The 56,408-nt window shown below is 73.9% G+C and carries 48 protein-coding genes (2 of these 48 cut by a window edge); 17 read left to right on the forward strand and 31 right to left on the reverse strand.

All coding sequences use genetic code 11. From position 1 onward, the window contains the following. Together ACIRBY_RS17915 and ACIRBY_RS17920 are read right to left on the reverse strand one after the other, a co-directional pair. Window positions 1-282 carry the start of an ABC transporter permease gene (locus ACIRBY_RS17915; protein WP_403901502.1) on the reverse strand. It extends 756 nt beyond the left edge of the window, so the window shows 282 of its 1,038 coding nt (coding positions 1-282); it begins with the start codon at window positions 280-282; the stop codon falls past the left edge of the window. After that, window positions 279-1,289, reverse strand: coding sequence for a sugar ABC transporter substrate-binding protein (locus ACIRBY_RS17920; protein WP_403901503.1), 1,011 nt, complete (start codon window positions 1,287-1,289; stop codon window positions 279-281). The genes ACIRBY_RS17915 and ACIRBY_RS17920 overlap by 4 nt, the downstream gene beginning before the upstream one ends. A 143-nt stretch (window positions 1,290-1,432) precedes the next feature. Between ACIRBY_RS17920 and ACIRBY_RS17925 the strand changes: the two genes are divergently transcribed. Further along, on the forward strand, window positions 1,433-2,437 hold the full coding sequence (locus ACIRBY_RS17925) for a Gfo/Idh/MocA family oxidoreductase (protein ID WP_403901505.1): 1,005 nt from the start codon (window positions 1,433-1,435) through the stop codon (window positions 2,435-2,437). 198 nt (window positions 2,438-2,635) lie between these two features. Here ACIRBY_RS17925 and ACIRBY_RS17930 read toward each other — a convergent pair whose 3' ends face one another. Then, entirely contained in the window at window positions 2,636-3,553 is a 918-nt protein-coding gene (locus ACIRBY_RS17930) for a DMT family transporter (protein ID WP_403901507.1), read from the reverse strand. A 155-nt stretch (window positions 3,554-3,708) separates the two neighbouring features. Next, window positions 3,709-4,326, reverse strand: a complete 618-nt coding sequence (locus ACIRBY_RS17935; protein WP_403901508.1) for a dihydrofolate reductase family protein — start codon at window positions 4,324-4,326, stop codon at window positions 3,709-3,711. 179 nt (window positions 4,327-4,505) lie between these two features. On the opposite strand from ACIRBY_RS17935, the gene ACIRBY_RS17940 reads away from it, so the two are divergent. Continuing rightward, window positions 4,506-5,240, forward strand: coding sequence for an SDR family NAD(P)-dependent oxidoreductase (locus ACIRBY_RS17940; protein ID WP_403901510.1), 735 nt, complete (start codon window positions 4,506-4,508; stop codon window positions 5,238-5,240). A 108-nt stretch (window positions 5,241-5,348) separates the two neighbouring features. Here the strand turns inward: ACIRBY_RS17940 and alc are convergent, their stop codons facing one another. Next, window positions 5,349-6,476, reverse strand: coding sequence for an allantoicase (gene alc, locus ACIRBY_RS17945; protein ID WP_403901511.1), 1,128 nt, complete (start codon window positions 6,474-6,476; stop codon window positions 5,349-5,351). A 2-nt stretch (window positions 6,477-6,478) separates the two neighbouring features. Beyond that, a complete protein-coding gene (allB, locus tag ACIRBY_RS17950; RefSeq protein WP_403901643.1) occupies window positions 6,479-7,813 on the reverse strand; it encodes an allantoinase AllB in 1,335 nt (444 codons plus the stop codon). A gap of 336 nt (window positions 7,814-8,149) precedes the next feature. Here allB and ACIRBY_RS17955 point away from each other — a divergent pair, with 336 nt between their 5' ends. After that, the gene (locus ACIRBY_RS17955) at window positions 8,150-8,953 is read left to right on the forward strand and encodes an IclR family transcriptional regulator (RefSeq protein ID WP_042812829.1); all 804 of its coding nucleotides are present in this window, start codon (window positions 8,150-8,152) and stop codon (window positions 8,951-8,953) included. Between the two features lie 98 nt (window positions 8,954-9,051). Here the strand turns inward: ACIRBY_RS17955 and ACIRBY_RS17960 are convergent, their stop codons facing one another. Further along, complete coding sequence (locus tag ACIRBY_RS17960) at window positions 9,052-9,762, reverse strand: ABC transporter ATP-binding protein (RefSeq protein WP_403901513.1); 711 nt, start codon at window positions 9,760-9,762, stop codon at window positions 9,052-9,054. Continuing rightward, the gene (locus ACIRBY_RS17965) at window positions 9,759-10,847 is read right to left on the reverse strand and encodes an ABC transporter permease (protein WP_403901514.1); all 1,089 of its coding nucleotides are present in this window, start codon (window positions 10,845-10,847) and stop codon (window positions 9,759-9,761) included. Before ACIRBY_RS17965 ends, ACIRBY_RS17960 begins: the two co-directional genes overlap by 4 nt. Before the next feature lie 134 nt (window positions 10,848-10,981). Between ACIRBY_RS17965 and ACIRBY_RS17970 the strand changes: the two genes are divergently transcribed. Both ACIRBY_RS17970 and ACIRBY_RS17975 read left to right on the forward strand, forming a co-directional pair. Next, window positions 10,982-12,199, forward strand: a complete 1,218-nt coding sequence (locus tag ACIRBY_RS17970) for an ATP-binding protein (protein ID WP_403901516.1) — start codon at window positions 10,982-10,984, stop codon at window positions 12,197-12,199. Between the two features lie 2 nt (window positions 12,200-12,201). Continuing rightward, complete coding sequence (locus tag ACIRBY_RS17975) at window positions 12,202-12,831, forward strand: response regulator transcription factor (RefSeq protein WP_042815756.1); 630 nt, start codon at window positions 12,202-12,204, stop codon at window positions 12,829-12,831. 18 nt (window positions 12,832-12,849) lie between these two features. Here ACIRBY_RS17975 and ACIRBY_RS17980 read toward each other — a convergent pair whose 3' ends face one another. After that, window positions 12,850-14,337, reverse strand: a complete 1,488-nt coding sequence (locus tag ACIRBY_RS17980; RefSeq protein WP_403901517.1) for a PLP-dependent aminotransferase family protein — start codon at window positions 14,335-14,337, stop codon at window positions 12,850-12,852. Window positions 14,338-14,425: 88 nt separating this feature from the next. On the opposite strand from ACIRBY_RS17980, the gene ACIRBY_RS17985 reads away from it, so the two are divergent. From ACIRBY_RS17985 to ACIRBY_RS18005, 5 genes are all read left to right on the forward strand, one after another. After that, window positions 14,426-14,632 (forward strand): hypothetical protein, encoded by a 207-nt coding sequence (locus ACIRBY_RS17985; RefSeq protein ID WP_403901519.1) that lies wholly within the window; start codon window positions 14,426-14,428, stop codon window positions 14,630-14,632. Continuing rightward, complete coding sequence (locus ACIRBY_RS17990; protein ID WP_403901520.1) at window positions 14,587-15,231, forward strand: NTP transferase domain-containing protein; 645 nt, start codon at window positions 14,587-14,589, stop codon at window positions 15,229-15,231. Before ACIRBY_RS17985 ends, ACIRBY_RS17990 begins: the two co-directional genes overlap by 46 nt. Window positions 15,232-15,503: 272 nt before the next feature. Continuing rightward, the gene (aceB, locus tag ACIRBY_RS17995) at window positions 15,504-17,123 is read left to right on the forward strand and encodes a malate synthase A (protein WP_403901522.1); all 1,620 of its coding nucleotides are present in this window, start codon (window positions 15,504-15,506) and stop codon (window positions 17,121-17,123) included. Between the two features lie 369 nt (window positions 17,124-17,492). Next, a complete protein-coding gene (locus ACIRBY_RS18000) occupies window positions 17,493-18,686 on the forward strand; it encodes a GDSL-type esterase/lipase family protein (RefSeq protein ID WP_403901524.1) in 1,194 nt (397 codons plus the stop codon). Window positions 18,687-18,785: 99 nt separating this feature from the next. After that, entirely contained in the window at window positions 18,786-19,436 is a 651-nt protein-coding gene (locus ACIRBY_RS18005) for a 1,4-alpha-glucan branching protein (protein WP_403901526.1), read from the forward strand. 34 nt (window positions 19,437-19,470) lie between these two features. Here ACIRBY_RS18005 and ACIRBY_RS18010 read toward each other — a convergent pair whose 3' ends face one another. Both ACIRBY_RS18010 and ACIRBY_RS18015 read right to left on the reverse strand, forming a co-directional pair. After that, window positions 19,471-20,538 (reverse strand): saccharopine dehydrogenase, encoded by a 1,068-nt coding sequence (locus ACIRBY_RS18010; RefSeq protein WP_403901528.1) that lies wholly within the window; start codon window positions 20,536-20,538, stop codon window positions 19,471-19,473. Between the two features lie 291 nt (window positions 20,539-20,829). Beyond that, the gene (locus ACIRBY_RS18015) at window positions 20,830-22,776 is read right to left on the reverse strand and encodes an ATP-binding protein (protein WP_403901530.1); all 1,947 of its coding nucleotides are present in this window, start codon (window positions 22,774-22,776) and stop codon (window positions 20,830-20,832) included. 165 nt (window positions 22,777-22,941) lie between these two features. Here ACIRBY_RS18015 and ACIRBY_RS18020 point away from each other — a divergent pair, with 165 nt between their 5' ends. Further along, window positions 22,942-24,009, forward strand: coding sequence for an Lrp/AsnC family transcriptional regulator (locus tag ACIRBY_RS18020; protein ID WP_403901531.1), 1,068 nt, complete (start codon window positions 22,942-22,944; stop codon window positions 24,007-24,009). Between the two features lie 192 nt (window positions 24,010-24,201). Here ACIRBY_RS18020 and ACIRBY_RS18025 read toward each other — a convergent pair whose 3' ends face one another. From ACIRBY_RS18025 to ACIRBY_RS18055, 7 genes are all read right to left on the reverse strand, one after another. After that, window positions 24,202-25,590, reverse strand: coding sequence for a nucleobase:cation symporter-2 family protein (locus ACIRBY_RS18025; protein ID WP_403901533.1), 1,389 nt, complete (start codon window positions 25,588-25,590; stop codon window positions 24,202-24,204). Between the two features lie 361 nt (window positions 25,591-25,951). Next, window positions 25,952-27,355, reverse strand: coding sequence for an 8-oxoguanine deaminase (locus ACIRBY_RS18030; protein WP_403901535.1), 1,404 nt, complete (start codon window positions 27,353-27,355; stop codon window positions 25,952-25,954). Between the two features lie 186 nt (window positions 27,356-27,541). After that, window positions 27,542-28,465 carry a factor-independent urate hydroxylase gene (pucL, locus tag ACIRBY_RS18035; protein WP_042818818.1) on the reverse strand — a complete coding sequence of 308 codons (924 nt, stop codon included), beginning with the start codon at window positions 28,463-28,465 and terminating at the stop codon, window positions 27,542-27,544. Between the two features lies 1 nt (window position 28,466). Beyond that, a complete protein-coding gene (gene uraH / locus ACIRBY_RS18040) occupies window positions 28,467-28,856 on the reverse strand; it encodes a hydroxyisourate hydrolase (RefSeq protein WP_007267387.1) in 390 nt (129 codons plus the stop codon). Between the two features lie 2 nt (window positions 28,857-28,858). After that, window positions 28,859-29,374 carry a 2-oxo-4-hydroxy-4-carboxy-5-ureidoimidazoline decarboxylase gene (gene uraD, locus ACIRBY_RS18045; RefSeq protein ID WP_403901537.1) on the reverse strand — a complete coding sequence of 172 codons (516 nt, stop codon included), beginning with the start codon at window positions 29,372-29,374 and terminating at the stop codon, window positions 28,859-28,861. Between the two features lie 154 nt (window positions 29,375-29,528). After that, window positions 29,529-29,924 carry a helix-turn-helix domain-containing protein gene (locus ACIRBY_RS18050; protein ID WP_403901538.1) on the reverse strand — a complete coding sequence of 132 codons (396 nt, stop codon included), beginning with the start codon at window positions 29,922-29,924 and terminating at the stop codon, window positions 29,529-29,531. Further along, window positions 29,921-30,172: a hypothetical protein gene (locus ACIRBY_RS18055; protein WP_403901540.1), complete on the reverse strand. Its 252-nt coding sequence runs from the start codon at window positions 30,170-30,172 to the stop codon at window positions 29,921-29,923. Before ACIRBY_RS18055 ends, ACIRBY_RS18050 begins: the two co-directional genes overlap by 4 nt. 125 nt (window positions 30,173-30,297) lie before the next feature. Here ACIRBY_RS18055 and ACIRBY_RS18060 point away from each other — a divergent pair, with 125 nt between their 5' ends. The 3 genes from ACIRBY_RS18060 (at window position 30,298) to ACIRBY_RS18070 (ending at window position 33,786) form a co-directional block, all read left to right on the forward strand. After that, window positions 30,298-31,131 (forward strand): TIM barrel protein, encoded by an 834-nt coding sequence (locus ACIRBY_RS18060; RefSeq protein ID WP_403901541.1) that lies wholly within the window; start codon window positions 30,298-30,300, stop codon window positions 31,129-31,131. Window positions 31,132-31,206: 75 nt separating this feature from the next. Beyond that, window positions 31,207-32,097 (forward strand): 2-hydroxy-3-oxopropionate reductase, encoded by an 891-nt coding sequence (locus ACIRBY_RS18065; protein WP_366452894.1) that lies wholly within the window; start codon window positions 31,207-31,209, stop codon window positions 32,095-32,097. Window positions 32,098-32,328: 231 nt separating this feature from the next. Next, window positions 32,329-33,786, forward strand: a complete 1,458-nt coding sequence (locus ACIRBY_RS18070; RefSeq protein WP_403901644.1) for a catalase — start codon at window positions 32,329-32,331, stop codon at window positions 33,784-33,786. Between the two features lie 401 nt (window positions 33,787-34,187). Here the strand turns inward: ACIRBY_RS18070 and ACIRBY_RS18075 are convergent, their stop codons facing one another. Continuing rightward, window positions 34,188-35,567, reverse strand: coding sequence for an MFS transporter (locus ACIRBY_RS18075; protein WP_403901543.1), 1,380 nt, complete (start codon window positions 35,565-35,567; stop codon window positions 34,188-34,190). A 130-nt stretch (window positions 35,568-35,697) separates the two neighbouring features. On the opposite strand from ACIRBY_RS18075, the gene ACIRBY_RS18080 reads away from it, so the two are divergent. After that, window positions 35,698-36,408: a TetR/AcrR family transcriptional regulator gene (locus tag ACIRBY_RS18080; RefSeq protein ID WP_403901545.1), complete on the forward strand. Its 711-nt coding sequence runs from the start codon at window positions 35,698-35,700 to the stop codon at window positions 36,406-36,408. Between the two features lie 63 nt (window positions 36,409-36,471). Here the strand turns inward: ACIRBY_RS18080 and gcl are convergent, their stop codons facing one another. Then, a complete protein-coding gene (gcl, locus tag ACIRBY_RS18085; RefSeq protein WP_403901546.1) occupies window positions 36,472-38,259 on the reverse strand; it encodes a glyoxylate carboligase in 1,788 nt (595 codons plus the stop codon). A gap of 268 nt (window positions 38,260-38,527) precedes the next feature. Between gcl and ACIRBY_RS18090 the strand changes: the two genes are divergently transcribed. Together ACIRBY_RS18090 and ACIRBY_RS18095 are read left to right on the forward strand one after the other, a co-directional pair. Continuing rightward, window positions 38,528-39,379, forward strand: a complete 852-nt coding sequence (locus ACIRBY_RS18090; RefSeq protein ID WP_403901548.1) for a hypothetical protein — start codon at window positions 38,528-38,530, stop codon at window positions 39,377-39,379. 62 nt (window positions 39,380-39,441) lie between these two features. Then, window positions 39,442-39,930: a glutathione peroxidase gene (locus ACIRBY_RS18095; RefSeq protein ID WP_403901549.1), complete on the forward strand. Its 489-nt coding sequence runs from the start codon at window positions 39,442-39,444 to the stop codon at window positions 39,928-39,930. A gap of 92 nt (window positions 39,931-40,022) precedes the next feature. On the opposite strand, the gene ACIRBY_RS18100 is transcribed toward ACIRBY_RS18095, so the two are convergent. The 11 genes from ACIRBY_RS18100 to ACIRBY_RS18150 all read right to left on the reverse strand — a co-directional run. Further along, on the reverse strand, window positions 40,023-41,705 hold the full coding sequence (locus ACIRBY_RS18100) for an AMP-binding protein (protein ID WP_403901550.1): 1,683 nt from the start codon (window positions 41,703-41,705) through the stop codon (window positions 40,023-40,025). 45 nt (window positions 41,706-41,750) lie between these two features. Then, window positions 41,751-42,848, reverse strand: a complete 1,098-nt coding sequence (locus tag ACIRBY_RS18105) for a winged helix DNA-binding domain-containing protein (RefSeq protein WP_403901551.1) — start codon at window positions 42,846-42,848, stop codon at window positions 41,751-41,753. Between the two features lie 107 nt (window positions 42,849-42,955). Then, a complete protein-coding gene (locus ACIRBY_RS18110) occupies window positions 42,956-43,594 on the reverse strand; it encodes a hypothetical protein (RefSeq protein ID WP_403901552.1) in 639 nt (212 codons plus the stop codon). A 39-nt stretch (window positions 43,595-43,633) separates the two neighbouring features. Further along, the gene (locus tag ACIRBY_RS18115; protein WP_403901553.1) at window positions 43,634-43,954 is read right to left on the reverse strand and encodes a hypothetical protein; all 321 of its coding nucleotides are present in this window, start codon (window positions 43,952-43,954) and stop codon (window positions 43,634-43,636) included. 75 nt (window positions 43,955-44,029) lie between these two features. Then, window positions 44,030-44,287, reverse strand: coding sequence for a DUF6213 family protein (locus tag ACIRBY_RS18120; RefSeq protein WP_403901554.1), 258 nt, complete (start codon window positions 44,285-44,287; stop codon window positions 44,030-44,032). A gap of 42 nt (window positions 44,288-44,329) precedes the next feature. After that, a complete protein-coding gene (locus ACIRBY_RS18125; protein WP_403901555.1) occupies window positions 44,330-44,752 on the reverse strand; it encodes a CBS domain-containing protein in 423 nt (140 codons plus the stop codon). Window positions 44,753-44,890: 138 nt separating this feature from the next. Continuing rightward, on the reverse strand, window positions 44,891-46,531 hold the full coding sequence (locus tag ACIRBY_RS18130; protein ID WP_403901556.1) for an MFS transporter: 1,641 nt from the start codon (window positions 46,529-46,531) through the stop codon (window positions 44,891-44,893). A 167-nt stretch (window positions 46,532-46,698) separates the two neighbouring features. Continuing rightward, the gene (gene fusA, locus ACIRBY_RS18135; RefSeq protein ID WP_403901558.1) at window positions 46,699-48,750 is read right to left on the reverse strand and encodes an elongation factor G; all 2,052 of its coding nucleotides are present in this window, start codon (window positions 48,748-48,750) and stop codon (window positions 46,699-46,701) included. A 409-nt stretch (window positions 48,751-49,159) separates the two neighbouring features. Continuing rightward, window positions 49,160-53,227 carry an SAV_2336 N-terminal domain-related protein gene (locus ACIRBY_RS18140; protein WP_403901559.1) on the reverse strand — a complete coding sequence of 1,356 codons (4,068 nt, stop codon included), beginning with the start codon at window positions 53,225-53,227 and terminating at the stop codon, window positions 49,160-49,162. Further along, window positions 53,224-54,264 carry an AAA family ATPase gene (locus ACIRBY_RS18145; RefSeq protein WP_403901561.1) on the reverse strand — a complete coding sequence of 347 codons (1,041 nt, stop codon included), beginning with the start codon at window positions 54,262-54,264 and terminating at the stop codon, window positions 53,224-53,226. The genes ACIRBY_RS18140 and ACIRBY_RS18145 overlap by 4 nt, the downstream gene beginning before the upstream one ends. A gap of 250 nt (window positions 54,265-54,514) precedes the next feature. Next, window positions 54,515-56,408, reverse strand: the 3' portion of a protein-coding gene (locus tag ACIRBY_RS18150; RefSeq protein ID WP_403901562.1) for a hypothetical protein. It continues 185 nt past the right edge of the window; the window shows 1,894 of its 2,079 coding nt (coding positions 186-2,079); the start codon falls outside the window, past its right edge — the gene reads right to left on this strand; its stop codon occupies window positions 54,515-54,517.

Genomic DNA, 56,408 nt, shown 5'->3' on the forward strand with positions numbered 1-56,408 from the left:
GGCGACCAGCGCCGAGGTGGTCACCATGACGCCGGCGGAGAGGTCGAACTCGCCGCCGATCATCAGCAGGGCGACCGGGACGGCCATGATCCCGATGGTGGAGGCCGAGTAGAGGACCGTGCTGAGGCTGGAGGCCTTCAGGAAGCTGTCCGCGGCGAAGGAGAAGAAGACGAAGACGGCGGCGGCGCCGACGACCGCGCCCAGTTCGGGGCGGGCCAGCAGCCTGCGCAGGTGCGAGACGGGCGCGAGCCGCTCGTCGGCGGGCGGGGCGGCGGCGCTCATCGGGTGCCCCGCTTGATGTACGACTCCAGTTTCGCGGCCTCGGCGGCGGTGACGATCTGCGGCCCGGTCAGCACCGGGCGGCCGCCGCCGAGCACGTCCGCGTTGTAGCGGTGGAGCCACAGCAGGTCCACGGCCTCGTACCCCTGGAGGTAGGGCTGCTGGTCCACGGCGAAGCCCAGGGCGCCGGACTTCAGGTCGCGGGCGACGGACTCGTTGAGGTCGAAGGTGTCCACCTCGGCCTTGCTGCCCGCGGCCTCCTTGGCCTTGACGGCGGTGGGGGCGAAGGGGGCGCCCAGGGTGAGGATGCCGTCGACGGTGGGGTCCGCCTGGAGCTTGGCCTGGATGGCGGCCTGGACGGAGGGCATGTTGGTGCCCTCGACGTAGAGGTTCTCCATGCTGCCGCCGAAGGTCTTCTTCGCCCCCGCGCACCGCTGCTCGTGGCCGACGTTGCCCTGTTCGTGCAGGACGCAGACGGCCTTCTTCAGGCCCCGCCGGGTCATCTCGGTGCCGACGGCCTCGCCGGCGATCTCCTCGTCCTGGCCGATGTGGGTCAGGGCCCCGTACTCGGCCGACTGGGCGGAGCCGGAGTTGACCGTGATCACGGGGATGCCCGCCTTCACGGCCTTGCCGACGACGTCCTTGAGGGCCTCGGGCTTGGCCAGGCTGACGATGATCCCGTCGACCTTCTGGTCGATGGCGTTCTGGACGAACTGGGCCTGCTGCTGCGCCTGGTCGTCGTGCGAGTAGACGAAGTTGATGTTGTCCTTCGCGGCCGCCTCCTTGGCGCCCTTCTGCACGATGTCCCAGAAGGTGTCCCCGTCGCCCGCGTGCGTGACCATCGCGAAGGTCCAGCGCGGTGTGGACACGGCGGGGCGGCCCGCCTCCGCGGCCTTCGCCCGTTCCTCGGCACGCTTGCCGCCCGTGCTGCTGCAGCCCGCGAGGGAGGCCCCCAGTACCGCCGCGAGCACGGCGCCGACGACGCGTACCCCTGTCCGAACCCTAGCCACGTCCCCGTGCCCTTCCCTCGTCCGTCATGAATCGGTCATTTCCGGTGTCAGCCGCCCAGTATCCGCCACAGCGGACCCCGGGGGGTCATCGGGGCGGGCGCCGGCGGATTGACAGGTCCCCCGTACGGGGTCAGGTTGAGTGCATGCGCATCGGGCTCATCGGAACGGGCCGGATCGGGTCCTTCCACGCGGCCGCACTGGCGCGCCACCGGGACGCCGGCTCGCTGCTGCTGGCCGACGCCGAGCCGGAGCGGGCCGCGCGGCTCGCGGACCGGCTGGGCGCCACCGCCGCCCCCTCCGTCGACCAGGTCTTCACCTGGGGCGTGGACGCGCTGGTCGTGGCCTGCGCCACCGAGGGGCACGCCGAGCTCGTGGTCCGGGCCGCGCGCGGCGGGCTGCCGGTGTTCTGCGAGAAGCCGCTGGCCCCGGACCTGGCCCGGACCCTGGCGGTGCTGCGCGAGGTGGGCGCCGTCGGGGGGCTGCTCCAGGTGGGCTTCATGCGCCGCTTCGACGCCGGCTACCGGACCGCGCGGGAGCTGGTCCGTTCGGGCGCCCTGGGGCGGCTGCACACCGTCCGCACGATGACGGCCGACCCGGCCCCGCCGCCCGCGGCCTACCTCGCCGCCTCCGGGGGCCTGTACCGGGACTGCCTGGTGCACGACTTCGACATGGCGCGCTGGGTGACCGGGCGGGAGGTCGCCGAGGTCTACGCGACCGGTTCGGACGCGGGGCCGGCCCTGTTCCGCGAGGCCGGCGACGTCGACACGGCGGCGGCCGTCCTCACCCTGGACGACGGCACCCTGGTCACCAGCACCGGCACGCGCTGCAACGGCGCCGGGTACGACGTGCGGATGGAGCTCGCCGGAGAGCTGGACCAGGTCTCCTGCGGGCTGGACGACCGGACCCCGATCGCCTCGACGGAGCCGCACGGGCCGCCCCCCGCGAGCAAGCCGTGGACCGGCTTCCTGGAGCGGTTCGCCCCCGCCTACGAGGCAGAGCTGGCGGCCTTCGTCCGGCTGGTGCGCGGCGAGGGGGCCAACCCCTGCGACGGCCGGGAGGCCCTGGCGGCGTTCCGGGTCGCGGAGGCGTGCGAGCTCTCGCGCCGGGAGCGGCGCCCGGTGCGGCTGGAGGAGCTCGCGGACCTGTGAGGCCGGGCGGGGCCCGCGCGGCGCGGCGCACGGCGTAAGGCGCACGGGCGGCGGCTACCGGCGCGCCGGCGGCCGGGCCCGGCGGGGGTCCGCCGCGGGGTCCGTGTCGTGCGCGCTGGCGTCCGGTCGGGGCATGCAGTCAGGTTAATGCGGGGCCGGGCGCCGGACCCGGCTGATTCCGGCCGCTCGGCCGGGGTGTCATCCGGCCATGGCGCGGCGGCCCCAGGCGGTGCCGACGAGGACGAGCGCCGCGCCCGCGAGGCCGGCCGGGCCGAGGTGTTCGCCGCCGAGGGCGGTGCCGGCGGCCGCCGCCCAGAGCGGTTCGGTGCTGAGGAGCAGGCTGACGCGGGAGGGTGAGGAGCGGCGTACGGCCCACATCTGCACGAAGAAGGCGAAGAGCGTGCAGAACACGGAGAGGAAGGCGAGGCCCGCCCACTGCGCGGGGCCGAACGCGAGGGCGGTGGCCCACGGGCCGTCGCCGGTGCCGGGCAGGGCGGCCAGCAGGGCGAAGACCAGGACCGCGCCGCCGAGTTGGACGGTGGTGAGCGAGAGGGAGTCGGCGCCCCGGACGGCCTCGGTCCGCGCCATCAGCAGGACGTGCAGGGTACGGGCGAGGGCCGCGCCGAGGATGAGCAGGTCGCCGGCGCCCGGGGCGGTGAAGCCGGCGCCCTGGGTGAGCAGGACGACCCCGGCGACGGAGACCGCGGCGGCCGCGAGGAAGGGGCCCGAGGGGGCCGTACGGCGTACGGCGGACTCGGCGAGCGGGGTGAAGATCATGGTCAGGCTGATGATCAGCCCGGCGTTGGTGGCCGAGGTGTGCACCACGCCGTAGGTCTCCAGCAGGAAGATCCCCCCGAGGACCAGGCCCAGCAGCCCGGCGCCGCGCAGCTGGGCGGCGCTCAGCGCCCGCAGCCGCCGCCGTCCGGCGAGGACCAGGACGGGCAGGACGAGGGCGAACCGCAGGACGAGGACCGCGACGACGGTGTCGGCGGCGGTGATGCCCTTGGCCGCGAGGTAGCTGCCGCCCCAGACGACGGCGACGAGGAGGACGGGCAGGTCCGCGAGCCGGGCCCGGCGGGGGGCGAGGGCGGGGGCGGGGGCGGCGAGGCTGGACACCGGGGCGGCTCCGACGGCGGGCAGGGGGTGGAGACGTCGGCGGCTCGCACGGGTACGGGCCCACGGTAACGGAGTCGATCTTGCCGGTCGAGCGTGCGCCGCCCGCCCTCCCGCCGAGCCCGCCACGCCGGGGCGGGCCCCGTCCCCGCGGCCGCTCAGTCGGCGAAGGAGCCGAAGGCGGCGCGCCCCGTCGGGCGGTAGCTCTGGATGGCCGTGCCCCGCTCGGTGGTGCGCGAGGAGAGCAGCTCGAAGGCCGTGGGCAGGCCCCCGACGGGGAACAGGCGGCGGCCCGCGCCCAGGAAGACCGGGAAGACCAGCAGGTTCAGCTCTTCGACGAGGTCCCGGGCGAGCAGCCACTGCGCCAGCTGCCCGCTGCCGTGCACCTGGAGCTCCCCCTCGGTCGCGTCCTTGGCCCGGACGACCTCCGCCTGGAGCTGTTCGCCGTCCAGGACCGCGGCCGGACCCCAGGCGGGCTCCTTCAGGGTGGTGGAGGCGACGTACTTGGGCAGCCGGTTGAGCCCGCCCGCGACCGGGTCGGCGGGGTCGTCGTGGTGCGGCCAGTAGGAGGCGAAGATCTCGTACGTCCGCCGGCCGAGCAGGAAGGCCCCGGCCCGGCCGAAGAGCCCGGTCACGAACTCCCCCATGCCCTGGTCGGCGAAGGGGACGAGCCAGCCGCCGTAGGCGAACCCGCCGCTGGTGTCCTCCTCGGGCCCGCCGGGGGCCTGCATCACCCCGTCGAGGGTCAGGAAGGTGGTGAGGGTCAGCTTTCCCATGGCTCCGCGCTCCTTGCCGTGCGATGTGCGTCCGGTTCCCCGCACCGCTCAGACTCGCGCCCGCCGCGGAGCCCGTCGGTGCGGCGCGCGTGAACGCGAGGTCGGATTCCCGCCAGCGCCTCCGCCCCCCTCCCGATTTGATTGAACTCGCAACCAAACAGCTCCGGGAGGGAACGGACATGAACGGCAACACGGTGGCCCTGGTGACGGGCGGCAGCCGGGGGATCGGGGCCGCCACCGCGCTGCGGCTGGCCGAGGACGGCTTCGACGTCGCGGTGACCTACGTCGACGGGGCCGCGGCGGCGGCCGGGGTCGTGTGCGGGATCGAGGCGCTCGGGCGCCGGGGCCTGGCGGTACGGGCCGACGCGGGTTCCGCCGAGGGCCCACGGCAGGCGGTGGAGGAGGTCGTGCGCGCCTTCGGCCGGCTCGATGTGCTGGTCAACAGCGCCGGCGTCGGGGTGCTGGGCCCGGTGGACGCGCTCACCCTCGCGGACGTGGACCGGGTCCTCGCGGTCAACGTCCGGGGCGCCTTCCTCGCGGCCCGGGCCGCGAGCGCGCACCTGGGCCCCGGCGGGCGGATCATCAGCGTCGGCAGCTGCATGACCCAGCGGGTGCCGGGCCCCGGCGGGACCCTGTACGCGACGAGCAAGGCGGCCCTGACCGGGCTGACGAAGGCCCTCGCACGGGAGCTCGGCGGGCGCGGGATCACCGCCAACCTGGTCCACCCCGGCCCGACGGACACCGACATGAACCCGGCCGACGGCCCGTACGCGGACGGGCAGCGCGCGCTGACCGCGCTGGGCCGTTTCGGCACCTCGGACGAGGTGGCCGCGATGGTCTCCTTCCTCGCCGGTCCGGACTCCCGGTACGTCACGGGCGCGGAGTTCTCCGTGGACGGCGGGCACGCCGCGTAGGGCGCGCACGCCGACGGGCGCACCGCCGCGGCGGTGCGCCCGTCGGGCAGGGCCGTCACCGGGCCCCGGGGGTGTCGGCCCCCGGGGCGGCCGGCGGGCGGAGCGGACTCAGCCGCCCAGCTCCTGGTGACGGGCGGCGTGCGCGGCCGCGCCCGCCTCCGTCAGCGAACCGAACAGGCGCAGGCGGGAGAAGCCGCCGTCCGGGAAGATGTCGATCCGTACGTGGGTGCCGACCGCCGGGGCGTCCAGCACGAAGCGGTGGTTGGTGTCGGGCTGCAGGCGGGTGCGCGGCAGGAACTCCGTCCACTCGCCCTCCTCGCCCGTCTTGACCGACAGCGAGGCCCAGCCGGCCGAGTTGCCCTTGAGGTAGGCGGTGTCGATCTCGACGGCGCGGATCTCGGACTCCGCCACGAGCTGGTAGCGGATCCAGTCGTTGCCGTTGTCACGGCGGCGGGCGGTCTCCCAGCCGTCGTCCATCTTGCGGGAGCGGCCCGGGTTGATGGTGTTGGTCGGCGGGGAGTAGAAGCGGTTGGAGGCGTCCTGGACGGATCCGCCGTTCTCCAGGGCGACGACGTCGAAGGTGCCCAGCACGGCCAGCCACTTCGGGTCGGGGCGGACCTCGCCGTAGACGCGCAGGCGGGCGATGCCGCCGTCGGGGTGCTGGTTGAGGCGCAGGTGCGTGAAGCGCTGCTCGACGTTCACCTCGAAGCCGTTGGCCGCGTGGCCGCCGACCGGGGTGCGCTCGACGAGGGTCGTCCACTTGACGTCGTCGGAGAGCAGCTCCTCCTCGGTCGGGGAGCCCTCGACCGAGGCGCCCTGGATGGACACGGCCTGCGGCATGTTGCCGCGGAAGTGGGCGGTGTCGACGACGATGCCGCGGATGACGCCGGGGGCGCCGAGGCGGATCAGGGCGAAGTCGTGGTCCTCGGCGGTCGGCCAGGGCTGCTCGGCGGAGACGCCGCGGCGGCGGCGGGTCTCCCAGCCGTCCATGATCTTGCCCTTGTGGCCGAAGTGCTCGGGGTCGAAGTGCGCGGCCTCGGCGATCAGCAGGTTCTCGCGCTGGGCGAAGAACTCGTCGTTGGCGGCGATCACACCGGCGCCCAGCTCGCGCGCGGCGAGGTTGGCGTACTGGGTGAACTCGAACTCCGCGGTGCGGTAGTCCGCGTACGGGTCGCCGCCCCCGTACGGGTTCGCGTTACCGGTGAAGGAAGCCAGTCCAGTCGAACGCTGTGCCACTGTCAGTTCTGCCTTTCAAGGAGGAGGCCCGTGGGCTCGGTCGGGGTGCCGTGGTCGGCGATCCGCCTGCCGCGCAGCCAGGTGGACTTCACGACGCCGTGCAGGGTCTTGCCCGCGTACGCCGTGACCTGGTTGCGGTGGTGGAGTTCGGCCGGGTCCACGGTGAAGGTCTCTTCGGGGGCCAGGACGGCGAAGTCGGCGTCACGGCCGGCCTCGATCGCGCCCTTGGCGGCGAGTCCGGCCAGCGCGGCCGGGGCGGTGGACATCCAGCGCGCGACGTCCTCCAGGGTGCGGCCGCGCCTGCGGGCCTCGGTCCAGATGGCCGGCAGGCCCAGCTGGAGGGAGGAGATGCCGCCCCAGGCGGTGGCGAAGTCGCCGGTCTTCAGGTCCGCGGTGGACGGCGAGTGGTCGGAGACGATGCAGTCGATGGTGCCGTCGGCGAGCGCGTCCCACAGGACGTCCTGGTTCGCGGCCTCGCGGATGGGCGGGCAGCACTTGAACTCGGTGGCGCCGTCCGGGACTTCCTCGGCGGTGAGGGTGAGGAAGTGCGGGCAGGACTCGACCGTGATCTGCACGCCCTCGGCCTTGGCGGCGGCGATCAGCGGCAGCGCGGAGGCGGAGGACAGGTGCAGGACGTGCACGCGGGCGTTCAGCCGCTTCGCCTGGGCGATCAGGTTCTCGATCGCGGTGTTCTCGGCGTCCTGGGGACGGGAGGCGAGGAAGTCGGCGTACTTGGGGCCCGGGTTCTGCGGGGCGGACTCCAGGTGGTGCGGGTCCTCGGCGTGCACGATCAGCAGGCCGCCGAAGCCGGTGATCTCCGCGAGGGAGGTGGCCAGCTGCTCCTGGTCCAGCAGGGGGAACTCGTCGACGCCGGAGGGCGACAGGAAGCACTTGAAGCCGTAGACGCCGGCGTCGTGCAGCGGGCGCAGGTCCTTCACGTTGTCGGGCAGGGCGCCGCCCCAGAAGCCCACGTCCACGTGCGCCTTGGTCCGGGCGACCTCCTGCTTGACGCGGAGGTTGTCGACCGTGGTGGTGGGCGGCAGGGAGTTGAGGGGCATGTCGAGCAGGGTCGTGATGCCTCCGGCGGCGGCCGCGCGGGTCGCCGTCCAGAAGCCCTCCCACTCGGTGCGGCCCGGGTCGTTGACGTGGACGTGGGTGTCCACCAGGCCGGGGAGCAGGGCGTCGTCGCCGAAGTCCTCCAGCCGGGCTCCGGCCGGTACCTCGGCCCCGTACGCCAGCACGGCCGCGATCTTCCCGCCGGCCACGGCCACCGAGGCGGCGCGCGTCCCTTCGGGGGTGATGACGCGTGTCGAGCGCAGTACCAGTTCCACCGCCACGTCGGCCACCGGAACCTCCCCATCTACTTCCACAGAGCGAAATTCAACGTTCTGTTGACGGAGTCTTCACCCCGATCCGGGGCCCGTCAAGAGCGCCCGGACGGACCACTGACGCGTGCGCGCCGCAATTGGATGTTTCCACGAGATGGAATTAAGATTTCACTATCCAGAATGTAGCTACCACCACCGGCACCCGGGCAGGTAACTTCCCGAGGACGTCCGCCACCAGGACAAACCGCCTCTGACCGGCGGGGACGGCCGAGGCCCGGCTCTAGGGCCGACGTCGACCGACCGGTAGGCTGCTTCCTTGCCTGCCAGCACCGAAAGGACCGCGCCGTGCCGACGTCCAGCGCCAGCACCACCGACGCTTCCGCCAAGCCCACCGCCGCCAGCGGTGGCGTCCAGTCCCTCGAGCGCGCCTTCGATCTGCTCGAACGGATGGCCGACGCCGGGGGCGAGGTCGGCCTCAGCGAGCTCTCCGCCGCGAGCGGCCTGCCGCTGCCGACCATCCACCGCCTGATGCGCACCCTCGTCGCCTGCGGCTACGTCCGGCAGCAGCCCAACCGACGGTACTCCCTCGGGCCCCGCCTCATCCGCCTCGGCGAGTCCGCGTCGCGGCTGCTGGGCACCTGGGCGCGCCCCTACCTGGCCCGTCTGGTCGAGGAGACCGGCGAGACCGCCAACATGGCCCTGCTCGACGGGGACGAGATCGTCTACGTCGCCCAGGTCCCGTCCAAGCACTCCATGCGCATGTTCACCGAGGTGGGCCGGCGGGTGCTGCCCCACTCCACGGGTGTGGGCAAGGCGCTGCTCGCCCACACCCCGGCCGAGGACGTGCGCGCCCTGCTGGCGCGCACCGGGATGCCGGCCGCGACCGAGAAGACCATCACCACGCCCGAGGGCTTCCTGGAGGCGCTGGAGCAGGTCCGCAAGGTCGGCTACGCCGTCGACGACAACGAGCAGGAAATAGGGGTCCGCTGCCTGGCCGTGTCGGTGCCGAACTCGCCGACCGCCGCCGCGATCTCCATCTCGGGTCCGGCCGGCCGGGTGACGCAGGAGGTGGCCGAGTCCTTCGTGCCGATCCTCCAGGGGGTGGCCGCCGAGCTGTCGGTGGCCCTGCAGAGCCAGACCCCCGCGTAGGGCCGTACGGCCGCGTCCGCAGGACGAGAGCCCCGGCGCCCCTCCCCCTGCGGGGGGCGCCGGGGCTCTCGCGCGTGCGGGCCCGGGTGCGGCCGGGCTCAGGCCGCCGCGGCGGCCTCGGAGGGCTCGGCGGGGCGCGCGCCGTGGGTGAGCCGGCCGTCGGTCATGGTCGCCGTGCGGTCCATCCGGTCCAGGTGGGTGCGGTCGTGCGTGACCAGGACGGTGGCGGTGGACCGCTCGCGGGTGAGGGTGACCAGCAGGTCCAGGACGGCGGCGCCGCGCTCGTGGTCCAGGGCGCTGGTGGGTTCGTCGACCAGCAGCACGGAGGGCTCGTTCATCAGGGCGCGGGCGATGTTCACCCGCTGGCGCTGCCCGCCGGAGAGCTGGTGGGGGCGCTTGTCGGCCTTGTCGGCCAGGCCCACCGCGTCCAGCAGCTCCAGGGCCCGGCGGCGCAGCTGCCGGGCCGGGCGGCCGGAGAGGTGGGCCATCACCTGGAGCTGCTCGGCCGCGGTCAGCGAGGCCAGCAGGTTCGGCTGCTGGAAGACGATGCCGATCTCCTCGCGGCGCAGGGCCGCCTTCTCGGCGGCGCCGAGCCGGGCGGTGTCCCGGTCCGCGACGAGGACCCGGCCGGAGTCCGGGGTGACCAGGGTGGCCGCGACGGCCAGCAGGCTGGACTTCCCGGAGCCCGAGGGCCCGACGATGGCGGTCAGGGTGCCGGCCGGCACCTCCAGCTCGACCGCGTCGAGGGCGGTCAGGCGGCCGTCCCCGTCCGGGTAGGTGAGCGTGACGTCGTGCAGGAGGAGGGTCATCGTGCGCTCCCGAGGGCGGTCAGCGGGTCGACGGCGGTGATCCGCCGGATGGACAGGGCCGCGCCCAGCGCACCGAGCACGATCATGATCGCGGCGGGGGCCAGCACGGTGGCGGCGTCGAGGACGAAGGGCACGTCGCCGCCGCTGATCAGGGCCCCGATGCCGGACGCCAGCGCGGTGCCGGCCCCGGTGCCGACGGCCAGCATCACGACGGCCTGGCCGAGGGCGTCCTTGAGGAGGTACGGGGTGGAGGCGCCCAGCGCCTTCAGCACGGCGATGTCGGCGCTGCGCTGGATCGTCCACACCGTGAAGAAGGCCCCTATGACCAGCGCGGAGATGGCGAAGAGGAAGCCGCGCATCAGCTGGAGCGAGCCGTTCTCGGCCTGGTAGGACCCTATGGCGCCCAGTGCCTCGTCGACGGTCTGGGCAAGCGTCCCGGCCGCCTTGTCGCCGGCGGCCCAGTCCACGTCCCCGGAGCCGTCGAGGGCGAGGACGGTGGCGGAGGTCTCCGCGGAGGCGCCGGGGTTGCCGATGCGCTGCCAGTCGTGCAGGTCCATCCAGACGACGGGGGTGTGGCTGTAGGCGGCGGTGCCCGAGACGGCGGCGACCGTCAGCTCCAGCGGACCGACCCTGATCCGGTCCCCGGCGGTGACCCCGCCGAGCTCCTCGGCCGCCTTCTGCGCGAGGACCACCCTGCCCTGGCCCAGGCTCGCCCCCTTGGGGGCGAGCCGGCCGGCCGGCTCGACGCCGAAGACGGAGACGGCGGCGGTGCGCTCCCCGGCGAGGGCGTTGGTGGTGCGGATGCCGAGCGGCTCCGCGACCGTGACGCCGGGGCGCCCGCGCCAGGTCCGCCAGGCGCTCTCGGGCAGCTGGGAGTTGGTGAAGGAGACCTTCTGGTCCCCCGGTGGGACGGCGAAGGCCAGCCGCGAGGCGGGCAGCCCGGTGACGGCCGAGATGTTCTCCCGGGCCAGACCGGACGTGAGCCCCGACAACAGGCCGACCAACAACGTGATCAGCAGAACGACCGAGCCCATGAGGGCGAAGCGGCCCTTGGCGAACCGTAGATCTCTCCATGCGACGAACATGTCCCCCACCTTGGTCTTCCGCGGGGGTCCCGGGCATCGCGCCACGGGAGCGATCCTGGTATCGAAGGAGGCATTCCGATATCGAACTTTCGGTTGACCGGGCCCCTCGGCGGCCCGCTTACGCTGGTCGGACGATGACTTCCGCCGCGCCCTCCCGCCCCCCGACCCCCGTCACCCGCGTCCTGCGCCTGTGCCTGCACGCCCTGTTCGCCGGGCTGCTCGCGCTGGCGGCCGGCCGGGCCGTCGCCGACTCCGCGCCCCGCGCCGGGTGGGCCGTCGCCGTCTGCGCCCTGCTGGCCGCCGTGTACGCGGCGGGCGTGCGCGCCCCGGCGGTCGGCCGGTCGCCGCGCGCGGCCGGACTGTGGCTGGCCGCGATGGGCGCGGTGTGGGCCGCCCTGCTGGTCCTCTCCCCCGACGGGCTGTGGCTGGCCTTCCCGCTCTACTTCCTGGAGCTGCACCTGCTGCGGCTGCGCTGGGGGCTGGCGGCGGTCGCCGTCACGGCCTGTGCGGCGATCGGCGGGTTCCTGGGACACAGCGGCGCCATCACCCCGGGGGCCTTCCTCGGGCCGCTGCTGGGCGGGGCGGTCGCCGTGGCCACCGTCCTGGGCTACCAGGCGCTGTACCGGGAGAGCGAGCGGCGCCGCGAGCTGATCGAGGAGCTGATCGCCACCCGGGCCGAGCTGGCGGCGGCCGAGCGGGGCGCGGGCATCCTCGCCGAGCGCGAGCGGCTGGCCCGGGAGATCCACGACACCCTGGCCCAGGGCCTGTCCTCGATCCAGCTGCTGCTGAGGGCCGCCGAACGGGCCCTCTCGGAGGACCCGGCGACCCCCGCGGCCGTATCCCCGTCCCCCGCGGCGGCAGCCCTCGGGCACATCGCCCGGGCCCGGGAGGCCGCGCAGGAGAACCTCGCCGAGGCGCGCCGGTTCGTCCGCGCCCTCACGCCCCCGGACCTGGAGCACGGGTCGCTGGCGGGGGCGCTGGAGCGGCTGTGCTCGGGGGCGCCGGGCCCGCGGGTGCGCTTCTCGGTGAGCGGCCCGCCGCGCGAGCTGCCCACCCCGTACGAGGTGGCCCTGCTGCGGATCGCGCAGTCGGCGCTGGCCAACGTGGTGCGGCACGCCCGGGCGGACCGGGCGGAGATCACCCTGACCTTCATGGACTCCTCGGTGACGCTGGACGTCGTCGACGACGGGCGGGGCTTCGACCCCGCCTCGGCCCCGACCGGCGAGGGCGGCTTCGGCCTGCCCGCGATGCGGGCGCGGGCCGAGTCGCTGGGCGGCCTGTTCACCGTGGAGTCCGATCCGGGCCAGGGCACCGCCGTGGCCGTCACCCTGCCGCTGCCCCTGGAGGCCTGACGATGACCATCCGGCTGCTGCTCGCCGACGACCATCCGGTGGTCCGCGCGGGGCTGCGCGCGGTGCTGGACACCGAACCGGACTTCGCGGTGGTCGCGGAGGCGGCGACGGCGGAGCGGGCCGTGGAGCTGGCGGCGTCCGAGCCGGTGGACGTGGTGCTGATGGACCTCCAGTTCGGGGCCGGGATGCACGGCTCCGCGGCCACGGCGGCGATCACCGCACGGCCGGGCGGGCCCCGGGTGCTCGTCCTGACCACCTACGACACGGACGCCGACATCCTCGCGGCGGTGGAGGCCGGGGCCTCGGGGTACCTGCTCAAGGACGCCCCGCCGGAGGAGCTGGCGGCGGCGGTGCGCACGGCCGCGGCCGGGCAGTCGGCGCTGGCCCCGGCGGTGGCGCTGCGGCTGATGGACCGGATGCGGACCCCCGCGGAGGCGCTGACGAAGCGGGAGCTGGAGGTGCTCCAGCTGGTCGCGGACGGGCTGTCGAACCAGCAGATCTCCAAGCGGCTCTTCCTCAGCCAGGCCACGGTCAAGTCCCACCTGGTGCACGTGTACGCCAAGCTCGGCGTGGACTCCCGTACGGCGGCGGTGGCGGCGGCCGCCACCCGCCGGCTGATCCGCACGCCGTAGTCCGGGTCCGGCCGCGGCTCAGGCGACCCAGTAGGGCCGGTCCACTCCCGGGGCGAGCGGCACGCCGTCGTGGAAGGCGGCCGCGAGGAGGCGCACGCCCTCGTCGAGGCGGTCGGGGGGCAGGGTGTACGGGATGCGCAGGCGGTGCTCGAAGGTCCCCGGGTCGACGCCGAAGCGGGCGCCGCGGCCGATGTGCACCCCGGCGGCGGCCGCCCGCTCGGCCAGGGCGGAGCTGACCGGCTCGCCGAGGTCCACCCAGAGCGAGAGGCCGCCGGGGGGCAGCCGCCAGGACCATTCCGGGGTGTGCCGCTCCAGGGAGCCCACCAGGGCCGCGCGCTGGATCCGCAGCTCGGCCAGGCGCCGGGGCAGGGACCGCTCCAGTCCCTCCAGCAGCGGCATGGCCACCACCTGGTCGAGGACGGAGCCGGTCATGTCGGCGGACACCCGTACCGCCGTCAGCTCGTTGACCAGCTTCGCGGTGGCCCGGACCCAGCCCACCCGCAGGCCGCCCCAGTGGGTCTTGCTGAGCGAGCCGATGGTGATCACGTGGTCGGCCGCGGAGCGCGGGGCGAGCGAGGCCAGCGGCGCGGGGGCGGGGACGTCCAGGGCGATGTCGGCGATGGTCTCGTCGACCACCAGCCAGGTCCCGGTGGCCCGGGTCGCCGCCAGCAGCCGCAGCCGGTGCTCCTCGGGCATCAGGGCGCCGGTCGGGTTGTGGAAGTCGGGGATGGTGTACGCCAGCCGGGGGACGGTCTGGTGGAGCACGGCCTCGGCGGTCTCCATGTCCCAGCCCGTGTCGGAGACGGGGATGGAGCCGGTGCGCAGCCGGGCGTGGCGCAGGGCGTCGAGGGCGTTGGCGTAGGTGGGGCTCTCGGTGACGACCCGGTCGCCGGGCCGGCACAGGAGGCTGACGACCAGGGCGAAGGCCTGCTGGGCGCCGGCCGTGACCAGGATCTGCTCGGGGCGGGTGGGCAGCCCGCGCCGGGTGAAGCGGTCCGCGACGGCCGCGCGCAGGTCGGGCAGGCCGAAGGGGTGGTAGCCGGGGCTGCGGGCGAGTGCGGGCAGGCGCGGCGCCGCCCAGGCGAGGGCTTCCGTGAGGCTGTCGGCGGGGGCGCCCATGGCGGCGATGGCGAGGTCGATGCCGGGTTCCCCGTCGGCCCGGCCGCCGGCGCCGCCGACCAGGAGGTGGGCGCCGACCGGCCCGTGCCCCTCGGGGAGCTCGGTCCAGGTGCCGGAGCCGCGGCGGCTGCGGACGTAGCCGCTCTCGCGGAGCAGGTCGTAGGCGGCGGTGACGGTGGCGCGGCTGGCTCCGACGGCCTCGGCGAGCTCGCGTTCGGCGGGCAGGCGCACGTGCAGGGCGATCCGGCCGTCGAGGATCAGGGTGCGCAGGGCGTCGGCGAGGGAGCGGTAGCCGGGGCGGGCCAGTACCTCCGCCGGGAGCATCGCGGCGAGCTGCCGGCTGCCGACCGTCCTGTCCGCCGTATGGACCACTCGCCCGTTCGCCATGCCAACCTCCCCTGATTGGCTCTGACGTCCAGGCCAATCGGGGTCCAGACTCGCGGTATTGGCCCGCCCTTGGCAAGGAGAATCCGCAATGCCGTACGACGTCCTCACCGACCGTGACGAACGGGCCCTGCTGGCCGCCGCCGAGCACCGGATCTCCGCGCCCCTGCGGATCGGTGCCGCGCTGGCCTCCGTACGGCTCCTGCTCGCGCGGCGGCCACCCGTTCGGCGCAAGGCGCGAGAATCGCCCGCATGTCAGCAGCCGAACACTCCCGCACCCCGTCCGCTCGCCCGGTGACCGCCGAAGGGCCGCCGGTGATCGCGGGCCTGCTCCTGGCCGCCGGCGGCGGCCGCCGGCTCGGCGGGCGCCCCAAGGCCCTGCTCCCCTACCGCGGCCGCCCGCTCGTGGAGAACGCCGTCCGCGTGCTGCGCGAGGCCGGCTGCGGTCCGGTGCACGTGGTGCTGGGCGCCTCGGCGGCGGAGGTCCGCGAGCGCGCCGACCTGGCGGGGTGCGTGGTCGTCGACAACCCTGACTGGGCCGAGGGCATGGGCTCCTCCCTGCGGGTGGGCCTGGCCTCGCTGGCCGGCACGGGGGCCCGGGCGGCCCTGGTCTCCCTGGTGGACCAGCCGGGGATCGGGCCCGAGGCCGTGGCCCGGGTGCGTGCGGCGTACCGCTCCCCGGCCAGCCTGGCGGCGGCCGCCTACGACGGCGAGCGCGGGCACCCGGTGCTGTTCGGGGCGGACCGCTGGGCGGACATCGCGGCGACGGCGACCGGGGACCAGGGCGCGCGGGTCCACCTGAGGAACCACGCCGCCGAGGTCATGCTGGTGGAGTGCGGGGACGTCGCGGCCGCCTTCGACATCGACACCCCGCCCGACCTGGCACGTCTCGCCTGAGCCGGGCCGGAGCGCGGCCTGAGCGGCCTGTGACCGCGATGGCACTGAGGGCCACGGGCGATCGGAATGTGTCGACTCAGAGAATCTCGACATCAACAAACCATTGAACTTCCACCATGAGGAAATTACTATCCACTGGTCAGAAGCGCCCGAACCCCCAGACGGCGCCCGCGACCGTTGTCCGGAACTCTCCACACCCGACGGCACTGCGTGCCGTCTCGCGCGAGCATTCCCCGCGGCCGCCAGGCACCGCCGCTGAAGGAGTGACAGATATGTCCGCACCAGCGCCGTCCCCGCTGGCCATCGTCGACGCCGAGCCCCTGCCCCGGCAGGACGAAGTCCTCACCGATGCGGCCCTCGCCTTCGTGGCCGAGCTCCACCGGCGGTTCGCCCCCCGCCGCGCCGAGCTCCTCGCCCGACGCGGCGAGCGGCGCGCCGAGATCGCCCGCACCTCCACGCTCGACTTCCTCCCGGACACCGCACAGGTCCGCGAGGGCGACTGGAAGGTCGCGCCGGCCCCGGCCGCCCTGAACGACCGCCGCGTGGAGATCACCGGTCCGACGGACCGCAAGATGACCATCAACGCCCTCAACTCGGGCGCCAAGGTCTGGCTCGCCGACTTCGAGGACGCCTCGGCTCCCACCTGGGAGAACGTGGTCCTCGGCCAGCTCAACCTCATCGACGCCTACGAGCGCCGCATCGACTTCACGGACGCGCGCACCGGCAAGGCCTACGCCCTCAAGCCCGCCGAGCAGCTCGCCACCGTGGTCATGCGCCCGCGCGGCTGGCACCTGGAGGAGCGCCACCTCCGCTTCGAGGGCGGCCCCGCCTCCGGCTCCCTCGTGGACTTCGGCCTCTACTTCTTCCACAACGCCCAGCGCCTGATCGACCTCGGCAAGGGCCCCTACTTCTACCTCCCGAAGACGGAGTCGCACCTGGAGGCCCGCCTCTGGAACGACATCTTCGTCTTCGCCCAGGACTACGTCGGCATCCCGCAGGGCACCGTCCGCGCGACCGTCCTGATCGAGACCATCACCGCGGCCTACGAGATGGAGGAGATCCTCTTCGAGCTCAAGGACCACGCGGCGGGCCTCAACGCGGGCCGCTGGGACTACCTGTTCTCCATCGTCAAGAACTTCCGCGACGGCGGCGAGAAGTTCGTCCTGCCGGACCGCAACGCGGTGACCATGACGGCGCCCTTCATGCGCGCCTACACCGAACTGCTCGTCCGCACCTGCCACAAGCGCGGCGCGCACGCCATCGGCGGCATGGCGGCCTTCATCCCGTCCCGCAAGGACGCCGAGGCCAACCGGATCGCGTTCGAGAAGGTCCGGGCCGACAAGGACCGCGAGGCGGGCGACGGCTTCGACGGCTCCTGGGTCGCCCACCCCGACCTGGTCCCGATCGCGATGGCCTCCTTCGACGCCGTCCTGGGCGAGAAGCCCAACCAGAAGGACCGCCTGCGCGAGGACGTCGCCGTCGCCCCCGGCGACCTGATCGCGATCGACTCCCTGGACGCCCGGCCCACCTACGAGGGCCTGCGCAACGCCGTCCAGGTGGGCATCCGCTACATCGAGGCCTGGCTGCGCGGCCTGGGCGCCGTCGGCATCTTCGGCCTCATGGAGGACGCCGCCACCGCCGAGATCTCGCGCTCCCAGATCTGGCAGTGGATCAACGCCGGAGTCGTCTTCGAGAACGGCGAGCGCGCCACCGCCGAACTGACGCGGACCTTCGCCGCCGAGGAACTCGCCGCGATCCGCGCCGAGGCCGGCGAGGAGGCCTTCGCGGCCGGGAAGTGGCAGCAGGCGCACGACCTCTTCCTCAAGGTCTCCCTGGACGCCGACTACGCGGACTTCCTGACCCTCCCCGCGTACGACCAGCTCGTCGGCTGACACCCCTTCTTCGGCTGAATCGCACAGCAGTCGAAACCCACCCCGGCCCCCGCCGCCCCCTCCGGGCGGCGGGGGCCGGGGCTTTGCCGCACGCGCGGCCGTCCGCCGGGGCCCGATCCGCATACGCGCCTGCGAAGCCCCGCCGGCTCCGCCGGCCGGCGGAGCCGGGCCCGGAGCGGCCCCGAGAACCTTCCTCGCGCCCGACCGACCGGTCGGGCGTTACGTCATCGTAATCCGACTGTACCTAGCGGTAACAAGTGGGCCCGTGCCACCTTTCCGATGCCACCGGCGCCGGCGGTACCCCCACTTTCCAAGCCACGCACCGAAGTTGTCGGCAACTTCGGCGTGGCCGACCGCAGGAGTTCCGCAGTGATCGGATTCCGCAAGGCCGGCAAGGACCGGGCCGCCCGAGGCCGTGTGCGACGACTGGCCGGCGCCGGGATGGCCGTGCCGCTCGCCGCCGGCGCGCTGCTCGTCGGCGGGGCCGGGCCGGCGGCGGCCGGGCCCGGGACGGGCCCCACCGCCGTCGTCTCGATGGGCGACAGCTACATCTCCGGCGAGGCCGGACGCTGGAAGGGCAACAGCCTGACCAACAGCGGGAGCAGGAACGGCACTGACCGGGCGTGGGTCAGCGGCGGCACCTACGACCCCGCGAAGGTCTACGGCACCACGGCGGGCGGCTGCGACCGCTCGGACTCGGCCGAGGTGCTGAGCGCCGGCGCGGTCGCCGAGACGGCCGTGAACCTGGCCTGCTCCGGGGCGACGTCGGAGAACGTCTTCCGCGCCTCCAACGGGGGCGTGTCCTACAAGGGCGAGGCCCCGCAGGCCGACCAGCTGGCGGCCGTGGCCGCGAGCCGCAACGTGAAGGTCATCGCGCTGTCCGTCGGCGGCAACGACCTGGGCTTCGCCGACATCATCAAGGAGTGCGCGCTCGACTTCGTGCTCTGGAACTCGTACTGCTACGACGACCAGCAGGCGGGCGTCGACGCGAAGATCGACGGGGTGATGGCGAACGTCGGCAAGTCCGTCGACGAGATCCGGGCCGTGATGCGCCAGGCCGGGTACACGGACTCCTCGTACCGCATCGTGCTCCAGTCCTACCCCTCGCCGATCCCCCGGGGCGCCGAGAACCGGTACACCCAGAGCGACTGGAGCCGGCTCAACAGCGGCGGCTGCCCCTTCTGGAACCGCGACTCGGACTGGGCCCGGGACTCCCTGGTGCCGCAGCTGGCGAACCGCCTCAAGCAGGTCGCGGCGGCCAAGGGCACCCAGTTCCTGGACCTGCGCGACATGATGCAGGGGCGCGAGGTCTGCGCCAAGGCCAGCAAGCAGGTCACCTCGACGGTCCCCGCGTCGGCGAAGACCAGCGAGTGGGCCCGCTGGATCGACAACAACGAGACCCAGGGCATCATCCAGGAGTCCATGCACCCGAACTACTTCGGCCAGCTGGCCGTCGGGCGCTGCCTGGCCCTGGCCGTGGCCCAGCCCGCGGACTCGGCCTCCAGCTGCAAGAACACCGCCGGGGGCGACCAGAGCGGGATGTACCTGACGTCCGCTCCGTAAAACGGTGAGGACCCGGGGGGACGGGCTGTCATGATCAAGCCAGGACCGACCGCCCGCCCCCTGGGGAAACCCCGCACCGCCGAAGGAAGTTGACCGGACATGGCCGTCATCCACCGCACCACCATGAAACCCGGCAAGCGCGAGCTGCTCACCGGCTGGCTCCCCACCAGGCCCTGGTACGCCGGCGCGTCCGCGGCGCCGGAGCTGGCGGCCGCCGGCGGGTTCCGCCTCGACGACCCCGAGGGCGAGGTCGGCATCGAGTTCATGGCGGTCACCGACGTCTCGGACGCCGAGCCCGTCACCTACCTCGTCCCCCTGACCTACCGCGGGGCACCGCTCGAAGGCGCCGAGGAGGGGCTCGTCGGCACCTCCGAGCACGGGGTGCTGGGCACCCGCTGGATCTACGACGGCGCCCACGACCCGGTGCTCACCGAGCGGCTGCTCGCCCTGCTGCGGGGCGCCGCCGAGCCGCAGCAGCAGAGCGTCACCGGCGCCCCCGACCCGACCGTCGTCCCCGAGGCCGCCGAGGACGCCCTCCCGGCCGGGGCGGCCGTGGTGGCCGTCGAGGACGGGCCGGAGGGCACCCGCCTCGCGGTGGAGGCCGGCGGGCGCCGCCTCGCCGTGGAGCTGGTCCGCGTCCTGGAGGCCGGCCGGACCGACCCCGGCGCGCTCGGCCGCGTCACCGCGGGCTGGGAGCTGCCGGACGGCACGCGGCCGCGCGGGCCCCTCGCCGTCCTGCGCGAGGGCTGACCCGGACCGGCGGGCACCGCTCCGGGCCCGGGCCCTACGCCGCCCGGTCCGGGCCGGTGAGCGCCTCCATCGCCGAGGTGAAGGCCGCCCGGCAGCGCAGCCAGTCCGGGTCGGGGGCCGGGGAGTGCAGGTCGACGAGCTTGGGCAGCAGGTCCGCGGAGAAGGCGCGGGCCGCCTCCGCCGGGAGCAGCGAGGGCAGGTTGTCGATGGCGATCACGTCGACCGGCCGGGCGCCGCCGCGCAGCCGGCGGGCCGGGACCGTCCAGTCGGTGAGGCGGTCGTAGACCGGCAGCAGGTGCAGGTCCGATCCGGTGTCGCAGGTGATGTCGGCGATCACCGACAGCCGGCCGGCCCCGCCCTCCAGATCCGCCGGGGTCAGGAAGGGCGGCACCGGCCGGGTGGTGAGCACCGCGTTGACCAGGATGTCGTGGTCCAGCAGTGCGGCCCGGTCCAGTCGGCGGGTCGCCTCCCGTCCCCAGCGCGTGACCGCGATCCCGGCGGTGGCGAGGGCGTCGCAGGCGCCGCGCCCGCTGCGGCCTCCCGCGCCGATCACCAGGGCCCGTAACCCGTCGGCCGGAGCGTCCCGCAGGCGGGCGTCCAACTCGGGGCGGGGCGTCGGGACCAGGGGGGCGGCCAGCCGTCCCCGTGCGTGCAGGGCGGCCAGGGCGGCGCCCGCGTACCCGGCCCAGTAGCCGAAGGCGGCCAGCCGGCGGCCCTGCGCGTCGGCCAGGTACTCCAGGTCGAGCAGGGTCCCGCCGCCCGCGGCGAACCGCCGCAGCAGCCCGGGGGCCTGGGGCTGGCCCTTGTAGGCGTGCCCGAAGTAGACGTGCCGGTGGTGCAGGGCCTCGGGCGACTGCGGGAGCTCCTTGAGGCCGAGGACGTACGCCGACCCGGGCGCGGCCCGGACCCAGGATCCGGCGGGCGCGGTGCGGCAGCCGGCGGCGGCGTAGGCGTCGAGCGGGAAGACGCGGTGGCCGGAGTCCTCCACGGTGATCCGTACGCCCCGGCGGACGAGGAGCCCGGCGTCGTCGGGTGTCAGCGGCGCGCGCCGTTCGGTGGGTCGGGTCTCGCTGCGCATCCACAGCTGCGGGGTTTCGGCCATCGCTGTACCACCTGTCCGGTCAGAGGGGTGGGGGCGAGCCAGCGCTCAAGCGATGTCTTTCCGCGTCCTTTACGCCGTACGCCGGATCGGGGCGGCAACTCCGGGCACCCTGGCACCCCGTGCCCCGCGGGCCCTCCCCGGCCCCAGGCCCGGCCGGCCCCGGCCCCCGGGCGGGTCCGGCGCGGCCTCCCGGCGGGACCTCCCCGGGCGGCGCGGCAGGTCCCGTCCGGCTCCGCGCGGGGGTCCCCCGGCCCGGCGCGCCCGGTTCGGCCCGGCGGCGCGGGCCGGGGCTCACAGCTCCGGCAGGAGTTCCCGCAGCGGGGTCCGGGTGCCCTCCGCGTAGGCCGTCCGCAGGGCCTCGGGGGTCAGCTTCAGCCGCAGGACCCGTTCCGCGCGCGGGGCGCACGCGGACGCCGGGCGGTACCCGGAGACCGCGCCGAGCAGCCGGGCGGACAGCTCGTAGCGGCCCAGGTCCGCCTCCAGCTGGGCGAGCAGCTCCACCGAGAGGGCCTGGCCGAGCCGGTCGCCCAGGGCGAACTGGGTCTTCAGCGAGCGCAGCAGCCAGGTACGGGCCAGCGCGGGGCGGCCGTCGCGGCGCTGGAGGAGGGCCTGCGCGTAGCCGGTCCAGGAGCGGGCCCACAGGTCGGGGCCGTCGGGCGCGCCGGCGGCGAAGGGGTGCGCGGCCGGGTCGGTGCGCGCGAGGGCCATCTCCAGCGCGGCCTCCAGCGCCTGCCGCCCGGGCCCGAACTCGGGCGCCTCGGGGAGCAGTTCGAGGGCGTCGCGGTACTCGCACGCGGCCTCGGCCGGCCGGTCCCGCCACAGGGCGACGGTGCCCCGGACGTGCGCGAGGTAGGCCAGGACGGCGTCCTCGCCCTCCTGCACGGCCGCGGTCCAGGCCTCCACCAGCAGCGGATCGGCGGCATCCGCCTGGCCGAAGCTCGCCACCAGCCAGGCCGCCAGCCACAGCGCCCGGGCCGGGCGGGGCGCCGGGTGGAGGGCCAGAGCCCGCTCCAGGTGCCCGCGCCCCTCCTCCACCAGCCCGCAGGCCGACCAGAGGAACCACAGCGAGACGGCGACCTCCAGCGCGGCGGCCGGGCCGGCCGGCGCGTGCGGGTCCATCGCCAGCCGCAGCTCGGGCAGCTCCCGCAGGGCCAGGGCGCGGGCCTCCAGCTGCGCCCCCGACCGCCACAGCTGCGCGGCGCGTTCGGCGGTGATCCGGCAGCGCTCGTGGTGGCGGCGGACCGCGGTGGCCCCGTCGCCGTGCGGATCGCGGGCCAGCCTCCGGGCCGCGTAGGCCCGTACGGTCAGCGGCAGCCGGTAGCGGCCGGCGTGCCCGGGCTCCGCCAGCAGCGCGGGGGCCAGCCGCCGCAGGGTCCGGGCGGCGTCCCCCGGCCCGAGCGCGCCGAACCCGCACACCTCGGTGACGGCGGCCTCGTCGAAGGAGCCCGCGAAGACCGACAGCCGCTCCCACAACAGCCGCTCCCCGGGCGGGGCCAGACGGCACAGGCTCAGCGCATCGGCACCGCCCGCCCGGCCCGCACCGCCGGCGAGGAACTCCAGCGGGTCGGCCGTCAGCCGGCGCAGCGCCTCGGCGGGCTCGTGGCGGCGAGCCCGGGCGGCCGCGAGCTCCAGCGCCCCCGGGATCCCGTCCAGTGCCCTGCACAGGGCGGCCACGGCCCCGGCGTTGTGCTCGGTGAGCTCGAAGCGGGGGTCGGCGCCGCGCGCCCGCTCCACGTAGAGCCGTACGGCGGTGGAGAGGGCGACCCCGGCCACCGCGCAGGGTGCCGCGGGGTCCTCCGGTTCGGCGGGGAGCGCCAGCGGGCCGACGGCGAGCAGGGCTTCCCCCGCCACCCCGAGGACCTGCCGCGACGTGGCCAGAATCCGTACCCCCGGCCAGCGCGCGAGCAGTTCCCCCGCGAGCTCCCCGGCCCGTCCGCCGAGGTGCTCGCAGCCGTCCAGGACCAGCAGCGCCTCGCGCCCGGCCAGGACCGCGCCCAGCTCCCCGGCCGCCCCTCCCCCCGGTTCGGACGGCACCCGGGACAGGTCGGCCCACACGACGTCGGCGCCGCGGCCGCCGCAGAGCTCGCGGACGGCGCGCACGGCGATCCGGGTCTTGCCCACCCCGGCCGGGCCAGTCAGCGTGACCAGGCGTTCCGCGGCCAGCAGGGCCCGGGTCCGCGCCACTTCGGCGGCCCGCCCGACGAGGCTGGAGAGCTCGACGGGCACCGCTTGACGCACGCTCGAGCCGGACTCCCCCATACGTCCTCCCGCTGCTGTCCTGGGGCTGCGCACATCCGTGCCGTCCAGCACCGTTCCGATGCGGCGGTTCGGCGCACGAAGAGAGATGATCAGTCGAAAGTCTGGTCAACCGGTCCGGTGCCGGGAAAACCGCCAGGGGTAAGTATGAACTCGGCCATTTCCTCCATTGACGACACCGACCGGGCACTCGTTCACGCCCTCCAGCTCGCGCCCCGCGCCAGCTGGGAGCGGCTGGGCCCGGTGCTCGGGGCCCGCCCGGAGACCCTGGCGCGCCGCTGGGAGCGGATGACGTCCGCCGGGGAGGCCTGGGTCTCGGGGCTGGGGCTGCGCACGGGGAGCCAGGCGCCCTGCATGGCGTGGGTGGAGGTGATGTGCGCGGCGGGGACCTCCCCCGCGGTGGGCGCGGCCCTGGCGGGCGACGCGCACACGATGGGCGTGGAGCACACCACCGGCGGCCGCGACCTGCTGGCCTTCGTGGCCCTGCCGGACCTGCACCTGCTGTTCCGCTACCTGTCCTTCCGGGTGCAGCGGATCCCGGGAGTGACCGGCACCCGCTCCTCGATGGTCACGGTGGTGCACTCGGCCCCCGACCGCTGGCGCATGGACCATCTGTCCCCGGCCCAGGCGGCCCTGCTGACGGGGCGTACGCGGCGCGCCCCCGGTACGCCGGGAGCGGCGGCGCCGCCGGTGGCCCCGGTGTCCGGGGAGGACCGGCCGCTGATGATGGCGCTGGCCGCGGACGGGCGGCGCAGCGTGGCCTCGCTGGCCCGGGAGTCGGGGATGAGCGAGTCGACCGTACGGCGCCGGCTGAGCCGGCTGGAGGCGGGGCAGAGCCTGCGCTACAGCTGTGCGATGGCGTCGGGGCTGTCCGGCTGGCCGGTGTCGGCGACCCTGTGGGCGGAGGTGCGCGAGCACGAGGTCGCCGACTGCGCGGCGGTGGCCGCGGGGCTGCGCGAGACGCGGACCTGCATGTCGGTGAGCGGCACCTGGAACTTCATGATCAGCGCCAGGCTGCGCACCGTGGAGGGGCTGGCCCGCTACACCGCCGACCTGTCCCGCCGGCTGCCGGGGCTGCGCATCACCGACACGGCGGTGGCGCTGCACGTGCGCAAGTCGGAGGCGCAGGAACTGGACCAGACGGGGCGCCGGGTGCGGACCGTCCGGCCGGACATCTGGACGGACCCGGCGCCGGGGGTGGCGGACCGGACCTGAACCGGCGGCGGGGGCGCGGACCGGGCCCCCGGCGCGGGAGGGGTACCGGCCCGGAGCGCGGCGGGAGCCCGCGACGGCGCCCCCGGACGGGCCTGCGGCGGCGGGTACGCCACACCCGCAGTGGGTGGCGTACCCGCCGCCGCACGCCCGCCGGGGGCGGGTGCGCGCGGGCCCAGGGGTCCGCTGGCCCCTTCAGTGCGCGAAGGCCGGTTCGGGGGCGGGATCGGCCGCGGTCTTCCTCGCCCCGAGGTGGTTGAAGGCCAGGTTGAGCAGGATCGCGACCACGCAGCCGGTGCTGATGCCGGAGTCGAGGACGACGAGGAGGTCCTTCGGGAAGGCGTGGTAGAAGTTCGGCGCGGCGATCGGGATCAGGCCGATGCCGACCGAGGTGGCGACGATGAGGGCGTTCTCGCCCTTCTCCATGGCCGCACCCGCCAGGGTCTGGATGCCGCTGGCCGCCACGGAGCCGAAGAGCACGACGCCGGCGCCGCCGAGGACGGGCAGCGGGACGACCCCGATGACGGAGGCGGCCACCGGACACAGGCCGAGCAGGATCAGGATGCCGCCGCCCGCGGCGACGACGAAGCGGCTGCGGACCTTGGTCATCGCGACGAGCCCGATGTTCTGCGCGAAGGCGCTGCACATGAACCCGTTGAACAGGGGGCTGAGCGCGCTGCCGAGGGTGTCGGCGCGCAGGCCGCCCTCGATGGTCCTCGCGTCCGCCGGCCGGCCCACGATCCGGCCGAGGGCCAGGATGTCGGCGGTGGACTCGGTCATGCAGACGAGCATCACGATGCACATCGAGACGATCGCCGCGACGTGGAACTGGGGGGCGCCGAAGTGGAAGGGCGTCGGGAAGCCGACGAGGTCCGCGTCGCGGACGGCGTCGAAGTTCGCCATGCCCAGGGGTATCGCCACGAGGGTGCCCGCGACCAGGCCGAGGAGGATGGAGATCTGCTGGAGGAACCCGCGCAGGAACTTGCGCATCACCAGGACGATCGCCAGGGTGAGGGCCGCCATGCCGATGTTCTTCATGGAGCCGTAGTCGGCTGCGGTGCGGTTGCCGCCCTGGGACCAGTTGAAGGCCACGGGGAGCAGCGAGACGCCGATCAGGGTGATGACGGTGCCGGTGACCACGGGCGGGAAGAACCGGACGAGCCGGCCGAAGTAGGGGGCGGCGAGGAAGCCGACCAGTCCGGCGACGATGATCGCGCCGAAGATGACGGGGATGGCGTCGTGCCCCTGGCCCTTGCCGATGGCGATCATCGGGGTGACTCCGGCGAAGGAGACGCCGTTGACGAAGGGGAGTTTGGCGCCGATCTTCCAGAACCCGAGGGTCTGGAGGAGGGTGGCGAGCCCTGCGGTGAAGAGGGACGCGCCCATCAGGAAGGCGGTCTCGGTCGCCGAGAGCCCCACGGCGGGGCCGACGATCATGGGCGGGGCCACGACACCCGCGTACATGGCGGCCACGTGCTGGAGGCCGCTGGTGAACATTCTGAGCGGAGGCAGGGTCTCGTCGACCGGGTGCTTCTCCTCCGGTACTGCGACTGCGTCTTTGCGGAACCTGGGCGCATCGGCCACGGCTTCCTCCGGTCGGTTAAACACGTCGGCAGGGACGTGGGTGTCAGGGAGGTGGTGCGAAAGCGGTGCTGTTCGAGCCTGTGTGCAGTTGTGGGTGGAGCTACTTCTCGTCCCAAGGGGTGCGGAATCGATTCGCCCAAAAACCGTTCCCGCGCGGTGGATCCAGCCCGGTCAGGGCTGGGGGTGCCGTGGCGGTGGCGCGGATGGCGCGCCGTGCTGGAAAGGGGTGTCACGCGTCACCGCCCCCGGGGGCGCCGTCGGATCTCTCCTCGGGCGCTTCCCGGGAACGGCTGCCGCGGACCCCGCTCGGGTCCGCGGCGGCCGGCCGGGGGCCGTCCCCCCCGGCCGGACTCCGTGGGGATCAGCCCTGCGCGGAGATCCGCGCCAGGCGCTGGGCCTCCTCGCGGGTGGACACCGCGATGGCGTCCTCGTCCGCGAAGAGCAGCCGGTTGTTCTCGACGATCTGCTTGCCGTTGACGAACGAGGCGGTGACCGGGGCGGCCGCGCCGAAGACGAGCGCGGTGACCGGGTCGGCGATCGAGGAGTGCAGGAAGGTGTTCAGGTTCCACAGGACCAGGTCGGCGCACTTGCCGACCTCGAGCGAACCGATGTTGTCGGCGCGGCCGAGGACCTGGGCGCCGCCGTAGGTGCCCAGGCGCAGCGACTGGCGGGCGTTCAGCGCGGCCTCGCGGTGCACCGGGTTCAGACGGTTGATCAGCAGCGCGTTGCGCAGCTCGGTGTGCAGCTCGCCGGACTCGTTGGAGGCGGTGCCGTCCACGCCGAGGCCGACCGGGACGCCGGCGGCCAGCATGTCCGGGACGCGGGCGATGCCGGCGGCCAGACGGGCGTTGGAGGACGGGCAGTGCGCGACACCGGTCTTGGTGCGGGCGAACGCGGCGATGTCGGAGTCGTTCATGTGGACGCTGTGCGCCATCCACACGTCCTCGCCGAGCCAGCCGGTCGACTCGAAGTAGTCGGTCGGGCCCATGCCGAAGAGCTCGTGGCAGAACTTCTCCTCCTCGACGGTCTCCGAGCCGTGCGTGTGCATCCGCACACCGAGGCGGCGGGCCAGCTCGGCGCCCTGCTTCAGCAGCTCGGTGGAGACCGAGAAGGGGGAGCACGGGGCGACGGCGACCTGGGTCATGGCGTCGAAGGAGGCGTCGTGGAACTTCTTGATGGTCGCCTCGGTGTCCGCGAGGGCACCTTCGAGGGTCTCGACCGCGTGGTCCGGCGGCAGGCCGCCGTCCTTCTCGCTGCGGTCCATGGAGCCGCGGGCGAGGGTGAAGCGGACGCCCATCTCGGAGGCGGCGCGGATGATCGCGCCGGAGAGGTCGCCGGAGTTCTTGGGGTAGACGTAGTGGTGGTCCATCGCGGTGGTGACACCGCCGCGGGCCATCGCGGCCAGGGAGCCCTGGGCGGCCGTGTACGCCATCTGCTCGTCGATGCGCGCCCAGGTCGGGTACAGCGCGACGAGCCAGTTGAAGAGGTTGTGGTCGGTGGCCAGGCCACGGGTGATCCACTGGTAGAAGTGGTGGTGCGTGTTGACCAGACCGGGGGTCACGAGGTGCCCGGTGCCGTCGATGCGGCGGACGACGTTGTCGAGGTTCTCGGGGGCCCTGCCCGCGCCGACGAACTCGATCCGGTTGCCTGCGATGACGACGTGACCCGAGGCGTACTCGGTGTCGTTTGCGTCGACGGTCGCGATCGCACAGTTCTCGATGACGATGCGCTCTACGGCGCCGTCATGGGCTGCCGATGCTGTCATGGGACTTCCTCGTGCTTTCAGTGGCGGTGCGGGCGCGGCAAAACCCTGGGGATTTGAGTGCCGGAGCCGGGGGCCTGACAGCTGACAGTACTGCCGCCCCGTGTGATGCGTCCGGGTGCCGATTCAGGAAGCTGTGGGTGTGTCGCCCCGGGGCCACTGCGGAGCCCCGGGACGCGCGTGCACTGCTCAGAGGTTGGTCATGTCCACGGGGATACGGGCGTCAGCGCCGTCGCGGAGGACCGTCGCCTCGATCAGACCGTAGGGGCGGTCCGCGGCGAAGTAGACCTCGTTGTCGTTCTTGAGGCCGAAGGGCTCCAGGTCGACCAGGAAGTGGTGCTTGTTCGGGAGCGAGAAGCGGACCTCGTCGATCTCCGAACGGTGGTTGATGATGCGCGAACCCATCTGGTACAGGGTCTGCTGCAGCGACAGGGAGTAGGTCTCCGCGAAGGCCTGGAGCATGTGCTTCCTGGTCTCGGCGTAGGACTTCTCCCAGTTGGGCATCCGCTGCTCGTCGTCCGACCAGTTGAAGCGCCAGCGGCCCGACACCTGGGTGGCCAGGATGCGGTCGTACGCCTCCTGCAGGGTCGTGTACTTGTCCTTCACGTAACCCCAGAACTCGGAGTTCGTGGAGTTCATGACGATCAGGTCCTTGAGGCCGGAGATGACCTCCCAGTTCTGCCCGTCGTACGTGATCTGGGTGACGCGGGTCTCCATGCCCTTGCGGACGAAGGAGTGGTTGACCTCGTCGGAGCCGATGAACTTGGAGTTGGCGTCCGAGGTGGCGATCCGGTCCCAGGCGTACTCCTCGATCCGGATGCGCGCGCGCTGGATCGGCTCCTGGCTGTTCACGAACCAGCGGGCCAGGTGGATGCCGAACTGCTCGGCGGACTCGATGCCGTACTCCTTGGCGAACGCGTACACCGTGTTCTTGGTGGTGTCCGTGGGGAGCACGTTGGCGTTCGAGCCGGAGTAGTGGACGTCGTCCATGTCGCCGGAGAGGGCGACCGAGACGTTCAGGTCCTTGATGTGGTGCGTGTCGCCGTCCCGCGTGATCTTGACGACGCGGTTCTCTGCTTTGCCGTACTGGTTCTGGCCCAGAATCGTGGCCATGCTAGCTCCCTCGGTAAACGGAGTAGCCGAACGGGTTGAGCAGCAGCGGTACGTGGTAGTGCTCGCCCGGGTTCACCGCGAAGGTGATGGTTACCTCGGGGAAGAACGCACCGCTGTCCCTTACGCGGGGGGCGTCCTGCTGCGCCTCGGCTTGCTTCTTTGAGAAGTACGTCTCGGTCTCGAAGTCGAGACGCACGTGTGTGGTGCCCTCCGGCAGGGCCGGCAGGTCCTTGCAGCGCCCGTCGGCGTCGGTGGCGCTGCCACCCAGGGCCGCCCACTCGCCGTCGAGGCCCGCGCGGGCCGACAGGGAGATGGCGACGCCCTCGGCGGGGCGGCCGATGCTGGTGTCCAGAATGTGCGTGGACACCGACGCGGTGGTCTCGGTGCTCATGTTCACTCTCCTCCTGCGAGCTCGACGAGTCGGGTCAGACGGATCCGGTTGATCTTCACCAGCTCGCCGCGCGCGATCTCTCGCTCCTGCTCGGCGGAGTGGTCGATCCGGACCTTGACCGCGTCCCGCATGAACTCACCGGTGGCACCGGTGGCGCAGATGAGGAACACGTGGCCGAACTTCTCCTGGTAGGCCAGGTTGAGTTCGAGGAGCTCGTTCCTGAGCTCCTCCGAGGCACCGGCCATGCCACGCTGCTCGCGGGCGGAGGTCGGGTCTCCCGGCTTCGGCCGGCCGATCGGCGCGTGGCCTCCCATCGCCTCGCCCAGGTCGTCCGCGGTGAGTTCCGCCATGGCGGCCTCGTTCGCGGCGTACAGGGAGTCGGCGGTGGCGAAGGGGCGCTGGGCGAGCATCTTGCTCCCCCACGCCGCACTGGCGCACACCTCGTGCAGCTCGGCCGTGGCCTCGCTGTCGTCCAAGGCGTTGAACCGGGTCAGACCCGGGGTCGGGCTCGAAGTCACGGTAGGCCTCCGTGGCCTGTTGTTGCTTTGACGGGCTGCGCATAGCTAACGCCCTCGGCAACACGGCGTCAACACTTTGTTGAAATTTCCCGTACACAAAAGCCGCCGCCCGGGTGAATTGGGCGGCGGCTCGTGACCGCCGGTGGAGCGTCCCTCACTCCTGGCTGTTCTGCTTCCCCGCCTTGCCGGGGTTTTCCCGGTTCAAATAGTTGTAGACCGTGAAACGGCTGACGCCCAGGGCTCCCGCGACCGTTTCCACGCCGTGGCGCACGGAGAAGGCGCCCCGCGCCTCCAGTATGCGCACCACGTCCTGCTTGGACTTCCGGTCGAGCTGCGCCAGCGGCATGCCGTGCCGTCGCTCCAGCGCCGCGAGGATGTGGTCGAGCGAGTCGGACAGCTGGGGGAGCCGCACGGCCACCACCTGCTCACCCTCCCACGCCAGTACGACGTCGTCGGGCTCGGCCCGGGCGGGGTCCATCAGCTCGCCGCCCATCGCGTCCACCAGCGGCTTGACCGCGGCGACGAACGGGTGGTCGCGGGGCTCGGTCATGCTCCGCCCTCCCCGATCACGTTGACCTGGAGCGAGACGCGCGTGGCGCCGGCGTCCAGCGCGTCGCGCAGCAGCGCGGCCACCGCGCCCAGCACCCGGTCGGAATCGCCCTCGGCGGTATTGCCGAAGGGACCCACGTCGACCGCGTCCAGCTGGGCCTTCTGGATGACCTCGCGCGCGGCCACGGCGTGGGCGGGGGCCTCTTCCAGGTCGAAGGGCTCGGTCGTGAACTCCACTCTCAATCGCACACCGCCAAGCTACCGGGCAGTCCTGAGATTCCGGGAGTCGGCACTTGACAAGTCCGGCGCTCTGCTTGCAGTCTTCCATCAAGCAGAAAGTAACTTCCGCAATACGGAAGGAGCGCACACCCCTCATGGGATACACGGACCAGCGCTTCGATGTGAACCTTTCGATCCTCTTCACGGAACTCCCGCTCCTGGAGCGCCCCGCGGCCGCCGCCGCGGCGGGCTTCACCGCGGTCGAGCTGTGGTGGCCCTGGATCGAGACCCCCACCCCCGCTCAGGAGGAGCTGGACGCCCTCAAGAAGGCTCTTGAGGACGCCGGCACCCAGCTGGTGGGCCTGAACTTCTACGCCGGCCGGCTCCCGGGCCCGGACCGCGGCGCGGTCTCGGTGCCCGGCGAGGAGTCGGACCGCTTCAACGCCAACATCAACGTCGCGGCGGACTTCGCCGCCTCGGTCGGCTGCAAGGCGCTCAACGCCCTCTACGGCAACCGCGTCGAGGGCGTGGACCCGGCCGTCCAGGACGAGCTGGCCCTGAAGAACCTGGTCGTCGCGGCCCGGGCCGCCGACCGCGTGGGTGCGGTCCTCCTGATCGAGACCCTCAACAAGCCCGAGTCGCCGCTCTACCCGCTGGTGAGCGCCCCGGCCGGCATCGAGGTGGTGGACAAGGTGAACGAGGCCACCGGCCTCGGCAACGCCAAGTTCCTCCTCGACCTGTACCACCTGGCGATGAACGATGAGGACCTCTCCGAGGTCATCGAAAAGTACGCCGCCAAGACCGGGCACGTCCAGATCGCGGACAAGCCCGGACGCGGTGCCCCCGGCACCGGAGAGCTGCCCCTCGAGGACCTCCTCGACCAGCTCAGGAAGGCCGGCTACCAGGGCTTCGTCGGCCTGGAGTACAAGGCGGCCGACGCCGCCGCGTCCTTCGAGTGGCTGCCGGCCGAGGCCCGCGCCGCCGGGTAAGAGGACAAAGTCCGGGCGATCGGCCAGGCACCCCACGCACTTTTCGTACGAAGCATTAAGAGAAGGACCCTCATCATGAGCAACCTCCCGAAGATCGCCTGGATCGGCCTCGGCATCATGGGCTCCCCCATGTCCGAGAACCTGCTGAAGGCCGGCTACTCGGTCACCGGCTTCACGCTGGAGCAGGACAAGCTGGACCGCCTGGCCGCCGCCGGCGGCACCGCCGCCGGCTCGATCGCCGAGGCCGTCGCGGACGCCGACGTCATCATCACGATGGTGCCCGCCTCCCCGCAGGTCGAGGCCATCAACTACGGCCCGAACGGCATCCTCGAGAACGCCAAGTCCGGCGCGCTGATCGTCGACATGTCCTCGATCACCCCGCAGACCTCCGTCGACCTGGCGAAGAACGCCGCCGAGAAGGGCATCCGCGTCATCGACGCCCCGGTGTCCGGCGGCGAGGCCGGCGCCATCGAGGCCGTCCTGTCGATCATGGTGGGTGGCGAGCAGGCCGACTTCGACGCGGCGCTGCCGATCCTCGAAACCCTCGGCAAGGTCATCGTCCTGTGCGGTCCGCACGGCTCCGGCCAGACGGTGAAGGCCGCCAACCAGCTCATCGTCGCGGTGAACATCCAGGCGTGCGCCGAGGCCGTCGTCTTCCTGGAGAAGTCCGGCGTGAACCTCGAGGCCGCCCTCGACGTCCTCAACGGCGGTCTGGCCGGCTCCACGGTCCTGACCCGCAAGAAGGACAACTTCCTGAACCGCGACTTCAAGCCCGGCTTCCGGATCGACCTGCACCACAAGGACATGGGCATCGTCACCGACGCCGCCCGCAACGTCGGCGCCGCCCTGCCCGTCGGCGCGGTCGTCGCCCAGCTGGTCGCCTCCCTGCGCGCCCAGGGTGACGGCGGCCTGGACCACTCCGCCCTGCTCCGCGCGGTCGAGCGCCTCTCCGGCGCCCAGGTCTGATCCCGCCGCGGCCCGCTCGCCCGGGCCGCCTCCCCCCTCACGGGGGCCCGAGTTTCCGGATGGTGCCGGTGCTGACACCTGTCCTGTCGCGCCCAAGCGCCGGCACCGTCCGGATCACCTCCCCCTTTCTTTCTTTCAACAAACTGTTGACGTCGAGTTCACGCCGAAATTAGGCTGTTCCGCATGACGGAAGACGCTTTCCGTCAGCAGTCACCCGTACGGAAGGTCACCATGTCGAAGCGCACGCTGACGACCGAGTCCGGCGCCCCGGTCGCCGACAATCAGAACTCCGCCACCGCCGGCGTCGGTGGCCCGCTCCTGATCCAGGACCAGCAGCTCCTCGAGAAGCTCGCCCGGTTCAACCGTGAGCGCATCCCGGAGCGTGTGGTGCACGCCCGCGGCTCGGCCGCGTACGGCTACTTCGAGGTGACCGACGACGTCACCGCCTACACCTCGGCCGCGTTCCTCTCCGAGGTCGGCAAGAAGACCGAGACCTTCCTGCGGTTCTCCACCGTGGCCGACTCCCTCGGTGGCGCGGACGCCGTCCGCGACCCGCGCGGCTTCGCGCTGAAGTTCTACACCGAGGACGGCAACTACGACCTCGTCGGCAACAACACCCCGGTGTTCTTCATCAAGGACCCGATCAAGTTCCCCGACTTCATCCACTCCCAGAAGCGCGACCCGTTCACGGGCAAGCAGGAGCCTGACAACGTCTGGGACTTCTGGGCGCACGCCCCCGAGGCGACGCACCAGATCACCTGGCTGATGGGTGACCGCGGCATCCCGGCGTCCTACCGCCACATGAACGGCTACGGCTCCCACACCTACCAGTGGACCAACGCCCAGGGCGAGGCCTTCTTCGTCAAGTACCACTTCAAGACGAACCAGGGCATCCGCTGCCTGTCGGGCGAGCAGGCCGCCGAGCTCGTCGGCAAGGACGCGAACTCGCACCAGACCGACCTGCTCCAGGCCATCGAGCGCGGTGTGAACCCGAGCTGGACCCTCTACGTCCAGGTCATGCCGGCCGCCGAGGCCGCGGACTACCGCTTCAACCCGTTCGACCTCACCAAGGTGTGGCCGCACGCCGACTACCCGCTGCAGCGCGTGGGCCGCCTGGTCCTCGACCGCAACCCGGACAACGTCTTCGCCGAGGTCGAGCAGTCCGCGTTCTCCCCGAACAACTTCGTCCCGGGCATCACCGCCTCGCCGGACAAGATGCTCCAGGGCCGCCTCTTCGCCTACGCCGACGCCCAGCGCTACCGCCTCGGTGTGAACCACACCCAGCTGCCGGTCAACGCCCCCAAGGCGACGAAGGCCGACAACTACGGCCGCGACGGCGTCATGGCGCTGCGCAACGGCTCGCGCCACGACAAGAACTACGAGCCCAACTCGTACCAGGGTCCGGCCGAGACCGGCATAGCCCTGGGCGCCCCGAAGGCCGTCTCCGGCTACACGGGCACCCACGAGGCCCCGGCCCACACCAAGGACGACGACTTCTTCCAGGCCGGCGAGCTCTACCGCCTGATGTCGGAGGCCGAGAAGCAGCGTCTGGTGGCGAACATCGCGGGCGGCCTGTCCCAGGTCACCCTCGAGGACGTCATCGAGAAGAACCTGGCTCACTTCCACGCCGCGGACGCCGACTACGGCAAGCGCGTCGAGGAGGCCGTGCGCGCCCTGCGCGACGCCTGAGCCCCACAGATGTACCGGGGGTCTGACGGGAGGTCAGGCCCCGGGTGCTGAGCCCGCACCGCGGACCCGGATGAGGGGTGGTACGCGGTGGGGGCCGGACGAGGACCGTGGCGGGCGAGCGAGCCAGTGCGGTGGTAATGGGTTCCGAGGCCCGTCTCTTGACCTGAGGGAGACGGTGCCGGAGTTCTCGTCGCCCGCCCGCCACGGTCCCAGCCACTCCTCTGTATACGGGGCCGCGCACAGAGTCCCCTTATACAGAGGAGAAGAACCGACACCTCCCCCATGTCTCCGCCCGGCGGTGCGAACGTCCTGTCGCGCCAGCCTCGCTCCGTCGGGCGGTAACCACCAGAGCGCCGAGTCACGGACGGTCCCGTGACTCGGCGCTTTGCCGTCGTCTCCCCTTACTGGGCGCGCGCGGTGCGCGGCAGGCGTACGGAGAGCAGCAGGGCGACGGCCAGCAGCCCGGCCGTCGCCAGGACCGTGCCGCCGAGCGCGGCGCCCGGGCTGCTGCCGTGGTCGGCGAAGGCGGACCAGACGGTGACGAGCAGGGCCACGCCCACGGCGTTGGCCAGCTGCTGCACGGCGTTGAGCACGCCGGAGGCGGAACCCACCTCGGGCTCGGCCACCCCCGCGAGGATCACGTCGAACAGCGGCGGGATCACCAGGCCCATCCCGAGCCCCGTGACGAAGGTGCCCGGCAGCAGCCGCCAGCCGTCCACCGCCCCGTCGGCGGTGGCGGCCAGCAGGACCAGCCCGAGGGCGGTGAGGACGATGCCCGCCTGGATCACCACCCGGCCGTGCTTCTGCGCGAGCCCTCCCGCCGGGCCCGCGGCGACCGCGATCCCCAGGGCCAGCGGGGCCACGGAGTACCCGGCCCCGGCCGGCGAGAGCCCCAGCGGCCCCTGGAAGAACAGGGACAGGACCAGCATCAGGCCCGTGAAGGCGGCGAAGAAGGCGACGGCGACCGCGATCCCGCCCGTGTAGCCGCGGTCGGCCAGCAGGGCCGGGGCCACCAGGGGCGAGGGGCGCCGCCGCTGGAGCCGGGCGAACAGCCAGAAGCCCAGCGGCCCGGCGGCCATCAGAGCGAAGCTCCAGGCGGGCCAGCCCAGCTCCCGCCCCTGCACGAGGGGGTAGACCAGGGCCCCCGAGGCGGCGCCCGCCAGCAGCATGCCCGGCACGTCGAGCCGCGCGCCCCCGTCGGGGACCGTGCGCGGGATCCAGCGGACCGCGCCGGCCAGGGCCGCCAGGCCCAGCGGGACGTTCACCAGGAAGACCAGCCGCCAGCCGCTGCCGAAGAGGTCGGCCCCGGTGAGCAGGCCGCCCAGGACGGGGCCGCCGACGGCGCAGACCCCCATAACGGGCCCGAACAGGCCGAAGGCCCTGGCCTGTTCGGGGCCCTCGAAGACCTCCTTGACGATGCCGAAGCCCTGCGGCAGCAGCAGCGCGCCGAAGGCCCCCTGGGCGGCGCGGGCGGCGATCAGCCAGGCGGGTCCCGGGGCGGCGGCGCACAGGGCGGAGGCGAGGGTGAATCCGGCGGCGCCCAGCAGGAAGAGCCGGCGCCGGCCGAAGCGGTCCCCGAGCCGTCCGGCGGTGATCAGCAGGACGGCGAAGGGCAGGGTGTAGGCGGCCTGGAGCCACTGGGTGGTCGACGGGCCGCCGCCCAGATCGGCGGCGATCGCCGGGGCGGCCACCCCGGTGACCGTCGCGTCGAGCAGGTCCATGACCTCGGCGGCCAGGACCACCGCCAGGGCGCGCCGGCGGTAGGGATACGGGTGGTTCACGACAGGGGTCCCCCAGAAGCGTCGTTGCGGCAGCACGGACATCACGAACACCGGAAACGTCACGAACAGCGTTCGTCACGAACAACGTTCGCTACGAACACCGTTCGTTGTCAAGTGCTAGCCTGTTCCCATGCAGACGCCCCCGCCCCGCCGGAGCACCCGCTCCCGCCCCGCCAAGTCCCCGCTCAGCGAGGCCGCCGTCGTCGAAGCGGGCCTGCGGGTCCTGCGGCGCGAGGGGGTGGACGCCGTCACGATGCGCAAGGTCGCGGCCGAGCTCGACACCGGCCCCGCGTCCCTCTACGTGTACGTCTCCCAGCGCGGTGAACTGCTGCGCCTGATGCACGACGCCGTCATCGCGACCGTGCCGCTCCCGGCGATCGATCCGGGACGCTGGCGCGCACAGCTCACCGCCCTGATCACGGACGTGGTGCGCGCGCTGGGCGCCCACCCCGGCATCGGCCGGGTCTCCCTGGGCGACATCCCCACCACCCCGGCCTGGCTCGGCCTCTTCGACCGCGTCCTCGGGCTGCTCCTGGCGGGCGGGATCGAACGGCAGCGCGCGGCCTGGGGCTGCGACCTCATCGCCCTGCACATCGGGGCGGTCACCTACGAGGTGGACTCCGCCGGCCCGGCCGCCGGCGACGGCGAGGAGGCCCTCCAGGGCGCCCTCGACGCCCGCCACGCCCGGGTCGGGATCGAGGAGCGCCTGGCCGGCCTCGACCCCGCCCGGTACCCGCACCTGGCCGCCGGCGCGGCCGAACTGGCCGCCGGACCGGCGTCGGCGCGGCTCGCGCTCGGCATCGACGTACTGATCGGCGGACTGGCCGGCGGACCGGCCTGAAACGCGGACCGGCCCCCGCCCCTCCTGACGGAGGGGCGGGGGCCGGTCGGCCGCTGCGGGTGATCAGACCTGGAGGGCCTTGATCGCGGTCGGGGCGTGGCCCGGCTCGGTCGCGAGCTCCTCGAACTCGGTGACGTCGCTCATGTCGACCGTCTTGCTCATCGCGATGTTGGTGACGCGCTCCAGGATGGCCTCGACGACGACCGGGACCTGGAACTCCTGCGCGAGCTTCTTGGCCTCCTCGAAGGCCTCGCCCAGCTTGTCCGGGTCGGTGACGCGGATGGCCTTGACGCCCAGGCCCTCGGCGACCTTGACGTGGTCGACGCCGTAGACGCCGATCTCCGGGGTGTTGATGTTCTCGAACTCGAGGTTGACCTCGAAGTTGATGCCGAGGCCGCCCTGCGCCTGGCGGATGAGGCCCAGGTAGGCGTTGTTCACGAGGACGTGGACGTAGGGGACCTTGTGCTGGGCGGCGACCGCCAGCTCCTCGATCATGAACTGGAAGTCGTAGTCGCCGGAGAGGGCGACGACGGGGGTCTCGGGCTGCGCCGTGGCGGCGCCGATGGCGGCCGGGATGGTCCAGCCGAGCGGGCCGGCCTGGCCGCAGTTGACCCAGTGGCGCGGCTTGTAGACGTGCAGGAACTGCGCGGCCGCGATCTGGGAGAGGCCGATGGTGGTGACGTAGCGGGTCTCCGGTCCGAACGCCTTGTTCATCTCCTCGTAGACGCGCTGCGGCTTCATGGGGATGTTCTCGAAGTGCGTACGGCGCTGCAAGGTGGCCTTGCGCTCCTGCGCGGAGGCGGCCCAGGCGGAGAAGTCGGGGAGCTTGCCCTCGGCCTTGAGCTCCTTGGCGACCTCGATGAAGAGCTCCAGGGCGACCTTGGCGTCGGAGGCGATGCCGAAGTCGGGGGCGAAGATCTTGCCCAGCTGGGTGGGCTCGATGTCGACGTGGACGAACTTGCGGCCCTTGGTGTAGGCGTCGAGGTTGTAGCCGGTGTGGCGGTTGGCCCAGCGGTTGCCGATGCCGATGACGGTGTCCGACTCGAGGAACGTCGCGTTGCCGTAGCGGTGGGCGGTCTGGACGCCGACCATGCCGGCGGCCAGCTCGTGGTCGTCCGGGATGGTGCCCCAGCCCATCAGGGTGGAGATGACCGGGATGTTCGTCAGCTCGGCGAACTCGACCAGCAGGTCGGAGGCGTCGGCGTTGATGATGCCGCCGCCGGCGACGATCAGCGGGCGCTCGGCCTCCAGCAGGAAGCCCAGGGCCTTCTCGGCCTGGGCGCGGCTGGCCTGCGGCTTGTAGACCGGCAGCGGGGTGTAGGTCTCGGGGTCGAACTCGATCTCGGTCAGCTGGACGTCGATCGGCAGGTCGATCAGGACCGGGCCCGGACGGCCGGAGCGCATCAGGTGGAAGGCCTGCTGGAAGACGCCGGGGACCTGCGCGGCCTCCAGGACCGTGGTGGCGGCCTTGGTGACGGGCTTGGCGATCGTGGCGATGTCGACGGCCTGGAAGTCCTCCTTGTGGAGCTTCGAGACCGGCGCCTGACCGGTGATGCAGAGGATCGGGATGGAGTCCGCGATGGCGGAGTACAGGCCGGTGATCATGTCCGTGCCGGCCGGGCCCGAGGTGCCGATGCAGACGCCGATGTTGCCCGCCTTGGCGCGGGTGTAGCCCTCGGCCATGTGCGAGGCGCCCTCGACGTGACGGGCCAGCGTGTGCGCGATTCCGCCCACGTTCTTGAGCTCGCGGTAGAACGGGTTGATCGCGGCACCGGGCACGCCGAACGCCTGTTCGACACCCTCGAGCTTGAGGATCTCAACGGCGGCAGCGGCGGCTGTCATACGAGGCATCAGGTTCTCCTGCGGGTCTGGCGGTCAGACTTTTTCCGGCATCCGGAATTTTTGTTCTGCTATACGAAACAAGCTAAGTGTCGACTTCCCGCACGTCAAGGCGGTGGGGTACCTCGGAACCCACCAAAAGCCGCATCTCTTTCGGTGAGTTGCACAAATGACCGGGCCCGGAGGGTGAATCCGCGGGAATCGGCCGGCTCGACCGCCGCGGCGGTCGCCGGTGGTGGAGCATGGACCCACGCACAGCTACGGAGGGGGTCCAGGGCTCATGGCGGAAGCGGTACCGGTGCGCTGCCCGGCGTGCCAGCGCGAGAACGGCTACGTCTCCCCGGTCTTCCCGTGTGCCTGCGGGAGCCCGGTCACCCCGCCGCTGGACCTGACGGCGGCGCCCCTGCCGCTGACCCACCGGACCTGGCAGGACAGCTGGGTGACGGTGCGGTGCGGGTCCTGCGGGCAGGAGAGCGAGTGGCCGCACCCGGAGGTCGGGTGCGGCTCGTGCGGGACGGTGGTGCTGGTACCCGTACGGCGGCCGGGACGGCCGGGGGCGGATCCCGGGACCGGGCCGGACGCCGGGGCGGAGCCGGGGACGGGGTCCGGTGTATCCGGTGTACCGGACGGGGCGGGCGCGGGGGACGGCGTACGCCGCGACGGGCCCCCGGCGAACCGAACCCCGGCCGCCCCGGGCGGCGGATCCGCCGCGGCCGGCGGCACCCCGGTGCGGGGTCCCGCCTCCCGGGCGCCGTTCCGGCCGGTGACCATCCGTACCGCCCGGGACGCGGTGGCGGCGGCCGCCCTGTACCTGCGCTGGCTCGGCTTCCGGGACGTCCGCCAGCCCGACGGGGTGCCGATCCCCTCGGCGGCGGTGGACCTGCGGGCCCCCGGAGTGGTGGCGCAGGTGGATCCGACCACGGCGCCGGCCGGGCTGCGGGCGGTGGAGTGCGTGTGGCTGAACGGTCTGACGGCCTCGGCGACCGCCGTCTACTTCGCCCTGGCGGGGTACACGGAAGAGGCCCGGGGGCGCGCCGACGACCTGGGGATACCGCTGTTCGTCATGGACCTCACGGGCATGCCGCAGCCGGTCAACGACCCGGCGGACGCACTGGTCGGACGGGGGGCCTAGGCTCGGGGGCTGTTCGCACGTGTTGTCCGATCGTTTCGCCCCTGCCTGCCGAGGAGAGCCCGATGAGCCTGTACGACATCCCGCTGACCACCCTGGACGACGAGCCCACCAGCCTGGCGGCCCACCGGGGCAAGGCCATCCTGCTGGTGAACACCGCCTCGCAGTGCGGGCTCACCCCGCAGTACTCGGGCCTGGCCCGGCTCCAGTTCGCGTACGAGGCGAAGGGCTTCACCGTGGTCGGCGTGCCCTGCAACCAGTTCGGCGGCCAGGAGCCGGGCACCGCGGAGGACATCCAGACCTTCTGCGCGGCCGGTTTCGGCGTGACCTTCCCGATGCTGGAGAAGACCGAGGTGAACGGCGAGAACCGGCACCCGCTGTACCGGGAGCTGGTGAAGACCCCGGACGCCGACGGTGAGGCGGGGGACATCCAGTGGAACTTCGAGAAGTTCCTGATCTCCCCCGCCGGCGAGGTCGTGGCGCGCTTCCGCCCGCGCACCGAGCCGGAGGCTCCCGAGGTCATCGCCGCCATCGAGGCGCAGCTGCCGGCCTGACCCGCGGCCGTACGGGCGCCCGGCGGACCGGGCGCCCGGCCGTCACGGGGCCGCGCCGTCAGGGGGCCGGGCCGTCAGGGCCGGGGCGGGCCTCATCCCGCCAGATCGGCCTCGTCGTACTCCTGGGTGGAGCCGGCGGCCGTCAGGTCCCGCAGCTCCACGCGGCGGATCTTCCCGGACACGGTCTTGGGGAGCTCGGCGAACTCGATGCGCCGGATCCGCTTGTACGGGGACAGGACCGCCCGGGAGTGCTCGAACAGCAGCCGCGCGGTCTCCTTCCCGGGCTCCCAGCCGGCGGCGAGGGTGATGTAGGCCTTCGGCACGGCCAGCCGCAGCGCGTCCGGGGCCGGTACCACGGCCGCCTCGGCGACGGCCTCGTGCTCCAGCAGGGCGCTCTCCAGCTCGAACGGGCTGATCTTGTAGTCGGAGGCCTTGAAGACGTCGTCGGCCCGGCCGACGTAGGTGAGGTAGCCGTCGGCGTCGCGCGAGGCGATGTCCCCGGTGCGGTAGAGCCCGTCCGCCATGGCCTCGGCGGTGCGCTCGGGGTCGTCGCGGTAGCCGGTCATCACCCCGGCGGGGGCGCGGCGCAGGTCCACGCACAGCTCCCCCTCGTCGGGGGACTCCTTGCCGGTGACGGGGTCCAGCAGCACGATCCCGTACCCGGGCGCGGGGCGGCCCATGGATCCAGGCTTGACTTCGGCGCCGGGGAAGTTGCCGACCTGGAGGGTGGTCTCGGTCTGCCCGAACCCGTCGCGGATGGTGATGCCCCAGGCCTCCTTGACCCGTTCGATGACCTCGGGGTTCAGGGGCTCGCCGGCCGCCACGGCCTCGCGCGGGGGCCGGCGGAGCGCGGTCAGGTCCGACTGGATCAGCATCCGCCAGACGGTGGGCGGGGCGCAGAAGGTGGTGACCCCGCCGCGGTCCATCTCGGCCATGAGCCGCTGGGCGTCGAAGCGGGTGTAGTTGTGGACGAAGACGGTCGCGCCGGCGTTCCAGGGGGCGAAGAGGTTGGACCAGGCGTGCTTGGCCCAGCCGGGCGAGGCGATGTTGAGGTGCACGTCGCCGGGGCGCAGACCGAGCCAGTACATGGTGGAGAGGTGGCCGATGGGGTACGAGGCGTGGGTGTGCTCGACGAGCTTGGGGCGGGCGGTGGTGCCCGAGGTGAAGTAGAGCATCAGCGGGTCGGAGGCGAGGGTGGCCCCGTCGGGGCGGAACCCGCTGTCGGCCCCGGCCATGTCCGCGAGCCGCAGCCAGCCGGCCGGGACCTCGTCCCCGGCGGCGATCCGCGTGTAGTCGCCCGCCACCTCGTCGAACTTGGGGGTGTCCTCGACGCGCGCGATCACGTGGCGGACGTTGCCGCGCTCGATCCGGTCGCGCAGGTCGGCGGGGCCGAGCAGCGGGGTGGCGGGGATGACGACGGCGCGCAGCTTCATGGCGCCGAGCATCACCTCCCACAGTTCGCGCTGGTTGCCGAGCATGACCAGGATCCGGTCGCCGGCGGCGACGCCCCGCTCGCGCAGCCAGGTGGCGGCGGACCCGGACCGCAGCCGCATCTCGTCGAAGGTGACGGCTTCGGTGGTCCCGTCCTCCTCGACGATCCGCAGCGCGTCGGCGCCGTTGCCCTCCGCGATGCGGTCGAACCAGTCGAACGCCCAGTTGAAGCGCTCTGGGCGGGGCCAGGTGAATCCGTCCCGGGCGGCCTCGTACCGCCCTCGGTGGGCGAGCAGGAAGTCCCGTGCGGCCAGGAAGCCTTCGGTGGCGCTGTTCTCCGTCATGGGAGGCATCGTGCCGCGCCGGACGGGCCCTCCACCAGGGCGGCGTCAGCCTCGGATTGACCCGAAGCGCACCTTCCCGGGGCCCTCGCCCATCGCGGCGAGCATCGCCTCGCCCTCGGCGGCGATCTCCTCCTCGACCGCGCCCGTCACCTCGCGGAACAGCTCCACGGTGACCCCTCCCGCCCCACCGGCCCACACCCCGCCCAGGAACCCGTCGACCATCAGCACGCACCGGCTCTGGTTCCCGTGCGCGTTCAGCCCCTTGAACTCGGGCGGGACGACGCGCGTCCGGTCGGCGTGCGAGAGGAGCAGGTTGTCGAACTCGGGGAGGAAGCGGGGCGGCGCCGGGGTGTCGGGGTCGGGGCGGGGCGCGTCGGGCAGGTCGAACAGCTCGACCCCGTTCTCGTCGCGGAAGGTCACCAGGCGCGGGCGCAGCCGCTCGAAGGCCTCGCGGAGCCGGGTGATCCCGGCCCAGGTCTGCATGTCCTTGACGGAGGCGGGCCCGAAGGCGCCGAGGTAGCGCAGCACCACCGCGTCGATCCCCTCCGGCTCCTCCCTCGGGGACTGCCCCACCCACGTCTCCAGGGTGGTCAGCCGCACCTGCCCGCTGCGCCCCCACACCCCGCGCGGGGTCACCTGCACGAGCGGCAGCAGGCAGCGCGCGGCCACGGACAGCGACTGCGGATCGGCCCCGGGCCACTGCCGCAGCAGTTCCTCGCGGATCTCCCCCATGGTCCGGGGCTCCTCCTCGACGAACCTCCGGGCCCGCTCGGCCAGCACCCCGAGGTCGACCCCGGCCAGCCCCTTCCGGAAGTACCCCACCTCCCGGTCCCGCGCCGCCTGCACCAGGGGCCTCACCATCAGGGCGTCCGACGCCGTGTGGGTGTGGATCGTCGACCGCATGGTCACCATCCGCACGACGTCCCGCTCCTCCATCAGCCGCCCGAGCTCCCCGGGCCGGAACCCGGCGAGCCGCGCGTACAGCTGGTAGTAGGGCGGCTTGACGTTCTGCGCCTGCAGCCCGAGCAGGTGCGCGACGGCGTCGTACGCCGACATCGCGGAGCGGCTCAGCAGCAACTGCCGGTCGAGCGTGGCACGGTTGAGCGCACGGACACCGAGAACGGAACGCGGAGAAGAGGCCATACCCGCAACCTAGCCCCCGTTGCGGACACCTTCTGTCCGCAACCACCGGCTGAACCGCGCTGTCCGAGCCCCGCCCCCGACCCGTCCCGCCGCCGCTCCGAACCGTCCTAGCCCAGCCCCACGGCGGTCGCGAGGCCCCTGCCCCAGGCCCCGGCCGGCCCTGGCCAGCTGAGGGGCGTGAAGAACGCCGCCACCAGGAAGACTGCGGATGCCGCGATGCTGAGCAGGAACGCGGGGACACCGGCGCCGGCCTCCGAGTCCCGGTCCAGCATCACCGTGGCCGCCTTCCTCGCGAGGGGCGTGCCGAAGATGACCACCACCGCGCCGGCGAGGGCCGTGCCCGACGTGAACAGCAGCACCCCCCAGAGACCGGCGTCGGATCTGAAGGCGACGCGGTTGGTCGTGACGACGAGCTGGCGCAGTTCCTCGCGGACGGCACCGAGTTGCGCCTCTGCTCTCGCCAGGACGTCGGAGAACTCGTCCGCCTCCTGCCTGTCCCGCTGCGAGTCGGCGGGACCGGTCCGAGGAGTTCCCCGCCCGTCGCGTTCGACGTCCCGCCGACGACGCGCCAGCTCCTGCTGCGCCTGGGCGAGCAGCGCTTCGGCCTTGGCGCGCTCCTCCTCGGCCTTCCGCACGGTCCGTTGGGCCTGCATGACGAGCAGCTCGGCACCGCGCAGCCGGTCCGCGAACTCGGCGTGGGCCTCGGCACGCGCCTCGGCCTTGGCCCGGCGGGCCTGCGCCTCCAACTCCGCGCAGCGGGCGGTCCCCCCGGTCGTCCCGGCCGCTCATCGTTCGCTGGTGTGCTGGTCCCTGGCCGCCTGATAGATCCGGGCGTTGTCCTTCGCCCGCGCCTCCAGGCGCGCCCCTCCGTTGATCAGCTGTCCTTCGGACATCCGCCGCTGCCAGCCTTCGACCAGGCCCTGGAGCTCGTCGGCGGCTTCCGGGTGCTCACCCAGCAGCACCGCGAACCGGCCGACCCACTGCCCCTCCAGCCGTCCGGCGGGGTCGGGTCCGCCGCCGGCGTCGAGCACGCTGGTCCGTGACGCGTCCAGTTCCCGCTCGACCTCCTCGACGGCCTGCGGGCGGAAACGGCGCCAGACGGTCACGACTCCGTCCCGCGTCTGCTGCCCTCCCTCACCGACGAGCAACCCGACACCCGTAAGGGGTAACGCCGTTGCCGCTCAGCGCGTGGGGGCGTCCCCGCCGTTGGGGCCGTCCGCGAGGGGCATGAAGCCGATGCACTCCACGTCGATCTGGTCGGCGAGTTCCACCAGTGCGTCGGCCAGGCCGAGGGTCGTGCCCGGGTCGAGGTCCGTCCCGCCGTCGTACACCGACTCCAGCCAGCCGCCGGCGAGGCGCCGCAGCAGGGCGGTGACCTCGTCGGCGGGGATCAGCAGACCTCCGCCCGCCACCGAGACCAGGGGTACGTACGCGTTCATGGCGCCACCTCCTCCGCTCCGCGCTGCGCCGGACGGCGCACGTCAGCTGTCGGGCCCGGCCGCAGCGATGGCCGCGAGCGCCGAACCGGGGTCCTGCTCCACCACGAGGTCGCCCAGGCTGAGGACGCCGACGAGCTCTCCTTCGTCGGTCACCACGGGCAGGCGGCGCAGCGCCTTGCGCCGCATGAGGGCGATGGCCTGGTCGACCCCGTCGTCGGGACGGACCGTGACGGGGTCGGTGCTGCAGACGGCCTGCACGGTCGTCTCACCGGGGTCCCGGTTGTCGGCCATGGCGCGGACGACGAGGTCCCGGTCGGTCAGGATGCCCCGGAGCCGGCCCTCGTCGACGACGAGGACGTCGCCGATGTCGGCGTCCCGCATCACCCGGGCCGCCTCCGCCAGCGAGGTCGTCTTCTCGACGGTCACCGGATTCCCGGTCATCACCTCACGCACACGACGGGCCATGGTTCCTCCCAGTGCCGGACACGGTCCCACCTGGCAGTTACCCGCCCCGGGCCGGGCCAATCGCCGCCGCCCCGGAGCCGGTGGCCGACGGGCGGGCGGCGCGCCGGCGCCTCGGGGGCCTCAGGCGGCTCAGGCGCCTCAGGCGGCGGGCAGGACGGCGTCGAGGCGGCGCAGCGCGGCCCGGCGCTGGACCAGGGCCAGACCCGCCACGCCCGCGCCGAGCGCCAGCCAGCCGGCCGGACCCGCGGCCATCACGGCGCCGGTCAGCAGCAGTGGCCCGACGGCCTTCTGGGCGGACGGGGAGATGCCGGCCACCCCCAGGTACGAGGCCCTGGCCTGCTGCGGCGCGAGGGAGACGGCCAGCTCCCAGGAGCAGACCGAGCGCACCAGCTCGGCGGCGGTGACCAGGACCGCCGCGCCGAGCAGGATGGCGGAGGCGGCCCAGGGGCCGTGGGCGGGGGTGAGCGCGAGGAGCGCGCAGGCGGCGAGCAGGAAGAGCCCGTACCAGGCGACGGCGCCGGCCGCCTGGCGCGGGGTGCCCACCTTCGCGGACACGGTGAGCTGGAGGACGACGACGAGGACGGTGTTGACGGCGAGGAAGGCCGGGACGACGGCGTGCGGCGCGTCGGTGTGGTGGACGAGCCACAGGGGCAGGCCGACGTTGAGGAGGGAGTCGTCCAGGTTGAGCGGCATGTCCAGCAGGACGAAGCGGAGGTAGGCCCGGTCCCGCCACGGGCTCCTGCGGCGGGACCGGGCCTCCCCGCCGGGGGCGGTCTCCCCGTGCGGGGTGGCGCCCTGCGCCGGTCGCGCGGGGGTGACGAGGCGTCCGTGGCCGTGCGGTTCCCGTGTGCGCCACACCAGCGCGGAGGCCGCCAGGAAGGAGAGCGCGTTGCCGAGGATGAGGACCTCGTAGGCGCCCCGGGTCCCCACGGCGAGGCCGATGGCGGCGATGCCCGCGCCCACGGCGTAACCCGCGTTGGCGGCGCTGCGCGACAGGGCCTGGTAGGTGGCGCGGCGCTCGCCCGCCACCCGGGTGGCGAAGAGCATTTCGAGGGTCTTGGCCGCGCGGTCGCCGAGGTGGGTGAGGGCGACGATCGGCAGGAGCAGCTCGAAGCGGGTGACGGCGAGCATCGCGCAGAGGGCGGCCAGCCGCAGCAGGTGACAGGCGATCAGGAGGGGGCGGACGGGGAACCGGTCGGCCAGGTGGCCGGCGACCGGGGAGCCCGCGATGCCCGCGATCGCGCCGACGCCGAGCATGAGGCCGAGGCGTCCGGCGTCGAGGCCGACGACGAACGTGAAGAAGAGGACGGAGGAGGCGGCCCAGACGCCCGTTCCGGTGCGGTCGAGGAGCTGGGCGAGCAGCATGATCCGCGCGTCGCGGCCACCGGGCGGCCGCCGCAGCTGCGCGACCAGACCACCCGACCCACCACCGCCCGCCGCGACCGAAGCCGGGGCCGGGGCCGGGGCCGGGGTCGGGGTCGCGACGACCCTGTCCGCGTCCGGTTCCGCCCCCGGCTCGGGGCCCGGATCCGCCCCCGCCCCCGCACCCGCGCCCACGTCGGCCCGGCGCATGCCCGACCCCGCAGCCGCGACCGCAGCCGGGGCCGGGGTCGCGTCCGGCTTCAGGGCCGGATCGGCGCCCGTGCGAGCGCCCGGACCGCCCGGGGCCGCGTCGCCCGCCGGGCCCGCGTCCGGGCGCGGGCCCCCGGCCCCGCCCGTTCCGGCGTCCCCGCTGCCGCCGGTGTCCTTCTCCTGCCCTGCCGTACCGCGCCGCCCCATGCCGGGCCTCCGTCTTCCCCCGTCCGAAAGTATCTCGATGTCGAGATACCAGGCGGTAGCCTGCCCTCCCCACTATCTCGACGTCAAGATATTTCGAGCGCGTGTGGAACCCGTGAAGGCCCCCGTCCCGCCCGGCCCGGAAGGCGGAGCGGGACGGGGGGCTCCGTCTAGCGCGCCAGGAGCGTCGTGGCCACCCCCGCCGGGACCGGGGCCAGGCCCGCCGGGCGGGTGGTGAAGGTGCCCCGGCCCTGGGTGCGGCCGCGCAGGCGGGACGCGTAGCCGAAGAGTTCGGCCAGCGGCACCGTCGCCGTGACCACCGCGGTCCCGGCCCGGGTGGCCGAGCCCGTGACCCGGCCGCGCCGGGCGGCGAGGTCGCCGAGGACCGCGCCGACGGACTCGTCCGGCACGGTCACCGTGACCTCCGCGACCGGCTCCAGCAGCTCCAGCGCACTGGCGCGCAGGGCCTCGCGCAGCGCGAACCGGCCGGCCGCACGGAAGGCGAGCTCCGAGGAGTCCTTGGAGTGGGTCGCCCCGTCGGTCAGGACCACCCGCAGCCCGGTCACCGGGTGCCCGCCGAGGGGGCCCTCCGCGAGGGCGTCCCGGCAGCCGGCCTCCACGGCCCGCACGTACTCCTGCGGGACCCGGCCCCCGACGACCGTCGAACGGAACGCGAAGCCCGGCTCCCCCAGCGGTTCGACGTCGATCACCACATGGGCGAACTGCCCCGCCCCGCCGTCCTGTTTGACGTGCCGGTGGACGAGCCCGGCGACCCCGTCCACCACGGTCTCCCGGTAGGAGACCCGGGGACGGCCCACGACGACCTCCACGCCCTGGTCCCGGCGGATCTTCTCCACCGCGACCTCCAGATGGAGCTCGCCCAGCCCCGACAGCACGGTCTGCCCGGTCTCCGCGTCGGTCCGGACCACCAGCGAGGGGTCCTCCTCGGCGATCCGCGCCAGCGCGGCCGCGAGCCGGCCGGTGTCGGTGCTGCGGCCGGCCTCGACGGCCACCGACACCACCGGGTCGGCCACCGTGGGCGGTTCGAGGAGCAGCGGGGCCCCCGGCGCGCACAGGGTGGTGCCGGCCCGGGCCGCCTTGGGCCCGACCACGGCGACGATGTCACCGGCCACCGCCTCCTCCCGCTCCTCGTGCCGGTCGGCCTGCACCCGCAAGATCCGCCCGATCCGCTCCGTCCTGCCCGTACCGGGGTCCAGTACGGTGTCGCCCTTGCGCAGGGTGCCCGCGTACAGGCGTACGTACGTCAGCCGTCCGGTCGCCGTCGCCGTCACCTTGAAGGCGAGGGCCGCGAGCGGCTGCGCCGGGTCCGCCGGGCGGCCCTGCACCGCCGGCATGTCGGCCGGGGACGGCAGGTACGCCACGACGGCGTCCAGCAGCGGCTCGATCCCGCGGTTGCGGTACGCCGAGCCGCACAGGACCACCACGCCGTCCCCGGCGAGCGTCAGCTCGCGCAGGGCGCGGACCAGCGTGGCCTCGGTGAGGGAGCCCGCCGTGCAGAACTCCTCCAGGGCGTCCGCGTGGAGCTCGGCCACCGTCTCCTCCAGCAGCCGGCGCCGCCGCAGGGCCTCCTCCCGCAGCTCTTCGGGGACGGGCGCGGTCGCGTACGCGCCGGCGCCCGCGCCCCACAGCAGGGCGCGCATCCGCAGGAGGTCGACGACGCCGGTGAAGGCGTCCTCGCGGCCGACGGGCAGCTGGACGACCAGCGGGACGGTACCGAGCCGGTGCCGGATCGAGGCCACCGCGGTGTCGAGGTCGGCACCCGCGCGGTCCAGCTTGTTGACGAACGCGATCCTCGGGACGCCGTGCCGGTCCGCCTGCCGCCACACCGACTCGCTCTGCGGCTCGACCCCGGCGACGGCGTCGAACACCGCGACGGCCCCGTCGAGCACCCGCAGGGAGCGCTCGACCTCGTCGGCGAAGTCGACGTGTCCGGGGGTGTCGATCAGGTTGACCCGGTGCCCGTCCCAGGCGCAGCTGACGGCCGCGGCGAAGATGGTGATGCCGCGGGCCCGTTCCTGGGCGTCGAAGTCGGTGACGGTCGTCCCGTCGTGGACCTCGCCGCGCTTGTGGATGGCGCCGGTGGCGAACAGGATCCGCTCGGTGACGGTGGTCTTGCCGGCGTCGACGTGGGCGAGGATGCCGAGGTTGCGGACGGCGGTGAGCGGGTTGGTGCCGGGGTGGGGGTGGGTACGGGTGCGCATGGCCCGGGGCCTTTCGGATGCCGTGGAGCTGGTGGAGGGGGCGGCGCGATTCCCGTGCGGGCTCGACCGGCGGTGACGCACGGTCATGGGGCGTCGTACGAAGCCTGTTTCACGGCCGGCGCACGTACCTGGACACGGGTGGACGGTGACAGCCGCGCAGCTGCTACCGCGCGGTCCGGGACACCGGGATCACGTCGTACCGGGTCTGGGGAACGAGGGCGGCGGCGGTGTGCGTGCGCATGACCCTGTTCCCCTTCTCTTCGTCCGACGGCATGGCGCGCGGGCCGTTTCGGCGGCGCGCACGGCGAGTGTAGGCAGCGCGCGCCGGGCGGGGCACCGTATTTTCCGGCGGCCCCCGCCGCCTCGGACGAGGAGGCGCTCCCGCGGCCGGGCGGCGGCGGGGCGGGCCTCAGCCTTCGCCGGGGGCGGAGCCTTCCGGGGGGTCGGCGGGATGCGGGGGGTCGTCGGGGTGCGGGGGGGCGGCGGGGTGCGGGGCGGCGATGTCCCACAGGCCCGTGTCCGACCGGGTCGCCGACCAGTCGCCCGGCAGGAAGAGGGGTCCGGGGAGCCTGACGCCGCTGAACTCGGCTCCTGCGTTGAAGGTTGCGCCTTCGAAGGTGAGGGCGGAGCGGAATTCGGAGCCTTCGATGGTGACGGTGCCGTCGAACGTCGCGCCGTCGAAATCGGTGTCGGTCGCGAACTGGGCGCGCAGGAAGCGCACCGGCCCCCGGAACCAGGTGTTCCTGAAGCCGCTTCGCGCATGGTCGACCCTGAACCCGGCGCAGTGGAGCGAGCCTGCGAACACGGCGCGGTCGAAGGACACCCCGCGTTGGCATGCGGTGTCCACGAAAACGGTCGCACCGTTGAAGACGGTCCGGGCGAAGTCCGCCCGTGACTGGAAGTCGGCTGTGCGGAACTCCGCTTCGGCGTCGAACACGGCAGAGGCGAAGGAGGCAGGGGCCTCGAACGCGGTCTCCCGGAAGACCGCCTCCCCCCGGAACACGGCGAGGTCGAGGGCCGCGGGGGCCAGGAATCGAGTGCGGACGACCGACAACGCGCCTTCCCATACGGCCCGTTCGAAGGACGACCGGTCGACGAAGACGCAATCGTCGAACACCGTACGGCCCTCGCAGGCGGCATCGCGGAAGTCGAACGGCCCCTCCACCGACATGCCGCCGAGGGTGGCGGCGCCCTCGAAGAGCGCGTACTGGAAGGAGACGCGGGCCGTCCAGGTCGCACCGGTGAAGTCCGCCGCCCGGGCGAACCGCGCGCGCCGGAAGTCGGCCGCCTCCTCGAACCCGGCGGTCGGGAACCTCGCCCCTTCCCGGAAGGAGGTGCGATCGAACGAGGCCCTCCCCCGGAAGGCGGCTCCGGAGAAATCCGCCGGGCCCTCGAACACGGCCCGCGAGAAGTCGGCTTCTCCCGTGAACACCACCCCCGTCTCGTCCCAGCCCGCTGCGAAGCGCGCGTCCTCGAAGGTCACCGGCCCCAGCGCGAGCCGCCCCGTCCCCGGGTCCCGTACCGCATCCAGGACCCGCCGCAACAGGGCCCGCCCGAACGGGACCCCCCGGAAGTCGAGGGGCGCGCCGGGCTCCAGACCGCTCAGGACCGCCTCCCGCTCCTCCTCCGGCAGGTGGGCCAGACAGGCGTGGCCGCCCGGCGGCCGGATGCCCGGACATCCCAGGGGCTCCGCCGCCGAAGAGCCGGCCCGGCACCGGGGCCAGGAGGCCCCCGCATCGCGCACGGATTCCTCGGCCTGCGCCAGCAGCTCCCCCAGCTGCCGGGGGTCGCCCTCGTACACCCATGCGCCGGCACCGTCCGCCAGCGGGGTGAAGGCGCTCAGCACGGTCGGGCCGAGCAGTTCACCGAGTTCCTCGTACAGCCGCTGCGACAGGGTGAGGAGGAGGCGTCCGGCCCGTGACCGCCTGGCGTCGCGCAGCCGCTCCGTGATCAGGTCGTGCCCGACCAGCGGTCCCGGTTCCTCCGGCGGACGCCCTGGCTCCACGGTCCCCAGTACCACGGCGAGCGGCGGGGCACCCTCCCCCAGTACGCCCCGGTGGCGGGCCAGCGTCGCCGGAAGTGCAGCCAGCAGCCGCCCCGTGCGGCCGAGGGCGCCGGGCGCGTCGAACAGGAGGTGCAGTGTCCTCGGGTCCTCCCCGCGGAGCAGCGTCCCGCCGACCGGGGGGTCGGTCATCAGCCGGGCCAGGAGGTCGCGCAGCTCCGTCACCACCGAGCTGCCGCGCGGCATGGCTCCCCTGCCCACGCGTACGTCCACGGTCACCTGCGGGCCGCCGTGCGCCCTCGGCCCGTACGAGGCCGCCGGCGGATGGGCGTCCAGCGCCGAGCGGAAAGCGGGCTGGTCCAGCAGGGCTGCGCCGGACAGGAACACGAGGCGTTCGGGCCCCACCGTGTGCACCACTCCGAGCAGGAGACCCCCGTAGGACACCGGGCCGCCGACGAAATGGGTCCAGGCTTCCGGCTCCGCCGAGAGCCGGACGAGTTCCCCGTTGGCCGCGCCGCCGTCCCGGACCAGGGCCCCGGTCAGCGCGGCCGGCCGCCCCTCGTCCGTGACCCCGTCGACGCGGATGCGCGCCTCGGCGCCGTCCGGGCGCGTCCCCCAGGGCTGCGGGAGGAAGTCGGCGGGGTCGGCCAGGTCCTCCTCGCTCTCCAGCAGCATCACGGGCGGGGGCGCCTCGTCCCACCACACCGGCCGGCAGACGACCTCCCTGTCTCCCGACCGCACCCAGGCGACGGCCTCCCCCGGCCTGCGGACGTCCCCCACGGTGAGCACCAGCCGCGGGGCCAGCAGGGTCCCCACCCCCGCGGGCTCGGCCAGCGGCTCGAACCGTACCCGGACCACCCGGCCGCCGAGCCCCCCGCCGGGGGCCGCGGCCGGGCCCGCCGGGCCCCGCTCCTGCTCCGCGGCGGCCGCAGCCCCCGCCGGCCCGCGCTCCGCGAACGGCAGTGCCCCCTCCGGTACCCGCCTGCGGCCCTCCTCCCCCGTAGTGACCCGGGTCGCGGAGAAGTCGGGGCCCGTGCCCCGGTTGCGGGACATGAACTCCCACACCCGGCGGCGCACCAGTTCGCGCACCGCCGCCACGTCCCCGCGCAGCTGGGAACCGAGCAGCGCCTCCCGTACCCCCGGGAGGAACTCGAACGCGGCCTCGTCCGGGTGCTGCCGCCCCTCCCAGGGGGCGAAGAGCCCGCCCAGGGCCACCTCCGCGAGGTGCCCGTGTTCGGAGCCCCGCAGCAGGGAGCGGCGTACGAGGGTCATCACGGGCAGGGTCAGCGGTACGGCGGCCAGGTGCGCGGCGAGCTGCTGGGCGGTCGGGGAGGCGCCGGCCCGGAAGCGTTCCACGAGCTCCAGCGGGTCGGCGGGCCGCGGGGGCGCGGCGGCGGGCGGTGCGGCGGCCGCGTCCAGGCGCAGGCAGGCGAGGCGGCGCCAGCGCCCGTCGCCGGACACCACCCGGACCAGGCGGGCCAGGCTCCCGGGGGCCAGGCCGACGACCGGGACGACCGGCCCGCCGCCGCGCGCCCGCCGGGCGGCCGGGACCCGCTGCCAGGAACGGGTGGCGGCGGCGGGCCGCTCGCAGCGGACGGCGAAGGGCACGGGCCGTACCGCGCCGCGGGTCCAGAGCCGTTCGGGCAGGACGTTCAGCACGGCGACGGCGTTGTGGCCGCTCCAGTGGCGCAGGACCGCCCGCAGCGGGCCCTCCTGCCAGCCGGCCGCGACGGTGTCGGAGACGACGAGGATCAGCCGCCGCCCGGCGGGGTCGGCGAGTTCCTGGGGGTTGCGGGGCGGTTCGCCGGGGCCCCGCACGAGCTGCGGGGTGGCACCGCGGCCGGTTCCGGCGAGCTGCCAGGTGCGCACGTCGCGGAAGACCCCGCTGCGGGTGAGGACGCCGCGCAGTTCGGCGACCAGGTCGGCCCACAGCAGCATCGAGGGGTGGGCGTCGACCACCAGGGCCAGGTCCAGCCAGCGGCTCTCGGCGGGGCGCAGGACCGGGGTGGGGACCATGGCCTCGATGCTGCGCTCCACGGTGAGCTGCTCGTCGAGTTCCTCTCCCGGGCCGCCGATGGAGCGGCGTCCGACGGGCCGCAGGGAGCGCATCAGGCCGAGCGGGTCGTCGAGGGAGGCGGTGCGCGGCAGGCGCAGGGGTGTGCCGCGCCGTCCGCCCCGGCCGTCGGCGCGGCCGTCCGACGGCTGGCGGCCGGGGGCGGCGGGGAAGAGCTGGGCGGCGCCGGGGCCCGGAGCGGGGGCCGCCCCGGGTGCGGGTGCGGGCGGGGCGGGCGGCGGGGCGGCTTCCGGTGCGGTGTCGGCGGCGCCCGGGGCGGGCGGGCCGGTGTGCGCGGCGGCGGGGTCGACGCGTGCGGCCAGCCACAGGATGTCGGCGATCTCCTCCGCCCCGACGGCGGTGCGCGGGGCGGCGCCGTCCTCGGCGCCCTCGGCCAGGGCGGCGAGGAGCTTCTCGATCACGCGGTGGGCCCGGTCAGGTGCTGCATGACGGTGGCGAGGAAGCGGTCGCGGTCGCCGGGCGCGGACCAGGCGCCGGCCAGGCGCAGCTGGATGGCGTTGAGGAGCTGGTCGGTGGCCAGGTCGCCGTCCTCGGCGCGTTCGAGGAAGCTCCGGACGAGATCCCGGTACTCGGCGCCGTCGGCTCCGGTGATGTCGACGCCGAGCCGTCCGCGCACGATGCGGGCGAGTTTCTCGGGGCCGGGGGCGTCGAGGTGGAGGCGGACGCAGCGGCGCAGGAAGGCGGGCGGGAAGTCGCGTTCGCCGTTGCTGGTGAGGACGACCACGGGGAAGTGGCTGCACTGGACGCGGCCCTGGGTGACGGCGACGCCCGCGTCGGGGTCGTCGTCGGTGCCGATGGCGACGGTCGGCTCCTCCTTGGCCAGGCGGGCCAGTTCGGGGATGACGAAGCCGCCGTCCTCGAAGACGGTGAGGAGGTCGCCGGGCAGGTCGATGTCGCTCTTGTCGATCTCGTCGACGAGCAGGACGCGGGGCCTCGGCTGGGGCAGCAGGGCGGTGCCGAGCGGGCCGAGGCGCAGGTAGCGGGCGATGGAGGGGGCGGAGGCGGCCGGGGCGGCGGGGCGGCGGGCCTGCTCCAGTCCGGCCTCCTGGAGCCGGCCGATGGCGTCGTAGAGGTAGAGGCCGTCGCGCAGGACGGTGCGGCTGGTGATCGGCCAGTGCAGTACGGGGCCCAGGGCGAGGTCGGCGGCGATGCTGTGGGCGAGGGTGGACTTGCCGACGCCGGGCCTGCCGGTGACGAGCAGCGGGCGGCGCAGGTGGAGGGCGGTGTTGACGACGTCCTTCTCGGCTTCGTCGGGAACGTAGTCCGCACCGCGGCGCCGGGTGCGCTCCCAGGCCTCCCCCGCGCAGCCGGGCGGCCGGTAGGCCGGGTCGGGGACGCCGGTGAAGTCCCGCCAGGGCGGCGGGGATCCGGCTTCCAGGCGGGCGCGGCGGTCCTCGCCCCGGCCCGCGCCCTGGTACAGCCACCAGTCCTTCGCCACTGCCTCTGCCTCCGTCGTCGCGTGAACGTGAAGTCGTGCGGTCGGTCTCGGGTCCTGCGGTCGGTCGGACGGTCCGTCGCGTCCGGACGGTCCGGTCCGTCCGGTCCGTTCGGTGCGTCGGGTCCGTCCGGTCCCTTCGGTTCGTCGGGGCCGTCGGGGCCGTTCGGTTCGTCGGGGCCGTTCGGTTCGCGGGGTGGTCCCGGTCGTCCGGGAGGGCCCGGGCGGACGGGCCGGGGGCGGCGGCACGGGGTCAGGCCAGGGAGCGGAGGTCGATGGTGTCGTCGGGATCGTCCCACAACAGCACCAGCCGGTCTGCCCCTTCGGCCGCGCCCCCCGCGGCCGCCCGGCGCACTTCGGTCACTCGGGCGGGCAGTCCGAGCACGGCCGGTGCGCCGGGGAGGGCCTCCGGGGAGAGCCGCGCGGGCAGGCCCCCGGCGGGGGTGCCGCCGCCGCGCTGCCAGACGGCGGCGGGCACCCCGCCTTCGAGGAGCGCCTCCAGCAGGGCGTCCGTCCGGGCGGCGGAGGCGTGCCCGAGGACGCAGGCGGGCGCGGTGCGGGCGCCCAGCTGCACCCCGAGGGCGTCGGTGACCTCCGCGTCCTCGACGACGCGCACGGTGTCCGGGTGCCGGCCGCCCTGGCCGTGCATCCAGCGCCACTTGGCACGCCAGGCGGTGCGCGTGTCCTCGCGCTCCTGCGGGCAGCGCACCACCACCTCGTAGAGCATGCCGAGGGGACGGGTCCGGCCGGCGGGGCCGCGCGGGACGGGCCACTGGTCGAAGTCCGTCTCCAGCATCTCGTACGGCACGTGGAACTCGATCCGTCCGATGGTCTCGTAGGGCTGTGCGGCGTCGTCCCCGTCCGCTCCCGCAGCGGCGGCGAGCCGGGCGAGCCGGCCCACGAGTTCGGCGCGCACGGCGGCCTCGGTGACGGGGCTGCCCTCCGACTCCCAGATGTGGCGGGTGCGTTCGCCGCGGAGCCACATGCGGGCCAGCAGGCCGTCCTCGCCGCCGGGCGGGGACTCCAGCCGGACGTGCAGCGCCGCCTGCCGGGCGGGGCCGGGCGGCGGGCGCAGCACGGGCAGGGCGAGGCGTTCGCGGGTGGCGCGGACCCACTGTGCGAGCCGGGCGGCCCAGGCCGGGTCGCCGAGGCCGCCGGCGGGGCCGCGGGGGCGGGCGGCCCGGTCGGCGAGGTAGTGGACGAAGGGCACGGCGAGGGGCATGCCGCCCCGGCCGCCCTGCCGTTCGTCCAGGTCCCCGACGACGTCGAGGAGGCTGTCGGCGGGCAGTCCGTGGTGGACGGGCGTGGCACAGCCGGCCTCCTTGAACGCCCAGGTGTAGGCCTCGTAGGCGCAGTGCGGCAGCCCGCGGCCCTCGAACAGCTCGCCGAGGCCGTCCCAGCCGGTCTGGTCGAGGCGGGCGGCGCGGGGTTCGGGCGGCCCGTACGGGCCGTCGTCGAGGAAGGAGCCGGCGTCCCAGTCGCGGTCGACGAGGAACTGGGGCAGCTGCCAGCCCTCGCCGCGTTCGCGCAGTTCCCGGAAGACCCGGTGGATCCGGCGGGCGGCCTGCGGCAGGCCGGTGACGCCCTCGCGCACGGACCGGTCGCCGAGTTCGGCGAGGAGGGCCTCGGTGAAGCGGCCGGCGCCGCGCTCGGCGTCGTTCTGCGCGGCCTCGCCCTCGCGGGAGGCGTAGAGCCGGAACTGCCGCCGGCCGGGGACGGTGGCGCCGCCGCCGTAGTCGGCGCTGCCGAAGTTCCACCGGCTGTCGCGGGGCGCGTCGACCCGGCAGGCGTCCACCAGCGCGGCCTGGAGCGGGAACCGGCGGTGCTTGACCAGGTCCGTCTTCCACCAGCGCAGTGCGGAGTCGAGGTTGAGGTGGCGGATCTGGCCGGGTCCGGCGTCGGCGCAGGGCAGCATCAGCTCGCCGCCGCGCCCGAGGTAGCCGTGCCCGGCCCAGAAGATCCACAGCAGGTCGCCGTCGCACTGCGGGAGTTCTTCGAGGAGGGCCGACTTGGCGTTCGCCTCGGTGGCGGGCCGGTACGCCGATCGCAGCTCGGCCAGGCCCGGGGTGGCCGTCCAGTCGAGCCGGCCGGGGTCGTCGAGCGGGGAGAGCAGCAGCCGTACGTTCGCCGCGGGGACCTCGCCGGGG

It is taken from the genome of Streptomyces sp. NPDC096136 (assembly GCF_044763325.1).
Classification (GTDB): Bacteria; Actinomycetota; Actinomycetes; order Streptomycetales; family Streptomycetaceae; genus Streptomyces.

What these genes read in the sequence shown, in the direction of transcription:
- ACIRBY_RS17980 (WP_403901517.1), bottom strand. Translation starts at nt 14,337, where the DNA reads ATGGCGAACGGGCGAGTGGTCCATACGGCGGACAGGACGGTCGGCAGC.
- ACIRBY_RS17975 (WP_042815756.1), top strand. Translation starts at nt 12,202, where the DNA reads ATGACCATCCGGCTGCTGCTCGCCGACGACCATCCGGTGGTCCGCGCG.
- ACIRBY_RS18030 (WP_403901535.1), bottom strand. Translation starts at nt 27,355, where the DNA reads ATGACAGCATCGGCAGCCCATGACGGCGCCGTAGAGCGCATCGTCATC.
- ACIRBY_RS17960 (WP_403901513.1), bottom strand. Translation starts at nt 9,762, where the DNA reads ATGACCCTCCTCCTGCACGACGTCACGCTCACCTACCCGGACGGGGAC.
- ACIRBY_RS18095 (WP_403901549.1), top strand. Translation starts at nt 39,442, where the DNA reads ATGAGCCTGTACGACATCCCGCTGACCACCCTGGACGACGAGCCCACC.
- ACIRBY_RS17990 (WP_403901520.1), top strand. Translation starts at nt 14,587, where the DNA reads ATGTCAGCAGCCGAACACTCCCGCACCCCGTCCGCTCGCCCGGTGACC.
- ACIRBY_RS18005 (WP_403901526.1), top strand. Translation starts at nt 18,786, where the DNA reads ATGGCCGTCATCCACCGCACCACCATGAAACCCGGCAAGCGCGAGCTG.
- gcl (WP_403901546.1), bottom strand. Translation starts at nt 38,259, where the DNA reads ATGCCTCGTATGACAGCCGCCGCTGCCGCCGTTGAGATCCTCAAGCTC.
- ACIRBY_RS18080 (WP_403901545.1), top strand. Translation starts at nt 35,698, where the DNA reads ATGCAGACGCCCCCGCCCCGCCGGAGCACCCGCTCCCGCCCCGCCAAG.
- ACIRBY_RS17985 (WP_403901519.1), top strand. Translation starts at nt 14,426, where the DNA reads ATGCCGTACGACGTCCTCACCGACCGTGACGAACGGGCCCTGCTGGCC.
- ACIRBY_RS18120 (WP_403901554.1), bottom strand. Translation starts at nt 44,287, where the DNA reads ATGAACGCGTACGTACCCCTGGTCTCGGTGGCGGGCGGAGGTCTGCTG.
- ACIRBY_RS17935 (WP_403901508.1), bottom strand. Translation starts at nt 4,326, where the DNA reads ATGGGAAAGCTGACCCTCACCACCTTCCTGACCCTCGACGGGGTGATG.
- ACIRBY_RS17965 (WP_403901514.1), bottom strand. Translation starts at nt 10,847, where the DNA reads ATGTTCGTCGCATGGAGAGATCTACGGTTCGCCAAGGGCCGCTTCGCC.
- uraH (WP_007267387.1), bottom strand. Translation starts at nt 28,856, where the DNA reads ATGAGCACCGAGACCACCGCGTCGGTGTCCACGCACATTCTGGACACC.
- ACIRBY_RS18090 (WP_403901548.1), top strand. Translation starts at nt 38,528, where the DNA reads ATGGCGGAAGCGGTACCGGTGCGCTGCCCGGCGTGCCAGCGCGAGAAC.
- ACIRBY_RS18020 (WP_403901531.1), top strand. Translation starts at nt 22,942, where the DNA reads ATGAACTCGGCCATTTCCTCCATTGACGACACCGACCGGGCACTCGTT.
- ACIRBY_RS18130 (WP_403901556.1), bottom strand. Translation starts at nt 46,531, where the DNA reads ATGGGGCGGCGCGGTACGGCAGGGCAGGAGAAGGACACCGGCGGCAGC.
- pucL (WP_042818818.1), bottom strand. Translation starts at nt 28,465, where the DNA reads ATGGCCACGATTCTGGGCCAGAACCAGTACGGCAAAGCAGAGAACCGC.
- ACIRBY_RS18010 (WP_403901528.1), bottom strand. Translation starts at nt 20,538, where the DNA reads ATGGCCGAAACCCCGCAGCTGTGGATGCGCAGCGAGACCCGACCCACC.
- ACIRBY_RS17940 (WP_403901510.1), top strand. Translation starts at nt 4,506, where the DNA reads ATGAACGGCAACACGGTGGCCCTGGTGACGGGCGGCAGCCGGGGGATC.
- aceB (WP_403901522.1), top strand. Translation starts at nt 15,504, where the DNA reads ATGTCCGCACCAGCGCCGTCCCCGCTGGCCATCGTCGACGCCGAGCCC.
- ACIRBY_RS18100 (WP_403901550.1), bottom strand. Translation starts at nt 41,705, where the DNA reads ATGACGGAGAACAGCGCCACCGAAGGCTTCCTGGCCGCACGGGACTTC.
- ACIRBY_RS18060 (WP_403901541.1), top strand. Translation starts at nt 30,298, where the DNA reads ATGGGATACACGGACCAGCGCTTCGATGTGAACCTTTCGATCCTCTTC.
- ACIRBY_RS18105 (WP_403901551.1), bottom strand. Translation starts at nt 42,848, where the DNA reads ATGGCCTCTTCTCCGCGTTCCGTTCTCGGTGTCCGTGCGCTCAACCGT.
- fusA (WP_403901558.1), bottom strand. Translation starts at nt 48,750, where the DNA reads ATGCGCACCCGTACCCACCCCCACCCCGGCACCAACCCGCTCACCGCC.
- ACIRBY_RS18050 (WP_403901538.1), bottom strand. Translation starts at nt 29,924, where the DNA reads ATGACCGAGCCCCGCGACCACCCGTTCGTCGCCGCGGTCAAGCCGCTG.
- ACIRBY_RS18125 (WP_403901555.1), bottom strand. Translation starts at nt 44,752, where the DNA reads ATGGCCCGTCGTGTGCGTGAGGTGATGACCGGGAATCCGGTGACCGTC.
- ACIRBY_RS18070 (WP_403901644.1), top strand. Translation starts at nt 32,329, where the DNA reads ATGTCGAAGCGCACGCTGACGACCGAGTCCGGCGCCCCGGTCGCCGAC.
- ACIRBY_RS17970 (WP_403901516.1), top strand. Translation starts at nt 10,982, where the DNA reads ATGACTTCCGCCGCGCCCTCCCGCCCCCCGACCCCCGTCACCCGCGTC.
- ACIRBY_RS18065 (WP_366452894.1), top strand. Translation starts at nt 31,207, where the DNA reads ATGAGCAACCTCCCGAAGATCGCCTGGATCGGCCTCGGCATCATGGGC.
- ACIRBY_RS17925 (WP_403901505.1), top strand. Translation starts at nt 1,433, where the DNA reads ATGCGCATCGGGCTCATCGGAACGGGCCGGATCGGGTCCTTCCACGCG.